The following is a 40,758-nucleotide window of genomic DNA, read 5'->3' as shown; positions in this document are numbered from 1 at the left end:
ATGTCGAGTGACAAGCTTGTCACTGGATGGCCATCTGGGAATGAGGCCGTTCAAGAACTTGTCTCCGGAAATGGGGAAAACCTACCTCCCCTTCTTTCCAACCAAGCTCTCCAAGAAGGGTTAATCGATCTGGCTAGAAACAGCTTTTCTTTCAAGCTTGCGTCCGAAATCCGACGCGAATGCGATGTTCCTATCGTCTTTGTTCCCCAACCATTCCCGTCTGAACAAGTCCTAGATAAGTCTTCGAAGCTCATTGAGATCAAACGTATCGTCAAGCGCGGAGATGGAACGGTGGTGGCAAGTTCTTTGAATTTTTCTCTAATTGCCGCCTTTGAGGAAATACCGAACTCTCAACTGTACCTTCAGCCTAAGAATACGATAGCGCGTGGCTGCTTGAGTAAGCTGGAGTTCATGCGAGGTGCGAAACGGCTGAGCCAGAATTCCAAACAACCCAAATCAGACGTTCTGCACGGGAATGCTGCACTGGGAAGGGAATTCTTGGGTTTGATTTCCCAGTAGGGTTCCTAACTTATTTGCCGAACACGCTACCGTCTTTCGTCTGCGGGTCGCGAAGATCAAAGGCAAGCACTTCGAGGCGATCTTTCGCCAGTGTAGCACAAGACCTAGAGCCGAAATGTCAAAGGAGACTAGTCGGTACGAAAAAGATCGCGAGTGAAAACCTTGCTCTCAGAATCATCTAACTCGGGGTCCCAACGGTTGGCGAGGATCACATCGCACTCGCCTTTGAATGCTTCTATGTCCTTTTCGACTCGAGACCCGAGAAACTCATCGTCACTCAAAGCGGGCTCATATACAACAACAGGAACTCCATAGCCTTTAATCCGACGCATAACCCCTTGAATTGAAGAGCTGCGGAAATTGTCGGAACCATGTTTCATCACTAGCCGATAGATGCCGACCGTTTGGGGATTGAGGCGCAGGATTTCGTTGCTTATGGCGTCCTTACGTGTGTCGTTAGCATCAACGATAGCTCTGATAAGGTTTTGGGGAACGCTTTCGTAGTTTGCGAGCATCTGACGAGTGTCCTTGGGAAGACAGTAACCGCCATATCCGAAGGATGGGTTGTTGTAGCCTTCACCTATTCGTGGATCGAGACAAACACCTTCAATTATTTGGCGCGAATTCATATCATGCACCATGGCAAAAGAGTCGAGCTCATTGAAGAATGCTACGCGCATAGCGAGATAAGTGTTCGAGAAAAGTTTGATCGCCTCTGCTTCGGTCGGACCTGTCTGGAGCACAGGTACGTTGTTGTTTTCCGCACTCTCTCTTAGAGTGCGGGCAACGGTAGCACCAAAGTCACCAGTATCGCCGACAACGATACGCGAGGGACGCAAGTTGTCCTCTAGCGCACGGCCCTCCCTCAAGAATTCCGGGGAAAAAACAATGAGATCGGTGTTATGCATTTCACGTAAGCTCTTCGTGAAGCCAACCGGAACAGTGGACTTGATGACGATTATAGCCTCGGGACGTACTTCGCGAACAATCTCGACAGCTTTCGACACCGATGTGGTGTCAAAATTGTTCAGCTCGGGATCGTAATTTGTTGGGGTCGCGACAAAAACGATTTCGGCATCGGCCAGGGCCGTTTCAATGTCTGTTGTCGCCGTCAGGTTAAGATCTTCTTCGTTAAGAGTTTTTTCGGCCAAGAAATCTGCAACAGGTGCGATGCCATTGTTCAAATCATCAACTTTGGACTGAATGATATCCACGGCGGTCACTTGGTGCTTTCGTGCAAGTAGAACCGCCATGGCAAAGCCGACGTACCCGAGACCAACTACGGCAATTTTCTTCATTGGTAAGTCCTCAATTCAGTAAGTTTCGGCAGAGCCGAGCTTGTTGTTTTTGGGTTTGTGAAACTCGACAATATTTCTTAGTAGAAACCTCTGTCGAAAATGGCTACGCTCGAGTAATTGGCAACAAGATCCGCATTTGATCTCGATCGCATACGTTCGAATTTGGAGGAAAGCTTCTTACTCCATACGCTCTCTGGAATGTTGACTAGTTTCTCAATGGCGCGAAGGCAGCTTCCTGGAGACCGGGTGATGTCTTCGAAGAAAATTTCGTGGTAGTCGGCGTTGGAGAACAAGTTCCGCCCCCAATCGATCTGCTCACGTCGCTCTAGGATAAAAGTTTCTAACGCCTTTTTGTCTACATCAATTCGAGCATTCTTAGCGCAAATGCTCTGACCTCTCGGAATGTTCCACGTTTTAAGTTGCATAGCGATTTCACGCGAAATGAAGGCTTCAAAAAGATTGCTACGGATCAGATGCAAAATACAGGCGTCATTGTGAATGCGCTTCCAAAGTGCAGAGTCTTTGTTTTGATGATAGTGGAAGACGCGAAGAAAAATCGGGTCCTCACTCGCTTCTGCCGCAACATTGAGTTTATCCCAGATCTTTTCTGGTGCCACTCGCGAAAGCGATTTGAGGTCGTCCGTCGAATACCCTGTCAGTTTTGAAAGCCTGGTATGACTATCACTGCCTTTGCGAAAAGCTTCCTGAAGTACGATGGCTCCCGGAACCGCCTGTCCAATGAGATCGAGGAGATACCTTCCGCCAAAGCGCGATGAGGAAAGTACAACGGTTATCTTTGACATAGCAATTTATGTTCGTTTTACGGCTGAAAGATGAGCCATCAATGAAATTAAGTTCGGAATCGTTGACTCTGACTAGAGATGAGCCTTCCCTAGCGCAAGTGCGATGTTTGCTGCAAGGCAGAAAGGACGTACGCAGGTTTCTGCGCATGCTAAGTGGATCCGTCCGGTGAAAACTGTAGCAATTCGGCCCAAAGGGTTTCGGGGATCAGGCCGCCGCCCAAACGTGGCATCACACTAGGAACTAGGGTGTCTGTAGGAGTGTTTTTGAGAACCTCTTGAGAGGAGCGCTTTGTGCACGTGAGGGCGACAAAGACGTCGTAAGGATGGAGCTTTGCGAAGCTCCGCAAATCTTGGGCGATTCTCTGTTCCCAGAAGGTGCGCGACCGCCATTCCGGGAGATTCTTCAGAAAGGACAGTGCTTCATTGATTGACTGCATTAGGCGAAGATTTTCATTTTCGGCAGCATAGTCGGCTGACTTCGGGTTCAAGGGTGGAATACGACGTGGGATAGGCATTGCCCGCGTCTTTGGGTGAAAGCCCATGTCTTTAAAAAACTTTTGGATGTTGTCTGTCTCGATGGCACTTAAGCCAACATCGTAGTGAAGCAGTGTGAGTGAGCGGCTTTGGCTAAGGGTCGAAAGAATGACGTCGATTTCGTCAAATTGACGGGGAAAAAAACTCTCATCATAGCCAATGGTTAGATACAAATCTGAGGGCAGAGTTAGACGACCCGAGCTGCCGTCTCCCCAGGTGCCCGAAAAGTGGTGGAAAATGAAGTTCTGACCATATTCGGCCAGACATTTGAGAAGTAACGAAGTTTCCTCTTTAGTGACGACATTGTCAGCATCTAAGCTGGAATAGAGTGAGCCGGAAATATGGTCGCGAAAACAGTTCTTTGCTATGCCGAAATGCCATGCATCGAGCCGCGGTTTCTGAACCACACGAAGATAACCAGACTCAAGTTCACGCCAAAAGTGGCGCCGAGCCCAATCACTCGTCGCCGTGTCATCCTCAAAGGCCACAATTAGAAACTCAATCATTCCAGAAAATGGTGCATTTTCGGCTAACGAAATTTCAAGCGTTTCCTTGATCTCGGAAAGTCGATCCATAGACGGAATGCAGTAGGAGATTGCGATTTGTTGTGAGTTGGCGGAAGCACGTACCGCAGCTCTGCGCCGCCCAAGGGCAAGGGCCAAAGGGTCTTGCGCCAAAAGGCGCGGGTAGCGCGCGGAACACCCTCGACCTAGACGTGATCCGATGAGGGCAAAGTGCACTTCTTCAGACAGGCCTGATTTCGCGACATCTGGATACCGTTTCTGATACCAAATCGGATCGAAACGTTTGGAGTTCTTGACGATGTCGAGCATATTAGGTACCTGAAACTAGGGTCAAATTTACTTCGAAAAAAATTCTAGAGCTTTACGCTCTACGTGGTCAATTACCAGCTTTCAAAAGTCCAAATATTGACGAGTATTAGAGCAAGATGGCAAAAGATTTTGATTTAGAAATTGAGGGATGCCGAGTTGGTGATGCGGGCTTTTTTAGTGTTGAGATTTGTTCGACCCGAAGCTTTGAGGCGCGTTGCGCCAGCGAAGTCTTGGATGTTTTTAAAAATCCAAACGAAGCTACCTTTTTCGAAGTTCTCGTGCCAGGATGGCTATGGACAATTGAGGACGGAAACTCTTCTGAGCTGCTCATTCGGTTTTTCTCTTCTTCCGGCTCGATAGATGGTGATTCAGAGGCTGAATGGGAAGTCCGCATTACATCTGAACTGTTGAGGCAGCGCTTTTGTGAAATCTCTGAAACTCCTTGGAAAGAATTGTGCGATCAGACTGTTGTCGGGGCCCTTGAGCACTTGCACTATGGTCCGATACCGCTTTCGGAGCTTACCGAAAAAGAGCAAAACTGGCTTCAGGGGGCTGCAAAAGCCTTTGGCTTGCAGAAGCTATTTCCGCAAGCACCTTGTACTGGAATAGCAGAAGTTCGAGAAAGCGCGCTCAAGCATTTCGGTTCGGTTCTTGATGGGAAAGTCTTGGACACAGAGGCACTGCTTGACGCCTTGTACTCAGCTTGGCCAGTTGCCGTTGAACATGGTGAAGAGCTAGCGTTTGTTCTGTCGATTACACCAGCTTTCTGCGATGCTAGCGGTATGTTTGAACTCCGAAATGCTCTGGATTTGCTCGAATTTCCAAGTGGATGTCTTGTCGGAGGAGCTTGGACTTGGTCCGAGGCGATGCCGCACCTTTTGGTGGATTGCAAGTGGGCAGAGGTTTCTCGCCTAGCGATAGAAATAGCCGAGGCCGATACTAAGGAGTGGGTCTCTAATGCGGCGCTTTCTTGGTGTTTGGTCCATGTGTTTTCCCCAGATGGTTATCGAGTGCCGATTTGGCTTCGTGAGCAATTGGCAAGCAATGTAATGGCCTACATTAAGAAACGAGCAGCGCTCAATGAAGGGCCGGGTGCAAATCTTCACATGCGTGAAGCAATGCTCTTGCTGATAGATAGGGCCGAGCTTCTGAGCCAAAGGACGAGAGATGAGGTGCCTTGGACCGCACTTAAGGCATTTGGAACTTCCCCTGAATTTTGGATGGAAATAGGTGTCCGGCTGGCGCGAGGGAAACTGCCTTTCGAAAGGCTTGCTGCCGGAGCTTCTGCATTCTCAATGCTACGACATGTTCTAGATGGGGAAATGCCACTGGGCCATCGTGACGAACTTGTTGTTGATGCTGCATTAAAAGACCTGAGCATGCTTGGGGTTGCTAGACTAGAGGCATTTCGGACCGAGGCGCTAGGTTCATACGGAACAGGGAGGAATAGACGGCCGGATTTTGGCGCAATTCAACGGTTAGGATGGGAAGCTTCAGAGAGGGTTTTGAGGGGGGCTTTTGATCCCATTGCGCCTGACTTGATGCCGATGCCAATTGGTGCCCTAGAAACCGGGCTTCGTACTGATGTTGCATTGGCGGAAGTCACAGATATGGCATCAACTATTAAAGGAATGATGAAGCGCGCTCATGCTCTTTTTTGCGAACCAGAGGATCATCGTTGCATGGCGGATCTGGCGCCGTTCTTGGCGCATACCAGCGACGGAAATTCCGATTTTGCGGGAATTGGGGCTGCTGTCGCTCTAATCGCTGACTTCGCCGCAATGGGTGCTCGTCGTCGTGCGCTCGAGCTCTGCCGTGTAGTGTGTGCAAACATTGATGCACTGACGGAAAATGATCGTGCCAATCTGTCTGATTCTGTTTTTCTGATTGGTGCCATGCGCCGTATGAGAGAGGCTGGGCTCGAAGGGGAGCGGGATTTCGATGCCCTGTTGACGCGTTTGCCTGATCATCCTCATTGGGCTGCCAGCGCTCGCCAGAAAGCCCCCGGAGTTTCTTCAGGGCCTGCTCTTTTTGATACCGTGGTCATGGTGTGTTCTTGTCATGAGAACTTAAGCAATCGTGTTGAAGCGCAGAGATCTGGCTGGCTCTCAGAGCTAAAAAAGCTTGGTATTCCCTATGTGGTACTCGTCGGTGGTGAGAATACCGAGTTGATTGGAGATGTGCTTCAAGTCGAGGCCGCGGATAGCTACGAAGGTCTTCCCGAGAAAATTCTGAAGGGCTTTGAGTGGCTGAGAGACAATACCGACGCTTCACATATCTTGAAGATTGATGACGATTGCCATCTTGACGTCCAGACATATTTCTACTCTGCACGTTGGCGCTGCGCATCATGGTACGGTCGGATTTTGAGGAAAGACGATGCTTTAGCTGATCGCTTGTGGCACCAGAGCCGTGCAAACAGTCCACGGGGGAAGCTAGCATTTGATCGAGCCCCGCGCAGCCGATTGTATACTGACGGCGGGACAGGTTATGCTCTCGATCGAAGAGCGCTCTGGGCTCTTCATGGGGCCGCGCGCACGTTGGAAGGTCAACGGGTCATCGCGGGGACCTATAGTGAGGATGTCTGTGTTGGAGCGCTCCTCTGTATGGAGGGGTTGTCACCGGATGAGCGTGACTATCATACAATGGTGTTGCGTCACGGTCGGCAAGGCGAACCCGCGGTTCTCAAGTGGAGCGAAGGGATGGGCGTGAATGACCACTTCGGTTTCACGAGGGTCATGCACATGGACGGGACGCTCAACCTTCGAACGCTTGAAGCCGAAAGGAAAACAACAGGTCTCTTTCCAAAGCGTATCTGGCCTGCCGAGTATAAAGCCACCTTCAAGGACAATAATGGTTCCTTGACATATCTAGGCTCCACTAAGCATCTGCGAAACGCTATGGACGTGCCGGTTGCTGTCGCCTGTGTGCTACGTAATGAACGTGTCATGTTGCCACATTTCCTTGCACACTACCGGCAGCAGGGGGTTCAAGCGTTTCTATTTGCGGATAACCTTAGCGATGACGGTTCGCTTGAGTATCTTCTGAAACAATCGGATTGCGCAGTGTTTTCGGCTGCTGCTCAGTTCAATTCGGTGGACCAGGGTACTGCGTGGAAAAAAGCTCTGATCAGTCAGTTTAGGATGGGGAAGTGGACGCTTGTTGCAGATGTGGATGAATTCCTCATGTTGCCGGAGGGTTTCGATACGCTCGAAACTTATCTTGACGATTTACCCGCAGGGGCGGATGCACAGAGAGTAAAGATGCTCGATATGTATCCGGGATATGATCTTTCGAAGGCAGATTTTGAAACGACTGAACCTTTTTACGCGGCACCGTTTCACGATAAACACCCTTACCTTTCTACATCGCTTTCTAAGGGACCTTTCGGCAATGAGAAGACCTTGACCAGCGCACTTCGGCACAGGCTATTACCGGGAGCTAGGGTGGATTCGTTCGTGGCGTGCAAAACGGCCTTGCTCCGCTACAAGCCTTGGATGCGATTGTCGACAAGTTTCCATTTTGCGACGGGTGTATCACTTGCGGAGAAAGCCCTTGTTTTCGCCCATTTCAAATTCCACGCGCAGTTTCACAATAAGGCCGAGATCGAGGTGCAGCGTGGGCAATACTGGAACGATAGCGAAGAATACAGGGCTTACTTATCTGGGGAGATCTCTGGTCGCACTTTGATGGAGGAAGGTATGTCAGTTAGAGTAGCGTCGCCAAACTATGCTGCAATGCAGGAATAGTTCTTGCATTGGGAGAAGCATTGAGAGAGATAAGTGTTCGACAAATAGTTGTGTCCAAGAAACGAACTCGCGACTTTCCATTACAACTGCGGGCAGAGTTGTTGAATTCGCCAGGACACCCAGATTGGGTGCAACTTGGTGAGATGTGCAATTAGGCTCGAGCCTGCCGTTCGAGTGGAAGCACTCAAGTTTGTGTTTTGTGGATCCTCCTTATTGTCTGTTTCAAACCTCGTTTTTTTGGGGGAAGCAAGAATGCCTGATGAGGCGCTGATGGGTGTATTGAAGAAAACTGATATTTTGGAGATAGCTGGAGAAGGTATCGGGCAGAGTTTCGTTGAATTGGCCTTGTTACAATCTGTTGTTCTCGAGCAAAGCAACCGTATTGACTTGCTTGAGGAAGCTGTGCGCAAAGCACGTAGCACGCCTATGGTTGCTAAGGATGATCGAGAAGACCTTGCTATCAAACTTGAGCTTCAATCGGCGCAGCTTGCCGAGACCCAAGCAGACTATGCCCAACTTGCCGAGGCGCTGTCGGAGAAAGAGCGTCAACGTTTCGCGTTAGAGCTTGAATTGTGCTCGATTCTTACCGAGCGCGAGAGTGTTAACGGCATGACTTCAGCGTCGGGAGAGTCCTCTTCGGAGATGTCTGAAATGGCCCAAATTGTGCGCGAACAGGAAGAGTTAATCTTGTCTCAGGGCAAAGAAATCAACGACCTTCGCCGAAAATTAACGAGCTTAGAGGCTGGAGATGTGGCGCGCTTCACAAAGAGAGGCGCAGAACTGCTCCATGAGTTAATTGGTAGGATTGAACCTGTTCTGAATGGGTATCGTACGAACGAGAGTAACCTGATCGCAGAGCGTGACCAAGCCATTTTGAAGGGAGGGGAATAAGAATGTCTGTCACTTTGACCGATACTGCCCTCTTTCCATACCTTGCGCTTCCAAGAAAGGGGTTCGTGTTCTTGCTCGGATGTGGCGAGTCTGGGAATCTTGTGATTCAGAATCTTTTGAATCAGTATTCGGGGATCGAAATAAGAGGTGAGAACGATGCGCTCTTCACGCGATTGATCGCTTTGTGGGAGGCAGAGAGAAACTCTCGCCTCCAAATTTTTGTTGAAGAATCTCCTGCTCTCAATGACGAAGAAGTTGCGCTCCTTTTTGAAGGGTTGGACCACTTTGGACGTCAACTCGCTGATGCATTTGCTGGTGGTGTGCTCGCCGTGTCCTCTTCACAAGAGCTCTGCGGCTTTAGGGAGATTCGCGTTCTTCAACCCGAGGTAAGCATTGATCGACAGATTGTTTTCCTTAAAGCGTTTTTTCCTAGGGCCAAATTCATTGTTACGACGCGTGACCCAAAAAAAATTGCTCGCAGTGGTTGGTGGGCCGATCTTAATCGCGAAGAAGCCGTGCGCAACATTTCCGAAGCGCAGGACCAACTCTCCGACGCAGTTCGCAAGATTGCAGGCGAAACAGCAGTGTTGATCGACCATGATGAATATATCGTAGACCCTGGCGCGCTGAGGCCGATGTATGATCTATTGGACATTCCTTTTGACGAGGCTTCGGTAGCGTCCTTCCTTACCAAACATGGCGAAATCGAGATGGTGGAGGACTTGGCGTGAAGAACCGTTTCGTTTGCGACGCAACGCTGCCCGATGGAACCCCGCTGCCCTGCTTTTTGTTTCTGGGGCATGATGGAGTGGATTGGATGGAATTTAGATCCAGTATATTGGAAGCTTTTTCTGTGCGTGTTGTGCCAGTTTCATTTGGTAGTGTATTCGGCATTTCTTCATGCCTTGACTATACTCGAAGAGGTTCTCTTCTAGCCGATCACGCCAAATTACAAGAGACTTCTGTCGACAGTTCTCTCCCGTGGTATGGGGCCGCCAATATTCAGCCAGAATTGTTTCGTGAAGGGTTGCAAAAAGCGCTGATCCGAAACCTCTACTCTGCTGGGAAGCCTGGTGCAACTTGTGTCTTTCGTTCCGCGCGCACCATGCTTTGGGACAGAACGAAATCCTGTGAAGACGTTTCTTTTCTACTTGATTCAGTTCCAGGGCTTCAGATTGTGACTCTTTTTAACTCCAGCGAAGCTGCAGTTGACCGCTTTGTCGCTGCGAATAGTTGGAGGCGTGAAGACAGCCACAACACGATCTTAAGTACGGAATCCTGTTTCGAAGCCTTCATGGATGTTGCAGGAGGACGTGTAATTGCTTTCTCTCAGGCTGAACCCGACGACTCGCTCGCTAAGTTGAGCGACAAGATAAACACCATCGGGAGTGAAACGTGATAGAATTTAGATTGCTTGACGTCATAGAGCACGTCGCCCCCTTTGACGCTCAATGGTATCTGGAAACGTATGCGGATACGAAGCTCACTGGCCTTTCTCCACGACAGCACTATGCCCACTTTGGGCATTTTCTCGGGCGCGGAATCTCCGCAGAAGTCGCAAACCCTATAGCGCTGCCAGGTTTGGCAAACGCTTTATCCCGAAAACCCGTTGTTTCGTACTGCACGCCAATCATGAACCGTGGTGCTGATATCATGGGGACTCTTGCAGCTAACCTTGAAGCCAATAGGGCTGTGGCTGATTCCTTGGAGTTCGTAGTGGTCTTCATGGACGAAGATCACGAGACTCATAATTGGGTGCGAGAAAACTTCGATGCCGATTTGACGTCGGGGTATCTGCGAATGGTTATTGAACCACCACTTGACGGCTGGCACTTCGGTAAAGCCAAAAATCGCCACAAGCACTATGCTATCGGAGAGATTTACTCGTCTCTCGATGGCGACAATTTCGTGACTGAAGCTGAAACCCGTCAACTTATTGACTTGGCCCGCGCGTGTCCCGACGGGTTCGTTTTCCATCATTTTACAGGAAATTGGGGTGATGGCTCTAGTGGACGGATTTCTCTTCCGGCATGGCTGTACCGCGAGGTTGGTTATGATGAAAAAATGATGCCTCGACAGTACGACGAGATGGACGTACTGCTAACGGCAATGGTCAATTATCCCAACATTCCTTTTGCAAGGATCAAAGCCGACAACCACGGATTTTCTTCCAAACGCTCACGCGAGTTTTTTGAGTCGGCAGGAGTCGGCAACGAAATCATTGAGCTTGATCCGGTGGAGCGCTGCTTGCCACTGAACCCCAGAGGCGACACCTATGTGGGTGATGACCATGCAATGGTGGCGATGACCACCTTCAACCAAGGGGCGTGTTTCCTTAAGAATGCCACGGATCCAAAGTTGCGTGACAAATACCTTGGGCTCGCGGTGCAGGGGCGCCACGAAGTTGTCGACACGGTGCCAAAGGAAAAGATTCTTGGGACGCTGTTTCATTCAAGCGGGAATCCCGAGGCAGGAAGCCTTGAAGTCGGCGAAGATGATGTTTGCATTGTGGCCTGCATGAAGAATGACCACAATTTCCTTAGGCCCTTCTATGAGCATCACAAGGCGCTGGGCGTGAAGTATTTCTTCATCGTGGATGATGGCTCTTCCCCGCCGTTGGCCGAGACGTTGTCATATGAGGACGTGTTCATTTTTTATCCGAAGGTTGGCAGCTTTCTTACGGCTAAGGGGCTTTGGATGGAGGGAATGGCCAAGGCCTACCTCGACGAGGGGCAGTGGATGCTCTCGCTTGATGCGGACGAGTTTTTTGACCTGCCGGAAGGGTTTGATACCTTTCCAGACCTCACCCGTTTCTTGCGCGCACGTGGGCAAGAGACCATGCCAGCGCTGCTAATCGATCTGGTACCCTCTCCGGATGTGTCCCAGGAGGAGCTGGAACGGGTCGAAACGGAATTCGAGGAAATCTTCAGCCACCATGTCTGGGTGGAAGACGAGATTACTCAGGACTACGCCAATTACGGATCAGTCAAATGGGCGTTTGGCCCCTATGCGGAACTTTCTTGGCGTCTTGATACACGCTATCATGCCTATCAGACCTTCGACAGCCTGCGAAAAATTCCGTTGATCCAGTTCCGCAAAGGGCGCCATATCAATCAGGGTTTCCATACGCTCCACTACAATGACGGCACTCCCAATCCCGGCCCTGAGATCTGGGACACTGATCTTGTTCTCCCGATCCGTCACTACAAGCTACTAAAGCTGTTCTCCACCGCAGCGCGCGAGCGCATGGCGGCCATGGTCGCCAACGCAGACAACTCGGCCTATCATGCGAGAACGACTGAAAATATCGCGAAAATCTTTGGGACGGGTGGTGAAGAGCAGATGCGGCGTGTACTGTCGTTGCCGAGCAGGCCGCTTGCGGAAAATGCTTTGAGGGCTCTGTGTCCTGCCAACTTCAACGGCGACTCGAGTAGTTAGAGGAAGGGCCATCCGGAAGAGTTATTTATCGCCATAGCCGCTCCACGCGCCCCTCAGTGACCAGCCAGCCGGCATTTCGGAGCAGTGCCGCAATCCGACGATAGCCGTATCGATCATTTGGCCTGAACAATTTAACCATATCGGTAAACAGTTGACCCTCATTTGTACGGCTCCTTGGGATATGCCTCTGTGTGGAGTGGTGTTGGTCCAGAACGCGGCAAGCCTTGCGTTCTGGTACTTTGAACTAGCTACGCAAATTATCAATGCAGGCACGACGGCGAGCGGAGCTTAGAAGTTTCCCTTTGCTGCCTCCGTCAAGATTCGCTTGTCAAGTGTCAGGCCTGAAAACGCACGTCTCAACCGCTCATTCTCCTGACCTGAGCCCCTAAAACTCCTCCATTTTTGTGTAGAGACCGGCCAATCAAAGGACGGACCAATGAAGACGAGATTCACTGACGAACAGATCATTCAGATGATCAAGGAACAAGAAGCTGGCGAGAAGACAGCTGATGTGTGCAGGCGCTACGGGATCAGCCAAGGCACCTTTTACAAATACAAATCGAATGACCTGCTCCCCTTGGAGTCCGCGTTTATTGGTTAGCTCTGTTCAGGGTTTGGTCCTCTCTTGACCGTTGGTGATACTCCCACGGAGTGAGCCCGTCGAGGCTCGTGTGGGGGCGGTGATGGTTGTAGTCGTCGCGCCATGCCGCAATCAAAAGGCGGGCATGGCGCAGGTTGGCAAACAGGTGCTCGTTGAGGCACTCGTCCCGCAGACGACCATTGAAACTTTCCACCAGGCCGTTCTGCATCGGTTTTCCCGGCGCGATGTAATGCCAGTCGACCCGCCGCTCCTCCTGCCATTTCAGGATTGCGTTGCTGGTCAGCTCTGTGCCGTTGTCGCTGACCACCATGCAGGGGTAGCCCCGCATCTCGGCAATCCGATCCAGCTCCCTGGCGACACGAACGCCCGGCAGCGACGTATCAACAACCGAGGCAAGGCATTCGCGACTGAAGTCGTCGATGACGTTCAGGATGCGGAACCGGCGTCCCTCCGAGAGCGCATCTGACACGAAGTCGAGTGACCACCGCTGGTTCGGCCCCTGCGGGATCGTCATAGGTGCTCTGGTGCCGATAGCACGTTTGCGTCCTCCCCGTTTACGCACTGTTAATCCCTCTTCGCGATAGATCCGATAGAGCTTCTTCCAGTTCACTTCCCAGCCCTCGCGTTTCAGCAGGATGTGCAGTCGCCGATAGCCGAACCGACGCCGTTCAGACGACAGCTCCCGCAGCCGCTGGCGCAACTCTTTGTCTTCCGACCGCTTCGGTTGCCGCCGATACACACGCGGATCGATCCCGGCCAGGGCACAAGCCCGCCGTTGCGAGTAATTCTTCTCTGTTATGGCCCAGTCCACAGCTCGCCGCCTCGAACCGGGCCTCAGAAGTTTTTTCCAAGCATCTCTTTCAGAGTGGCAACATCAAGCATCTGCTCGGCCAACAATTTCTTTAACTTGGCGTTCTCAGCTTCCAGCGCCTTCAACCGCCGGGCATCGGACACTTCCATGCCGCCATACTTCGACCGCCACTTGTAGAACGTCGCATCGCTGATCCCGTGCTTGCGACACAGGTCCTTCGCACTGAGCCCGGCCTGGTGTTCCTTCAGGATGCCAATGATCTGCTCTTCGCTGAATCGGCTTCTCTTCATCGTCTGTCTCCTCAGTTGGAGAACAGGCTAACCTCGAAGCGAGGACTTTTCAGGGGAGCAGGTCAGCATGGCCATCCTGAGATGGGTGCAGGACACCGGGGTCGACTGGCACTACATCGCGCCGGGAAAGCCTACCCAGAACGCATTCATCGAAAGCTTCAACGGTAAGCTGCGCGACGAATGCCTGAACGAAACGCTCTTCAGCTCACTGGCCGAGGCCCGGGAAACGCTGGAAGCATGGCAAGAGGATTACAACAATCATAGACCGCATTCGGCGTTGGAAAATCTGACACCGAGGGAATTTGCAGAGAAAACGATGATGGACAAACTGGCGGCGTAAGGCCACCAAACGAACCCCAAGGACTCTCCGTGAGATGGAGGAAACTTGGGGCTCAGGTCAGGTCTGTTCAACAATATCTGTCTATCTGATCGCGTCCAGACGGGGCATACCTTGCCTAATCCACACTTCAACCTGCCGCGACTTCGAGGCAATCTCCTCCGGCTTCAGTCGCTTGTTTGCCATTCTTGGTCCTCCGTTTCCTAAACATAAGGGCGGACCAAATAAGTTGGGGAGGCTCAGGGACTGTGTTGCTTGCTGCAGTTCCAGGAGCGGTAACTCAAGCGGTTGCCTTGGTTTGCACAGACAAAAACGGACGGTTTTCGAATGATGTATGGGCATGCCCCAGCTTAGACTGAGTCCCTCAATCCCCCTTAATTTTTTCGTGTTATACAAGAACACGACTGACCATTGGTGGCGTCAGTCAGCAAAACGGGCCTGAGTTGACGGTGGTGGCGTGATGGCCAAATTTTCTTTAGCTCGCTCTACTTGGCCTGCCCGATTTGCAATGGGCGGGCCAAAAACAAATCGTCGTTGTACCGAGCTAAAGTAGGGATTCACCTTTATAATTCTACCCTTTTGTCTGAAACGCGGGCACCAATCACCGTAGCCCGTGCAATATGAAGTCAAAAGACTGCAAACATGTTTTGTTGCCCCAGAAAATCCTCTAGTGTTCAGCAAGAAATTGAATGAGTTGCACGCTCGTAAGCGAAAAAGATTTTGAAAAGAAAAGGGTTTGAATAATGGAGTTTGTTGTAACGAATATCAATGAGCCTTCCTTGAGAGGCGATGCTGGCTCTTCGAAAAAACAGGACGCCTTGCTGAAACGGCTTACAGATGTTTCCTTTTCTCGCTGGTTTGGCGCGTTCGAACGCGAGCATTTCGGTGGACTGACGGTGTTCGCGCCTGCAAAAACTCTGGCCCGGCGAGAAGGGTCCGCTTTGTTCGCAGGGCACGCTCATTTGAGGGACGAAGCCGCCATTGAACACCAGCTATCAAACGGCGGTATCTATGACGGAAATCCCGACGAACTTGTTGGTGCGAACGGAGTATTTGCCGTTGTGGCACCGCAACAAAATGGCGGCCTCTCCATCTGGACCGACCCAGCAGGGTTTTACCCGGTGCATCTTTTTCAGTCGGGCAAAAACTTCGTGATCTCTAACAATCTTCACATGCTGAACGAGATTGCCAAACTGGCCGGACACACATTGCGTCGCGCCGTTGAACCCATGTTCTATGCGCTGGCGTATGGAAGGAATTTCGACAGAGCCAGTGGGCTGGAAGACGTATGCCTGACAAATCCACGAACCCGATATGACCTTTCCCCATCCGGCAAACTGACTCAACGCGAATACGCCTCGCTTGTAGACCACTATACGTCGGATATCCCGTATGATGAAGCAGTCGATACGCTTGCTGCGAAGATGACAGCGCGTGTGAATACCGTTCTCGACCTTGGAAATAAGACTTGCGTGGATGTAACTGCAGGAGTCGACTCACGCGTCTCGCTTGCTGCGATGCTGTCCACCGGGCGATTGGACGAGTTCGGAACCTACAATTTCGGAATGCGCCCTAACCCTGATCGCGTCATCCCCGAACACCTGATCACAAAATTTGGACTGACCCCCACCGACGCGGTGGTCGCCAATGATGTTGAAGCTCTGTCTTTGCCTGAAAGGATTCCTCTCGGGGCATATAAGTTCTGTGGAATGCGGACGATTGATTTCCCTGATATCGGACCTCTGGTTCTCCCAAACTTGACCAGAATATCAGGAGCTTTTGGCGAACTGGCCAGAGGGGTGGCCCCTTCAAAATCGGTCTGGGCCTTGCAAAAAAGCGGTGGCGAAGGATACGCAGAGGGTTGGTTTGGGGCGCGCATCGCTGCCAATTATTTCGTTACCGACAAAGCTCTTGAGGCCCTAACAACGAACGTCGCCAAGCGGGCAAACGACTTGATTGAAGGCGGTCTTGTTGGCCCTCAGGTCGATCAGGTTTTCTATACCGAAAACAACACGCCATACCATTTCGGCATCGCATACAGATTCCTCAATGATGTGAGATATCACCTCTCGCCTCTCAACTTTTTTGAACAAATTCAGTGCACTACAGGCCTCAGCGTCAAGGAAGTTCGCAACGGAAAACTTCATCTGGATCTCATCGCCCGTTTGGGGGGATATGATTTGGCCATGCAACCTTTCGGCGGATTTCGCTGGCAAGATGAGTTCTTGCCGCCAGAGCTTCGAGAAGAATATCAAGGCGTCGAGAAATTCACTTCGTCTTCAAAACCACTCAGCCCTCCGATAACTTACCCAAAACCGCTGGATCTTGGAGAAAAGCCGCTGAGTCCCAAGGAAATCACCTTGCGTAAACTGATGGCAGAGAAAGGGCTCAATGCCCGTTTCCAGAACGCGTTTACCTATCGCGAACATCTTTCTGATCTATTTGAAAAAATCCCTTCAAGTGACAGAATCTGGGATTACCTAGACAAAGGCGAGGTGGAGAACCTGCTGAAGAAGAACACGGATAACATGTTGGAAATGGCAGACAAAGAGCATGTTAAGTTCGGCCGGATCGGCATTCTCGCCAATGCGCTGACTTGGTACACATCTCAGGAAAAATCGGCCCCCCTGACGACAGACGGAAGCCACTACAATGACGGAAGCCGTGTCGATGCCGGATAGGTTACTTGGACGGGCTATCAACGGACGTCGGCGAGTATTCACTCGGGGATCATGCTTAGGACAGGATACGTGCAAACGAAACAGCATCCGAAGCAAAGGCTGTTGCCGGGCAAGCCGGTAGAGGGTAGAACCCTGACTTAGTTTAAACCCAGCTAGTATGGCGTCAGTTTTCGCAACGTTATTGACAATGAGTTTTCCAAAACTTCGCCCGACCGGCATTGCATCACCATGCTGCTACAAAGAAAAACCTAGCTGCAAGAAGAAAAGATCACGCTAAATGGCAATTTTCCTACATATTGGCTTTCCCAAAACGGCAACGACGAGCCTGCAGATTGCTTTTCAGGATCGTGTAGAAGACTTGAAACAGGCCGGCGTTTGCTATCCGCTCATCGATCAGGATTTCAAGCAACGATACTTGAAGAATTTCGGTTTGAAGAGTCTGCCTTCCGGGAAGGGTCTACCCAAATCGGTACAAAAAAACATGGATGACATGAAGAAGCTTATCAAAGCTTCGGGATGCGCCGATGTCGTGTTGTCGTGTGAAGAACTCACGAACTTCATGATGATGACCTATGACACCACAAGTGCGAAAGCGTTGAGAGACCAACTCCGTGAAATCGACGACGATATCCGGCTTGTGGCCTATGTTCGCAACCCTTCCGATTTCTACCTTTCCATTCTTCAGGAAAAGCTGAAACGGTCGGGCGGTGTTCTGGAACCGCAAACGTTTCAGGCCAATTTTGCCAAGACCATCCGCTACTACGAAGACGTTTTCGAAGTCAAAGCCATCGTTCGAGAATTCCACTCCAGCAAACTGAAAGACAAGGATATTGTCGCAGATTTTTTGCATGCGACAGGATTGGAACATGTTGACATCTCCAGCTGGACTCCGATCCGATCGAACGAGTCCGTCTCTGCTGAGGCCTTGTTCGCGTTGGATTTGGCTCGGCGAGACTACATGGGTTCGGAACTGGTCTATGAGTTCCGTGAATCCGAAATGCTGTGGCGCAAGTCCAATATGATTGCAAATGAATCCGAGATCTACCAGAAACCGGTGTTGTTCAAACACATCCACGATCAAGTGATGTTCGCCAACCAAAGCGATATCGACGTGCTCCACGAGCGATATGGGATTTCCTTTTCCGAGGGTAATTACGTGGAAGGTCAACCAACCTTCCCACCGGAAAGCCAGCTGTCTCTCGTCGAAGACCTAATGCATGTCGACAGAAGCAAGGCGATATTCATTTGGTCGACGTTTACCTTGCGTGCCATTCGAGAGGTGTTTCAGCTAAGGGAAAAGGTGAGGCGGTTAAGAGCAGAACAAGCTTGAAGCGCCAAGTGCGGCGAATAACTGACAGTTCTCAAACGATATGTCATGCAGCACATCTAAGGATGGCTGCTAGATCGGAGCCGCTACAGATTGTAAAGGACTAGACGATGGCTTTATCTCAACGATCATTGAAAAAAATGGGGTTTTCTCAGGTGGAGCCAAATCTCTACCGAGCACATCTCGAGCACTATGCCGTCGATTTGTTTGTTCAAGAGAAAACCCAGCTTACCGTGTGTTTTGATCATCTCGGAAGACCCGAAGCTTTGCCCACAAGGGAACGCGAAGGTTGGGGAAAGTCATTTCTTGAAAGCCATACAGATCATTCGGGTCTTTTCATCAAGCCAGATCGAACGAATTGGTTCCGCGAACCTGGGCTTATCGAATTTCTCCGGTCCATTGGCGACATCGGCCTTTTCTCCAACTTCAAGAAAACCATGACCTACGGCGGATCAATGGGTGGCTATGCAGCCATTGCATTCGCAGATCTGTGCCATGCGACAACAGTTTTTTCACTCAATCCGCAAGCTACTCTAAGGCAGGATGCTGTCCCTTGGGAACCGCGGTTCCTGAACGGCAAGGAAGAGGATTGGGACGGCCCCCTGTGGTTGGCGTCGGATGGGTGCAAGAAGGCAAGCAAGGTGTTTCTTGTCTACGACCGGCAATTCACCCTTGATCGTAAGCATGTCGAAATGATGGACTTGCCCAACGTGGTAGAGTTAAACGTTCCATTCGTTGGTCACAAAGTTCCCAAACATCTGCGCAACATGGGATGCCTGGATGACCTTTATCATTCGATTTCGGAAGAGAACTACGACACCTGCACTTGGCAGAAACGCGTCAGGGCAAGGAGAAAACTGCCGGAATATCGTGAAACCCTCTTGAGTAGTGCATCTGGCCCAAGAAAGCGAACCCTGGAAAAAATCTTGGCTAGATTGAAGTTGCTCGATCCGGAGGAACTTGCAAACTTGGAGCGCAAAGAGAAGCGTGACCTCGCCAGGATTATCGGCTTCTCTACCTGGATCGCGAGGTACAAGAGCGACAATCCATCTGCGCCTCAGGAAGAGATCAAAATTGCCTGGGCAGAAGCGCGAGAAAGCGAAACACAGGCCGGTATTCGAGCGCTGGCGGCAGTTGAAAGGGCTGGATACCAAATAGTTCCTCCAGAATGAAACGTAGAAATTCCAAGAGAACCGAAAAGCACAAATAAGTTTTCAGCAGAAACTTTTTTCAAGAGAAAACAAAGAGGAAATCAACGTGGAGCCGAAGGAACGGCGAGCCATCGCCAGGGTGATCGGCTATGGGGCGTGGTACGGCAAATATGGGCGGCCTTCAACTGACGGGCCCAAATTGTTAGTTAGTGCATGATTGGCCTGCTTGGCACTGTCAGAAGAAACCAGCTTGAAGCGGGTAGGGGGCTGTCCTGGCGTTCTACCACGTCAAAACTGGACCTGTCGCGGTTTGATGCCGCTCCTTTGATAGCATTTATTGCAACAAAGGAGATGAACTATGGGATCGAAACGGACGGACGAGTTCCGCCAAGATGCGGTGCCGATTGCACTGACAAGCGGGTTTACGCGTAAGCAGGTGGCTTCTGATTTAGGTGTCAGGCTGTCGACGCTGAACAAATGGATCACGGCCCATCGAGTAACTGATGTGGTGTCGAAAGAGGATTTGAGCCTCGCACAAGAGAACGAGCGCATTCGACGCGAGGTGCGCATTCTCAAGGAGGAGAGGGACATCCTAAAAAAGGCCACCCAGTTCTTCGCGGCCCTAAAACATTGAGGTTTAGGTTCATCGAAGAACACCGTGGCAGTTTTTCGGCCAAACGCTTATGCCATGTTGTCGGTGTCAGCACGCGTGGTTTGCGGGCCTTCCGCACCCGTCCGGCCAGCTGCAGACAGCGGTCTGATATGGTGACGCTGGCGCACATCAAAGAACAGTCGCGTCTCAGCCTGGGCAGCTATGGTCGCCCACGTATGACTGAAGAGCTGAAACAAATTGGCCTGAACGTTGTGCATCGTCGCGTCGGCAGATTGATGCGCCAGAACGGCATATCTGTTGTGAGGTCACGTAAACACAAGGTCACGACAGACAGCGAACACAAGTTCAATATCGCGCCGAACCTGCTGGACCGGGACTTCACAGCGGACAAGCCCAACCAGAAATGGGCCGGTGACAACAGCTACGTGTGGACGCGTGAGGGGTGGTTGTATCTTGCCGTCATCCTGGACCTGCATTCCCGGCGCGTCATCCGTTGGGCAGTGAGCAACCGGATGAAACGCGATCTGGCGATCAGGGCTTTGAAGATGGCCATTGCATTGGGCGCGCCGCCAAAGGACTGCATTCATCATACCGACCGTGGCAGCCAATACCGCTCACACGACTACCAGAAACTGCTGCGACAGCATGGCTTCAAGGTATCCATGAACGGTAAGGGAAATTGCTACGACAATGCGGCTGTCGAAACCTTCTTCAAAACCATCAAGGCAGAGATGATCTGGCGAAGGTTATGGGAAACACGCAGGCAAACTGAGATGGCAATCTTTGAATACATCAATGGGTTCTACAATACGCGCCGCCGCCACTCAGTACTGGGCTGGAAAAGTCCGGTCGCATTCGAACGAAAAGTAGCTTAAACGAGCACGTGGGGCGGCACGAAAACGCGACAGGTCCACGACGGTTACTTTCGTGACACGGTAAAACTTAGGACAAGTTCAGTTGGTCCATTCTTTCGAAACATCAATGGGGGCTGCAAGCATCTGAAATGTCAGCATTGTAACCGAGTACTAATAGCTGGCTATGTTCCAGGCTGCTTCAAGGGTCTTTTGCTCGAATGCCCAAACTGTAAAACTTCAAATCCCACTGGTGATTTGGAACCAGATGCCTTCATCCCAATCGGACACTTACCGGCTTCGGTTCGCCCATGTATTCTTGCACCGCTAGAGAGGCTTGGCCTAAACCGTGGGGCAATCTGCCCACGTTGGTTCAATGCCCGATTTAAAGCGATATACTGTCCCCTGACGCTCTCAATACACTCGCGACGGAGTGCTTTGGTGAGAATGCAGCCATCTGGATTGCCGCCGCATACCTATGCGAGACGCGGTCTCTAAATGAGGTTTTGCGATGGCGCGACAGGTAAGGCTAACTTGGAAAATTTTGCAAATCGCGACATCTGTGATAATGTTGTCTAGGTACGTTTGTCCGCATTTAGAAAACGGACGATCGAAAAGGGTTTATTGGCGTTTTGCGCGATCATTCTATTAATTTAGAAGATTTCTCAAATCTTACCACGACGCTTTTTTCGGCGGCGATGGGGCAAGTAGGTTGGGAGCACTTTTTGAAAGAGCTCTCGGTTCAGGCTGGTGACATCTGCACACATTTGATTGGCTTCGACCTTGAAGCTGACTTGGCCATAGACTTTGCCACGATTGGCTACGATCCCGACTTCGTTAAAACCTATAACGAGCACTTTGCTGCCTTGAATGCCTGGGCACCTGGTTTCATCTCTCAGCCTGCAGGAATCCCAGTTGATTGTGAAGTGATGTGTCCGACCGAAGACCTCATTGAAACCGAGTTCTATCAGGACTGGCTACGCCCGCAGGAGGATATCATTCAGGGCGGTGGCGCGCTTCTCTTCAAGCATGACACACGCGTCTTTGCCTTGGGTGGTAACATCCGATTGAAAGATGCTGAGCGTCTAAAGAAGGGGTGGCTAAAGCTAGTTGAGCATCTCATTCCTCATATGCAGCAAGCATTCGAGATCAGTCGCACTTTAGCTGGTGCTCGACTGGAAACAGCTGTTGTCGCCAACCAGGGTCTTCGTGAAGTCCCCGGGATTGTCATGATTTCAGAAGTTGGGCGCATAGTTTTTGCAAATGCTATTGCTCAGACTATGCTGGCACGCGGTGCGCCAGTTTCCAGTGACATACGAGGAAATTTGAGGATTTCTGATAGGAGCGAAGCCGGAGGGCAAAGAATGGTCTTACACCTTCTGAGCCATAGACTGACTTCCGCTAATCCCTCTTTTTCGCTTAGGGTTTCAGACGCGGTATCTAAATCGAACTTCAAGCTACGTTTCGTAAAGCTTACTCCCGAAGCTCAGATAGCTTTCCCATTGGACAAATCGCTAGGCTTCTCAAGTCACTGCACACTGCTGATAATCTCAGAATTGAAACCATCCGCTGATCTGGTTTCTAAACTACAGATCAAACATAGACTGACAAAAGCGGAGGCTGATGTGGCATGTATGATCGCCGAGGGGCTATCTATTCGCGACATATCAGAACAACGCCACACAAGCATTCACACAGTACGCTATCAGGTCAAAGCAGCCATGGGAAAACTAGATGTCGACCGACAAGCGCAGCTTGTGGGGGCTGTTCAACGACTAGGTTCGCATAGCCCATTTGGATGATGACTTATTTTCACCCCTAGAAAATACTGGTTCAGACGATTGAACTGAGTTGGAAAAATGCCCAATGAAACGACTTACCTGCACCGTGATACTGACAGTCCTCGCATCGTGTATGGAAGCAACTCCGCCAACTTCCACACCAACAGAGGCAGTATCAGGAAAACAATTTACACTGGACGTAAAGCGGTTGGCTAAAGACAAAGCAGAGGTCAAGCGCCACAAATCTTACATAGTCGAGCAAAACGTTTCTCTGCCTTGTAACCGACAGAAGGTTAAAGCCTATGCAACCCAATTGGATTCAGATGTTACGAGAATCCAAAGCCTTCAAAACGCAGTTGATGGCGTACCGAAAAAACCAACCGACATTGCAATGAGCCGAGCGCAATATTTCTCCCTGATTTCGCAAATAACTCTATCTGAAAACGCCGTATACAAGGCGGCTTCGCAGCACTGTTCTCTAGGTTTCAATCGAGAAATTGCAGCGACGCAGCAGATTAGCGATGAAAGCATGGCAAGGTCCGTTGCTGCGTTCCAGACACACGAGAACCTCAAAAACCCTTCCTCCAGGAACGCCGCTGCTGGAGACTATTCCAGTCAGGTCGGATGCAACCTAAACGCCTTGGGTAACCTTACAACACGCCTGTCTGAAGAAGGGAAACGGCGGACGGCTGGAAAAGGCGCCAAGACCCAAACCCGCGAAGTTGTTCGCGTCATGGATACCCTCATCCCAGTTTATGAAAGCTTTCAACGCCGATGCAACGTCAATCTTACCTCAGAGATTGAGGGTATGAAGAGAACACGCGACGGGGCCAAATCCACGATGTCCCTTATGTGATCCACATTTCAGGACAGATGTGTGGACAGCATGTCCACTGATCGAAGTATATTGAGGGAGAAAAACATGGTTACAGTTCGCAGTATGCTGGCTTTTTCTTTGATCGTTGCGATATCGCCAGCGTCAGCCAACCCCTCCAAATGCCTTTCCCGAGCAAATGTAAACAGTAGTTACGTACACCTTCAAAACAATTGCAGAAAGGCGATCATTTACAGTTACTCAACTCCGTATGGAAATTGCGCTCCCAAATACGCAATGCACTTTCCATGCACAGATACAATACAAGCTGGCGGGCGTCAGTTGACCCCAACCTTCCACAATGACGGGAAGATAAATGTCTGGGCATGTTTCTATGACGATTGGGCGGAAAGGACTTGTTCCCTACCTTAAGGTCTGAGGGCACTGTGAGCTACCCCCTGAAATTCGGACACTGACGTAAGCTACGATTTGTTGTCTGCTGATCTTCGACGAAGAGGAGATTAGAGATGTCGAAACGGAAGCAACATGCGCCTGAGTTCAAGGCGAAGGTGGCGCTTGAGGCGCTGAAGGGTGAGCAGACGGTGGCCGAACTTGCGAGCCGGTTCGGGGTTCATCCGACGATGATCCATGCCTGGAAAAAAGCGCTGTTGGACGGCGCGTCCGGCGTGTTCGAGCGTGGCGGAGCCAAGAAACCCGAGATTGACGAAGAGCAGTTGAAAGAGCTGCATGCCAAGATTGGGGAGCTGGCCATCGCCAACGATTTTTTGTCACGAAAGCTCAAACCGTGGACCGGCAAGTGAGGCGCAAGATGGTCGAGCCAGCCAACACCAACCTATCCATCGGCAAGCAGTGTGGGCTGCTGTCGATCTCGCGGTCGTCGTTCTACTACACGCCCAAGGGCGAGACGGCGCTGAATCTCGCGCTCATGCGCCAAATTGATGAACAATTCCTTGAGACACCGTTCTTCGGCGTCCGGCAAATGACGTGGCATCTGCGCAACGAAGGCCATCTGGTGAACGAGAAGCGGATCCGTCGCCTCATGCGCCTGATGGGCCTCATGCCGATCTACCAGAAGCCCAACACCCGCTGCCCGGCAGCACATGCAGAGCATGTGCGAGAGGGGGCAAAGCGGCGAAGGGGCACAAGACCTACCCCTATCTGTTGCGCAGTCTGAGGGTGACCCGGCCCAACCAGGTCTGGGCCGCCGACATTACCTATCTGCCGATGCGACGCGGATTCCTGTATCTGATCGCCATCATGGACTGGCACACCCGCAAGGTGCTGGCCTGGCGCATCTCGAACACGCTGGAGGCCAACTTCTGCGTCGAGGCACTGAACGAGGCCATCGCCAGGTTCGGTCCACCCGAGATCATGAACACCGACCAGGGCAGCCAGTTCACGTCCTTCGCCTGGACAGACCGGTTGCGCCGATCCGGCGTGCGCATCTCGATGGACGGCAAAGGCCGGTTCCTTGACAACATCTTCGTGGAACGGCTCTGGCGGAGCCTGAAATACGAGTGCGTCTACCTGCACGCCTGGGAGACCGGATCAGAGGCCAGGGCCGGTGTCGGTAAGTGGATCGAGTTCTATAACCGCAAGCGCCCGCATTCCGCCCTTGGCGGCAACCCCCCGGCCGTGGTCTATTGGCTGAGAAAAGACGAAACCCAACCCGATCAGCAGGAGCAGAGAGTAGCTTAATTTACGCTCGAAACTGTCCAAACATTGGGGAGTAGCTCATCCAACTGCAGATGCATTTGGGCTTCTCAGGTGTTTTGAGGTTTTCGGAAACGCATTGTGAAACCCTGCTGGTTTATTCGTATCTTCGGAAACTATCCTAGTTTCCGCCGCTGTGAGCATAGTCCGCCCACGCCTGCATCATATCCACACGTTGCTCTAGTAAGTCTGTCCGGTGATAGGCTGCCTCGGTTGCATTCTGGATTGTGTGAGCCAATGCGCGTTCTGCCAGATCTCTAGCATATCCGTTTTCTGAAGCCCAATCTCGGAACGTGGAGCGAAATCCGTGTGCTGTTGCGGGGCGGTCTGGTGTATCGCTAGCAACCTTGTGATCTCGGAGCAACTTCGTCAGCGTCATGTCGCTAATGGGCGATTTTCCATTGTGTGAAAACACCCAAGGTCCTTCATGAGCAAATGACCGACGGCGTTTCAAAACCCGAATTGCTTGATTGCTCAATGCTACCCTATGGACAACACCAGCCTTCATTCTTTCAGCAGGTACAGTCCAAACTTTTGAGTCCAAGTCAATTTCTTCCCAAGTAGCTCCACGGACCTCTCCAGATCTGGCGGCGGTGAGTATGAGAAAGAGGAGCGCCTCGCGACCCGCGCTTTGACGTTCGCCAAAAAACAGGTCTCCCATCATAATTGGCAAACTTCGCCAAGGCACAGAAGGGTGATGCGTGACGCGATCCCGTTTGGTTTTTTGTTTTGGTAGAAGAACAGTCACCGCGGATACGGGATTACTTGTCGCTAGCTCCTGCGCTAGGCACCACGTCATAACCAGTTCACAACGTTGGCGAACGCGACTTGCGGTTTCAGGTTTGGCAAGCCAGATGGGTTTTAGCAGTCGGGCAAAGTCTGCGGTTGTAAGAGTGTTGACTTCGAGATCCCCAATGACAGGAAAGGCATACTTTGACAGTGTGTTGATCCACTGGGCACTGTGTTTCGCATTCTTAAAGCCTGGGGCAATATCCGCATAGACACGGCGTGCGGCAGTCTCAAAAGTTAGGTTTGAGTTTTCCAACCGTTGAAGGGCTTGCTCTCGTTGGCGCTCAGCCAATGGATCGACGCCGTTTTCAATAAGAACGCGTGCAGAAAATGCTGACTTTCGTGCTTGTGCAATGCTGACGGTAGGGTATGCGCCAAGTCCCATGTCTCTACGTTTTCCCGTTTCCGGAGACACAAACCTGAGAATGAACTTGCCAACGCCTACGGTTTTTCCCGCATGTAGATAGAGGCCGGGTACGCCTCCGACACTAAGGGACTTTTCTCTTGGCTTTAGTTTGCGAGCTTTAGCATCTGTCAACATGTTTGCCTCTCACTCAGCCCCACATTCAGCCCCACACAATGAACGAGTTTGGATGATGATGATTGTTACGGATTGATAGCTGCGGGTGGTCAAATTTGCAATAAATAAGGAAAAATACCAATAAAATGAAGTTGATTTAGACGCAGGGTTACACATAAATGGCGGACTTCGTCTCCGCCATCACCAAGAAAAAACCACCCTACGTTCGTATTGGGATTGGTGGGGAACCTGATTTTTAGATTTGGTTCTGCAAGAACGACCGGGTCCTTTACAACTGGCAACATCATGCGGGTAGTCTTGCAGAGCAGTCGATACGTTGTTTCCCGATTTGCCTGTGTGGCGTTGAACAGCGACTTGAACCACTCAACTACGAGCACAGGGCGCAACCACCTGCCTTGTTCGCCTAAAGGTGTGGCCGGACGGAAAAGTAGAACCTTTTCAGTTGGTCTGGTTCTACTTTCCATATTCTGGCCAATTGTCAGGTAAGCTCACGCGCAATGTCACGTGCCCGGGCCTGAGCCGCGGCCACTGATGCTACGTGGCGATCATCAGCGAATTCCTGATACTCGGCTGCGGCTTCGAACATGCGCTCTGCGCCGAGGTATTTGCGCAATGTGTTGATATGCGCCGAAAGGTGACCCGAGCCATCGCGAATGCCACCGGTCTCAAAGCCGAATTCACCAGCCGATGTCAGCAGCACCAGGGTTTTGCCTGACATGATCGGTTCCAGGGGGAAGTCGCCGCGCGCCAGATCAAATGTAAACGTCTTGTTGATCCTGATGATCTGATCAAACCAAGCCTTCAGGGCTGCGGGCATGCCGTAGTTGTACATGGGCGTCGAAATCAGCAGGATGTCGGCGCGGGCGAGTTCGTCAATCAGAGTATCAGACAAGCTGACCAAGGCATTCTGTTCGGGAGTGCGTTCCTCTTCTGGCGTAAAGACGGACGCGATCCAATCGTTGGAAATGAAATCCGGCGGGGTCATTCCGACGTCACGCAGAATGATTTCGACGTTGGGATCAGCTGTTTTCCATTCTTCCACGAAACTGTCCGCCAAAGCGCGGGAAATGGAGTTGTAGGCAGCAACAGGGTTGTCGGTGCGGCGCACGCTGGCGTCAATTCTCAGGATTGTGGTCATCTTGTCACCTAGTCAGTTTGCAATCGGTTTTTCAAAGGTGAAGCCTGTGACGGGCAGCGACAAATGAAGAGAATTCTGAATTGCGTGAGCCAACTTCACCCATCGTTTTCCTCTGAAAAAACCCTCTCCAGAAAGGACGCGGTCGCAAGCACATCCGGGTCGCTATTTGCTGCGCCGCTTAGGGATAGGCTGTTCCCTGCTCTCCGTTCTCCAAAGGGAAGGGCAATTGTTGGGGCGTCGAGAAAAGCGGTTTTCATCGCTATCGACAGGATCAGAGCGTTTTCCCGTGCAAAGACATCTCTATCGCGGATCACGGCCTGAACGGAGGGCGGGTACCACGGCAATGTCGGGTAAAGCAGCATCTTCCCCGACAGTTCCCTGCCAAAGTTCGAAATGAGGGTTCGGCGGAGTGCCAGCATTTCCTGCAATTCTGAGTCACGGATTGAGGCCGCTTGCGCCAGGCGATCCCGCACATTTGGGTCGAGTTTGCTAAGTTGGTCTCCTACCAAATTCGGCACAAGACGAAAGGCTTCGGCACTCACCAGCGTTCCATAGGTCTGGAACACCTTCGTAACGCGCGCGAAACTTTGGAGATCAACCCTTTCCAAATCGATGCCATGATCGGACAGTTTCTGGAGGGCCTGATTGTACATCGCCCCGATTTCCGGGGAACATTCTACCAAGGCATCGTCGTTCAGGCACAGAATTTGACGACAGACGCGCCCGGTTTCTTTGTGATCCGACAAAACGCGATCCACGGCGCAAACCTGACTGACATTCGAAGCAAGGGGGCCGGGTGTATCCAAGGAAGGCGCCAGAGGAACAATCCCGGCGCTTTCATAGCGGCCCATCGTTGGGCGAAACCCCACCAGCCCCTGACAAGCGGCCGGAATGCGCACGGAACCGGAGGTATCCGTCCCCAAGGCGATATCCGCCAGCCCCAAGGCAACGGCTGACGCCGATCCGCTTGAGGATCCGCCCGGCACCTTGGTGCTGTCCAGGGCATTCATGGGGGTGCCAAAATGCGGATTCACTCCCAGTCCGGAGAAGGCGAATTCCGACATGTTCACATGGCCCAGAATGATCGCGCCAGCGGAACGGAGCCTGGACACGATCGGGGCGTCGTTTTCTGCTGGATGAGGAGCGATCGCCAAGGACCCTGCGTGGCTTGGGAGCGCTTGCACGTCGATATTGGCTTTTACTGCAACGAACTGGCCATCCAACGGGCCAAGCAGCCTGCCTGCGGCCTGCCGCGCGGCGGCGGATTGGGCCTCCTGCATCAGTGTATCCGGGACAACGTTAACGAAGACCTCGCGCTGCGCGTCGAGCGAAGCCAGAAACCCGCATGCCCGTTGAAGGATGTTCATGATGTCAGGACCGGAGCTCGATAGTAGGGCAGCTCTTCTACCCGCACGCTGTGCCGATCTGCCTCGTATTGCGTGCGCACATGCTGCGCGATCTCTCCGAGCGTAGCGAACCAGACATCCCCTCTTTCCAGGATGCTTTCGATCCACTTTTCGACTTGCCGCCACCGCGCCAAACGTCCGGTCAGGAAGGGATGCCAGATGCCAATCCAGAAGCCACCCGCTTCGTATTGGGCTTCGAATTCCTCCCAAAATGGGGTCAGCCCGGCGCGTGGTCCGGCAACGGGCATCATGTACCCGATTTCCTCAAAGTGCGCGAACTGGGGCCAGTCGTCGGTCCCCCAGTGAGGCGGGAGTTCGACCAATGTCCGCCCGCCGGATCGCATGAGGTATGGCACATCATCCGCCATCAGCGAGCTGTCATAGTCGAATTTATGCTTGTTCAGCAGGTCGATGACAGCTTGCGTCACGTTGTAGACCGGCGCGCGATAGCCCTTTGGTACATTGCCCAGAACCCGCTTGTGCGAGTCCAGTGCGCGTTCAAACCAATAGGCTTGTTCAGACGCGCTATGGTTGGTTGGGTCTTCATGCAAATGGCCGTGATGGCCGATTTCGTGACCATCTTTCAGGATGGCTTGCATGGCATCTGGGTACTGTTCCACGACCCATCCGGGGGCGAAGAAAGACTGTTTCAGACCAAGACGTTTGTAGGTTTCCAGAATCCGAGGGATGGCAACTGTTGGCCCGTAGCGCCCCATGGAGATTGGATAGAGACGATCATGCCCGTCGACCGGCTTTGCGATATGGATCAGGCTGTCCGCATCTATATCAAAGGTGATTGCACAGGCGCATTGCGCGCCGTTTGGCCAAATAATCTTCTTCTGCATGGTCTTGCTCCTCTGTCACAATTGCGGGGTGTTGTTGGTCAGCCAATCGTCATACCAGCGCTGCAATGCGGATTTGACGGCGTGATATTCACTGGCGTTCAGTCTTTGATCCGCGGCCTGTTGCATGGCGTCGGTGATGTTTTGGAGAATTTTCTTTTCGTCGCAGTTTTTGATTTCACCGTGGGAAACGGCCAGTTGCCCGTCGGTGTAAACGCTCTGGATATCGGTGGATTTGGCCGAACTGACCAGCAGCTCTACCGGGTCGGTGCTGGGGTCCAACCAAGGCCCTTCAAGACGCTCCAGACACAGGATCACGAAGTTTGCGCGTTTGCCGATGGCCAGGCTTCCGATGCTGTGATCCATGCCCATCAGGCGCGCGCCACCCATGGTGGCCATGTCGAAAACGTCTTTCGCCGTCAGGCTGGGGGTTGCCGGGTCACGAGACCAGTAGAGGCTTTGTGCCAAACGCATTTCGGCGAACATGTCGTCGTCGCCCGCAAGGCTCGTTCCATCCATCCCCAGGGCGAGGCTGATGCCCATCCGTTTCATCAATGGCGCGGGGGCAATGCCGGAGCGTAGCCGCAAATTGGAGCTGGGATTGCAGACGATATGCCCGCGCGCCTTGGCCACGCGCGCCAGATCTTTTTCACTGGCCCAGACCATATGCGCCAAGGACAAGCCATCAGTCATCAGGCCAGCTTCGCACAATTGCGCGATGGCACCCTTTGAACGCCCGGCTGTGGCCGACAGGTGTTGTAGCCGAGACTCCTCGGCGTGGGTGTGAATACGCTGGCCGCTTTCGCGGGCCGCCTTGGCGATGTCGCGCAGGATCTCTTGGCCTGTCCAATGTGGTGCTGTGGGGCCAAACCACACATCAGCGCAATCAAAAGTCCTGTATGCGTCGTGCATTCGAGACAGAAGCTGCACAAAATTTGTCGGATCAATACGTGAGCGCGCAACGTGCTGACGTTGCAGTTTGCACCGAAGGCCCTCTGGCAAGGTCTTTAGAAACGACTGGCTTTGCCCGTTTGGATGCACAAGCTGGTTTTGCCATCTCTCGCCCGGTGCGATCGCACAGGACAAGCCAAGCCGACTATATGCGTCGATTTTGTCCCTGATCTTCGCTTCGGCAAGTGCCGCTGTCTGACCTGCGGTGCAGGCATCCACAACACCCGTCACCCCATTCTTCAGCAAGCGAATTGCCGCGTATTCGGTGGTAAGGCGCGACGCAATATCGGCCGCGCCTGCGGAGGCGAAAATCCAAGGTTCCAACAGGTCATCCCGTATCCCTTGGTTGATCAGGTTTAGCCCATAGCAATGGTGGTGGGCATTCACGAACCCGGGCAGGATCGCCGTGTTGGTGTCCGAGTGCACCCTTGCGTCGGGAAAGCGTGATTGCAATTCGACCAGCGGTGCCAGGCCAACGATCTTGCCGTCCAGAACATAAAGTCCAAAGTCTTTGTGACTGTGGAACGCATCTTCGATGATCCAGCGGGCGGAAAATATGTCACCGCCGTCAGCCTTCATGGACGACAAATTCCAGGGCGCTTGGTTGGCCTTCATCCCCATTGACCGGAGTGACATCCTGCGGGCAGGCCGACATTACGGCGTAGACTGGCATCTCGGCCTTGAAGGTAATGGCTTCCCCCGGTTTGGACACTGGCGCCGCCCATGCAAGGCTGCCATCAGGGGCAACCGGGACGTTCATCCAAAGATTGAAGGGGGCTGGCACAAGCGGTGCTTTTTGCCCGATGACAAGCAGGGCCTGCCTCAAGTTGTCGGCGCAGTTCTCGTGGTAGTGGGGCACCCCAAGTTGCTTGTACCGGTTGGCATCGCAAGCGGCGATCGTTGTGTCATGAACTCCCGGCGACGAATCTTGGGTCAGCGTCAGAAGCGGATTGCGAAGATTGCTGACCAACGAGTCACCAACCTTTGGAAAAACAGACAGAAGGTCCGTATGCACGTGCGACATGGACATATATTCGTGCAGCTCTGCGGCATTGAAGGCCCAGAAATCGCAGACTTGCCAGCCGGTCGGATTGGTGATTGTCAAAGTCTGTCCAGTGGCCAAATACACTGCGACCCCGCTGCGTGCTGGTACCGTGTACCGTTCTGCAATGATCGGGAGGCCGTCTGCGGAGACCGAGCTGTCCATCGTTTGATTGAAGCCATCGGGTTGAGAAGGGTCAAAATTTTGCATGTGCAAGAACTCCTGATTAGGGGCTCAGAAACGCATGCTTCACGGCAATTTAGAAATGACAAAAATTCAAGCGACGGATTAGATTGTGGCGGCTTCTTTAGTCTTCGAAAAACCGTCGACCTACGGCGCTGTCGCGAAATTCATCCGCCTGGTCCAAGAGCCATTCGCGGAACACGCGCACGCGTGCACGGTTGGCGTAAGTCTCTGGGCAGACAAGAAAATAGCTCTTGTTTTTCAATGCCGTGTCAAAGGGTGCGACCAGCATGCCACGTTCCAGAAAACGTGCGGCGGCCAATAGGCTGACAAGGGCCACGCCATGACCATCGCTTGCCGTCAACAAGCAGATGTGTTCCTCGGAGTAGGTTACGTAGGGCTCAACTGCACCGGTTCGTAAGCCAACCGCATCCATCCAGCGTTCCCAGTTCGGATCCACGTCTGAAAATCCGCTCCATTGGTATTCGATCAAACGAGACTTCAGGAGGTCTTCTGGAGAACCCAGTGACCCAGCCTTTTCGGCGCTACAGACAGGGGCCACCCAGTCATTCAGGACCCAGGCCACATGGCTGTCAGGGTAATCGCCATGACCGTACCGAATGGCGACATCTACATCGCTGGATTTGAAATCCACCAAGTGATCGCTAGACAGAACCCTTACCGAAATCTCCGGGTATTTCTCGTAAAAGCCTCGCAGTCGCGGGCTAAGCCAATTGGCTGCAAACGACCCGGTTGTCGAGATTGTCAAAGTGCCCGCGAGGTCGTCTTCTTCCAGCGCGAGAGAGGCGGCTTCGATGTTCTTGAAGGCCTCTATGATGTGCGGCGCGTAGTTGGCCCCATCTTCCGTCAGTTTCAAGGCGCGGGTCAGCCGGTGAAACAGGGGCACCCCAAGTTGATCCTCCAGCGATTTGATCTGATGAGAAATAGCCGTCGGAGTAACGCATAGTTCATCGGCGGCATCCTTGAAGCTCAGATGTCGGCAGGCCGCTTCGAAGGCCTGAATGCTTTTCAACGACGGTATCTTCGCCATGGTGCGCGGCTTTGCTCTCCTGATGGGTTGTTGTTTCGTTACTCTACTCTAACCCGATTGCCCGTTCACATGTGGGCGAAATTCTCACCTGTGAGGTGAAATCTTCTAATTTGAGAAGACGGGGCATCCTCTCTTGAATTTGGGTGAAAGTTGGGAGGTTGTCTTGGAACCATTTTTGAAAGTCACCGGCATCGACAAGTCGTTTGGCGCTGTGCGTGCATTGCGCGACGTCAATCTGCTGGCCTCAAAAGGCGAGTGCATTGCGATTCTGGGTGAAAACGGAGCGGGGAAAACCACGCTCGCAAGCGTTCTGATCGGATTGTATCAGCCCGATAACGGCGAAATCACACTGGGAGGAACACCTGTTTCGGTGACCAGCCCAGCAAAGGCGATTGAGCATGGGATCGGCATGATCCACCAGCATTTCAGCCTGGTTGGCGCGATGACCGCCGAAGAGAACATTCTGATAGGTTTGCCCAGCACAAAGAGGGGTGCCGAAGCGCGGGCGCGCATTCGCCAGCTTTGCAGGGACTTTGACTTTGTCGTGGATTTTGACATCCGCGTCGCGGAAATGCCCGTGGGAATGAAGCAGCGGGTGGAAATCCTCAAGGCGTTGTTTCGCGATGTATCGATCCTCATCCTGGATGAGCCTACCAGCGTGCTTGCCCCGACCGAGGTTGCGCCGTTTCTGCAAGGGGTGCGCAAGCTGGTCGCCAACGGCTGTCTTGTCTTTTTCATCAGCCACAAGCTCGATGAAATCCGCGAAATTGCCGATCGCGTCATGATTATGCGCCATGGGCGTGTCGAGGGCATTCTTCCGGTTGCGACCACGCCTATGGCCCAGATGTCAGCGCTTATGATGGGAGAAACACCGTCCGGCGAAACGGGTGAGACGCCCAAGGCCAAAAGGGCCCAAAACGACACCATCTCTGAATGGGACGCCCTGGTTGTCTCTGGTGTCTGCCTGACCGATCCAGGCGGCGCGGAAATACTGAAGGATGTGACCCTCACGGTGAAGGCTGGCGAAATCCTTGGCATCGCCGGGATCGACGGCAATGGTCAGACCGAGTTGAGCGAGGTGATCACCGGTCTCAAAAGGCAGACCCGCGGTGCCATCCTCCTGAATGGTACGGAGATATCCAGCGCCTCCATCGCTTCGCGCATAGAAGATGGCATCGGCTTCGTGCCCGAGGACCGCCATGCCGAAGGTTTGGTTCTGTCGCTGAGCGTCGAAGAAAATCTGGCCTTCCGCTCTATCGGCGAAGACAGGTTCAAGTCTGGTGGCCTGATTTCCCGGCGTGCGATGCACGAGATCGCGAACGACGTGATTGCGGGTTTTGACATTCGGCCCCCGGACCCGAAGTTGAACGCATCTGCCCTATCGGGTGGCAACCAACAAAAGATCGTTCTGGCCCGAGAAGTGGCCCGCGCGCGCAATCTTTTGGTCGTCGTACAACCGACCAAAGGGCTTGATGTCGGCGCAACAGAGTTTGTTCAGAACCAGATCCGCGCCGTCGCCCAAAGCGGTGTGGGGGTTCTCTACATCTCCACCGAACTTGAACATGTGCTCGACATCTCTGACCGCGTCGCCGTGATGGCCTTTGGCCGGATCACAGGTGTTGTCGATCCAGAAAACACAACTCTTCAAGACATCGGGCTCTTGATGACCGCAGCGCCGGAGGAGGTACAATGAACAGATTTACCATGCAACGCCGGATCGGGATTGCCTTGTTGTTGGCGCTGAGCGTCGGCGGTGTGCTGATCCTGCTGGACGGGCACAACCCGTTTGAAGCCTACAAGGTTCTGTTCCTGGAATCCTTCCTGAACTATTGGGGCTTCTCCAATACCCTCGTCAAAGCCTCGCCGATGCTTCTTGCTGGGCTGGCCGTGATCATTCCGATGCGCGCTGGTGTGTTCAACATCGGTGGCGAGGGGCAGATCTATATTGGCGGGTTGTTCGGCGCTGTGTTTGCTTTGGCGGTCCCCGATTTGCCCGGTGTTTTGGGCGTGCCGCTGATCTTTCTCGCCGCCGCCGTTGGCGGGGCCTTCTGGGCGGCAATCCCCGCGTATCTCAAAGCCTACCGAGGCACGAATGAGGTCATTGTCACGCTCTTGATGAACTTCATCGCGATTCACATCGTCAGCTACGCCGTGGCCGGGCCGCTCTTGGCTGAAGGCGCGCCATACCCTTATTCCGATGAAGTCTCGGAAGCCTATCGCCTGCCTATTCTGATGCCGCAATCTGATACCCATGTGGGCTTTGTTTTCGGGCTGGCGATGGCGCTCATCTTGTATTTCTGGCTGCGCTTCACGCCATCTGGGTTCCAACTCGATCTGGTGGGGCGCAATGCGCGCGCTGCGGCCTATGCCGGTGTCGATCAGAAAAAGACCATCATCCGCGCCATGTTGATCGGCGGCAGCCTTGCAGGCATGGCCGGCGCGATCGAGGTGATCGGGTTGAAGTATCGCCTGTTCCACCTGTTTAGCGATGGCTACGGCTATGACGGAATTGTTGTCGCCTTTCTCGCGGCCCTTAACCCAATTGTCGCGCCGTTGACCGCGCTTTTCCTCGCGGGGCTCTCCGCCGGGGCAGGCACGATGCAACGTGCCGTCGGAGTCGACAGTTCCGTCATCGAAGTGGTCGAGGGGCTTGTCGTGGTTCTTGTCGCGGCCGCTCTCGTGGCACCGCGAAACGGGTCAAAACCCATTCTGAAACGTCTGGTGGAGAACCTGCGACTGCGCCGCCAGACACAACGCCAACAGAAAGAGGCATAGGCTATGATTGATCTTGTTTTGCTGGGCGACATCCTTGCCGGAACCGCCCGATTGGGGACGCCAATTGCGTTCGCTGCCCTTGGTGGGGTGATCGCGGAACGCGGCGGGCTGTACAACATCGGCCTCGAAGGTCAGATCCTTGCCGGCGCGCTTGGTGCCGCGGCAGGTTCCTTCGCTACGGGCTCGGCCATGATCGGGCTCGGGTGCGGCATCGTTTGCGGCCTGATTTCTGGTTTGCTTCTTGGGTATATGTCTATCCGCCTGCGCATAAACCAGCTGGTTGGCGGTATCGCGCTGAACCTTCTTCTGGCGGGTCTCACAGCGTTTCTGTCCCGCCAGATATTCGGCGCTCAGGCCGGAGGGGCGCGGGTGAACGGGTTCTCGCAGATCAACATTCCCTTCCTGTCGGATATTCCCGTTGTGGGACCGTCCCTGTTTTCCCAGGATCCGCTGTTCTACCTATTGATCGGCTTGGCAATCGTGGGCTGGTTCTGGCTGATGAAATCCCACAAGGGGCTGGACCTGCGCGCCGTTGGTGAAAACCCGAAGGCTGCGGATCTGGCTGGGGTTCCCGTCTTTCGCATGCAATTCCTCGCGATCGGAGTCAGCGGTGCTCTCGCGGCGCTGGCTGGGGTGCATCTGGTCTTGTCGCAAGTCTATGTGTTTGCGGAAGGGATGAGCGCTGGCAAAGGGTTCATTGCGCTTGCGGCCATCATCTTGGGCCGTTGGTCGCCGGTCGGCGCAATATGCGCGGCGCTCTTCTTCGGCTTCTGTGATGCCGTGCAGTTCAAGCTGCAATTCACGTCGCCAGAGATACCCTATCAGCTCTTCCTGATATTGCCTTACCTGGCGTCGCTGATCGCTCTGGTGGCTCTTGGCGCCAAGGCCAGCGCACCTGCCAGCGTTGGGCTGCCCTACGATCGAGAGCATCGATAAATCTCAGCCGTGACGTGAGAAACCATCGTTTTTCACGTCACGATCCTCCCGTCACCCTGACAACGCATATCCAATAAGGGAGAAAAGCAATGCAACTGAAATCCAAACTATTGGCGGGGCTTACAGCGCTGATGTTGGCAGGGCCTGCGGTGGCTGAAGGGATCGAGCGCGCCGCGATCGTCATGCCCGGATCGATTTCCGACAATGGCTGGAACCAGGCTGGTTTCGAAGGTCTCACCCAGGCAGGGGATGCACTCGGCTTTGAAGCCGCTTTTTCCGAAAGCGTGCATCAGCCGGAGCAGATTGAAGTCCTGAGCGACTATGCGCGCCGGGGATATGATCTGGTGATCGGCCACGGTGGAGAATTCCAGGACGCAGTGGAACGCGTCGCAACCCGCTTCCCAGATACCATGTTCATGGTGAACAACGGATTGGGCACAAAGGGCAACATTGCCAACGCGGACTTCTATTTCAGCCAAATCGCCTATCTGATGGGCTATGTCGCGGGTTCCATGTCCGACACAGGCACCATCGGCATCATCGCGGCGCAGAAGTTCAAGTTCACGACCGACACGGTTGCGGGCTACGAAGCGGGCGCCAAGGCGGCCAATCCCGACGTCAGTGTTCTGGTTACCTGGACGGGCGATTGGGATGACATTGCCAAGGGCAAAGAGGCTGCCCTGAACCAGATTTCCCAGGGTGCCGATGTCGTCTGGCCGACAATGGACAGCGCGACGCTGGGCTCCATGCAGGCCGTTCAGGAAAAAGGCGTCTATGGCATCGGCATCTATCGGGATGCAATCAACGAATGGCCGGAAATCCTGCAATCCGCCATCCTGGATGTCCGTGGCAACATGCGGTCGTACCTGGAGCTGGCAGCAGCCGGCAAACTGGAAGGCGCGCTCTATCGGGCGGATATGGGCAATGAGCGTGCCATGCGGATCGGGTCTTTCCACCCGGACATCCCGGCAGACGTTGTGGCCGAAGTCGGTAATCTAATCGAGGCCATGACGTCAGGTGACTTGGTTGTAGAACCTCAATAAAACCCGAAACCAAGCGATCCTCTTCTTACTATCGCCCCCAAGCCTGGGGGCGTTTTTTATGTTTGGAGAAACCATTGATAGTGTCTTTCACGAGTGCTGGATGGGACTTTATCTCCCTCGACTTCACAGAAGTCACATTGTTGTTCGTTTCCAATTTCCGGTTCGATGATGCCTGAGAAAGGACAGCGCCCGCAGAGCCTAGGGTGCAACTATACAGGTGTTCCTTCAGCATCATCTTGGCAAACTTTGTAATCAGGTATCCCTGCGCATTGCAGCCTCGATCACACGAGCTTCGAACCGTCTGTTCGCTTCGTTAAACACCAAGGTTCGATTTGCCGAAAGAAGTCTCTGTCTACCTGGGCGGTGTCCTATTGGTTGCCAACTACCTTTCTAGGAATGCACCAGGGAAGTGAAATGCATTTGAGTAGATTCGAACTAGCTCAGCTTAAACTCAGCAACTTAGTTTACCAAACACCCTAGCGGTCACGTTGAATTCGCAACGACTGCCTTTTCAAAAGGCATTGCTTTGGCTCCTTCCAGTCTGCAAAAATCGCTCAAGTTGCAAGCATGAGCTCCATGGTCAAGCTGGCGCCCATCGCCACCCTGTCTATAGACAGCGTTCCGCCGTGCCTCTCTGCAACTGAGGCTGCGATTGCCAGGCCCAGCCCGCTGCCATCGGAAGGTTGGACTTGAGAAAAACGCCCGAGCGCAAGCTCTGTGTCATCCGGAGAAAGTCCCGCTCCGTCATCGCTGATCGTAATCAGTGCAGTCTCGTCCTGTTGGCGCAATGCAACAGTTATGGAAGTCATTTCAGCGCCCCCATGTTTGAGCGCGTTGTCGATCAGATTTTTGACCGCCTCAGCAATGAATATCCGGTCCCCGCACACTTCAATGCTCCTATCCGGAGCAACCCATTCGAAAGCCAGGCCCCGAGAGAGTACGTCCGGTGCCATATCTTCACAGACATTCTGTATCTCCGCTGCAAGATCGAATTGTTCCATGCGGGTGGAAGGCATGGGTTGTCGCAGGCGATCCATCGACAGCAATTGATCGGTCACGCGGGCTGCTCCGCGGGCAGCGGTCACAAGTTCTTCAATTCTCTGGTTTCGGATTTCATCGGAGGGTGCATCGCGCAGAGATTCCGCCATGGACTGGACCGCTGCAGCTGGATTTCGGAGTTGATGGGCGGCATTGGAAATAAAGACCTGATGGGCGGAGATGCTCTCTTCCACTCTTGCAAACAGACGATTGAGAGTTGCTACGATGCCCTGTGCTTCGATTGGAACGGGGCGTTTGATGCGGCTCAGGTCGTCTGGTGACCGGATAGCGATTGCATCCTGCAGATCCAAGAGTGGACGCAGGCCACGCGCCACGGCGAACCATACGACCAGTGCCAGAGTTAGAAGCAGCCCTCCCATCAGGGCGGCAGCACGCTTGGCGAGCTGAGATGCAAATTCGTTTCTGTCGGAAATCCGTTGCCAAACCGTGACTGTCGAATTGCCTGTCATGCCATCGATGGTCGCGCGTTCCATGATGCGCAGAACACGGACAGGTTCTGCGCGGTATGTTGCTTCGAAGTACAGCGGTACATAGAGGTCTCCCCCCTCCGGTTCGCCATGCGGGGGCGGGTAGGCATAGCCCGTCACATAGATGCCGCCGGGGCCGGTGGCGTGATAGAAGACTTCACCACCGGCTGCGTCCCTGATCAGATCGCTCGTGGAGGGGAGCAATGCGTCTCCGCCAGAGATCGCCACATCGCGCGAAATGGCGAGCGCCGCCGACAGGAGTGAGCGGTCAAACAGCTCCTCGGCAGTGCGTTGTGCAACGGAGACGCGCCAAAACCCAAGCAAGACCGCCATCAGAACCAGCGGCGTCAGGATAAGGAAGAAGAGCCTTTGGCGCAGCGAGTAGACGCGGGTCATCGCGCTGTCACTTCAAGCATGTACCCCAGACCGCGCGCCGTCTTGATGGCGATGCCATGAACGACCAGTCGCCGCCGCAGCCGTGATACGTGAGGTTCGACAGCCGTATCGTCGACATCAGCCCCGACGCCGTAGACATGATCCGTCAGATCCGCCTTGGAGACAATTCGACCTCGCCTTTCCAGAAGGCACTCCAGAACAGCAAGCTCCTTGCGGGGAATGTCCACCGGTGCTCCGTTCGCTGTTACATGTCGCGTGGTCTTGTCGAATTCAATCCCACCGATAGTGTCCTTGGCACCAAACTCAAGGTTCTTGCGGCGTGACAGCGCACGGATGCGCGCTTCGAGCTCATCCATTTCGAAAGGTTTCACAAGGTAGTCATCCGCGCCCAGATCAAGACCTGTCACCCTGTCCTCGATCTCGCTGCGTGCGGTTAGCAGGATAACGGGGGCATTGTCTCCACGCTCCCGAAGCGCGCGCAGAATATCCAAGCCGCTCTTCCCGGGCAGATTAATATCCAGGACGATCAGATCGGCACTTTCCTGTGCGAGGAACTGGTCCGCATCGCTGCCATCATGTAAGACATCCGCGGCATGGCCACGGTCTTTCAGTCGGTAAGAAATCGCTCTCGCCAAGGTTTCGTTGTCTTCGACGATGACTATTCTCATGTCCGCTCCCGCAAGGTTGGCGCAAGGTTGGAGTTCCATGTTGGTCACATCGAAGGGGGAATCAACCCTGCATTTCGAATCTCAATCATGGTGGCGTGGAGGACGTGACTGTGATTGTCTGGTCAACAGGGAGGATCTCATGACCGTTACCCAACTCACCCGTCGAGCCGTTCTAGGGCTGATTGCAGCTGCTGGTGTCGCAGCCCCGGCCGTTGCCGATGTGGATCTGTCAGGCAAAACCGTTGAATGGGTTATTCCCTTCTCCGAAACCGGTGGATCGGCGAAATGGGCCAACTTCTTCGCCCCGCTGCTGAGTGAGGCTCTGCCCGGCCAGCCGACGGTCGTCGTCAAGTTCATGCCGGGTGCAGGATCGACCAAGGGCGCTAATTGGTTCCAGGAACAGAAACACGAAGAT

Annotated in this window: 31 protein-coding genes and 4 pseudogenes (1 of these 35 cut by a window edge); 20 read left to right on the top strand and 15 right to left on the bottom strand. The window is 53.1% G+C overall.

Annotation, left to right across the window (positions count from 1 at the left end; translation table 11 throughout):
- Nucleotides 1-519 (top strand): hypothetical protein (locus tag NNA36_RS16090; RefSeq protein WP_255108874.1); only part of this gene is annotated, 519 nt, incomplete at its 5' end.
- Nucleotides 520-647: 128 nt separating this feature from the next.
- Here NNA36_RS16090 and NNA36_RS16085 read toward each other — a convergent pair.
- The 3 genes from NNA36_RS16085 to NNA36_RS16075 form a co-directional block, all read right to left on the bottom strand.
- Entirely contained in the window at nucleotides 648-1,817 is a 1,170-nt protein-coding gene (locus tag NNA36_RS16085; RefSeq protein WP_255108873.1) for a nucleotide sugar dehydrogenase, read from the bottom strand.
- A gap of 77 nt (nucleotides 1,818-1,894) precedes the next feature.
- Nucleotides 1,895-2,620: a hypothetical protein gene (locus NNA36_RS16080; protein WP_255108868.1), complete on the bottom strand. Its 726-nt coding sequence runs from the start codon at nucleotides 2,618-2,620 to the stop codon at nucleotides 1,895-1,897.
- A gap of 149 nt (nucleotides 2,621-2,769) precedes the next feature.
- A complete protein-coding gene (locus NNA36_RS16075; protein ID WP_255108867.1) occupies nucleotides 2,770-3,987 on the bottom strand; it encodes a hypothetical protein in 1,218 nt (405 codons plus the stop codon).
- A gap of 116 nt (nucleotides 3,988-4,103) precedes the next feature.
- Here NNA36_RS16075 and NNA36_RS16070 point away from each other — a divergent pair, with 116 nt between their 5' ends.
- The 5 genes from NNA36_RS16070 to NNA36_RS20005 all read left to right on the top strand — a co-directional run bounded on the left by NNA36_RS16070 (nucleotide 4,104) and on the right by NNA36_RS20005 (nucleotide 12,065).
- Nucleotides 4,104-7,736, top strand: coding sequence for a glycosyltransferase family 2 protein (locus NNA36_RS16070; RefSeq protein WP_255108866.1), 3,633 nt, complete (start codon nucleotides 4,104-4,106; stop codon nucleotides 7,734-7,736).
- Nucleotides 7,737-7,988: 252 nt separating this feature from the next.
- Nucleotides 7,989-8,627 (top strand): hypothetical protein, encoded by a 639-nt coding sequence (locus tag NNA36_RS16065; RefSeq protein WP_255108865.1) that lies wholly within the window; start codon nucleotides 7,989-7,991, stop codon nucleotides 8,625-8,627.
- Nucleotides 8,628-8,629: 2 nt separating this feature from the next.
- Nucleotides 8,630-9,358 carry a sulfotransferase gene (locus tag NNA36_RS16060; protein WP_255108864.1) on the top strand — a complete coding sequence of 243 codons (729 nt, stop codon included), beginning with the start codon at nucleotides 8,630-8,632 and terminating at the stop codon, nucleotides 9,356-9,358.
- Nucleotides 9,355-10,026 carry a hypothetical protein gene (locus NNA36_RS16055; protein WP_255108863.1) on the top strand — a complete coding sequence of 224 codons (672 nt, stop codon included), beginning with the start codon at nucleotides 9,355-9,357 and terminating at the stop codon, nucleotides 10,024-10,026. The genes NNA36_RS16060 and NNA36_RS16055 overlap by 4 nt, the downstream gene beginning before the upstream one ends.
- On the top strand, nucleotides 10,023-12,065 hold the full coding sequence (locus tag NNA36_RS20005; protein ID WP_255108862.1) for a glycosyltransferase family 2 protein: 2,043 nt from the start codon (nucleotides 10,023-10,025) through the stop codon (nucleotides 12,063-12,065). The genes NNA36_RS16055 and NNA36_RS20005 overlap by 4 nt, the downstream gene beginning before the upstream one ends.
- 28 nt (nucleotides 12,066-12,093) lie before the next feature.
- Here NNA36_RS20005 and NNA36_RS16045 read toward each other — a convergent pair.
- Nucleotides 12,094-12,440 (bottom strand): annotated as a pseudogene (locus NNA36_RS16045) (IS3 family transposase); the annotation flags it as partial.
- Nucleotides 12,441-12,501: 61 nt separating this feature from the next.
- Between NNA36_RS16045 and NNA36_RS16040 the strand changes: the two are divergent.
- A pseudogene (locus tag NNA36_RS16040) lies at nucleotides 12,502-12,627 on the top strand (transposase); the annotation flags it as partial.
- A gap of 28 nt (nucleotides 12,628-12,655) precedes the next feature.
- Here the strand turns inward: NNA36_RS16040 and NNA36_RS16035 are convergent.
- A protein-coding gene (locus NNA36_RS16035) for an IS3 family transposase (protein WP_255108861.1) occupies nucleotides 12,656-13,767 on the bottom strand; the annotation gives its coding sequence in 2 pieces (ribosomal slippage) (nucleotides 12,656-13,512 and nucleotides 13,512-13,767; 1,113 coding nt in all).
- A 64-nt stretch (nucleotides 13,768-13,831) separates the two neighbouring features.
- On the opposite strand from NNA36_RS16035, the pseudogene NNA36_RS16030 reads away from it, so the two are divergent.
- The 8 genes and pseudogenes from NNA36_RS16030 to NNA36_RS15995 form a co-directional block, all read left to right on the top strand.
- Nucleotides 13,832-14,107: pseudogene (locus NNA36_RS16030) on the top strand (transposase); the annotation flags it as partial.
- A gap of 740 nt (nucleotides 14,108-14,847) precedes the next feature.
- On the top strand, nucleotides 14,848-16,785 hold the full coding sequence (locus NNA36_RS16025) for a hypothetical protein (protein ID WP_255108859.1): 1,938 nt from the start codon (nucleotides 14,848-14,850) through the stop codon (nucleotides 16,783-16,785).
- Nucleotides 16,786-17,062: 277 nt separating this feature from the next.
- The gene (locus NNA36_RS16020; protein WP_255108857.1) at nucleotides 17,063-18,115 is read left to right on the top strand and encodes a hypothetical protein; all 1,053 of its coding nucleotides are present in this window, start codon (nucleotides 17,063-17,065) and stop codon (nucleotides 18,113-18,115) included.
- A gap of 107 nt (nucleotides 18,116-18,222) precedes the next feature.
- The gene (locus NNA36_RS16015) at nucleotides 18,223-19,284 is read left to right on the top strand and encodes a hypothetical protein (RefSeq protein WP_255108855.1); all 1,062 of its coding nucleotides are present in this window, start codon (nucleotides 18,223-18,225) and stop codon (nucleotides 19,282-19,284) included.
- Between the two features lie 337 nt (nucleotides 19,285-19,621).
- A protein-coding gene (locus NNA36_RS16010) for an IS3 family transposase (protein WP_255108853.1) occupies nucleotides 19,622-20,751 on the top strand; the annotation gives its coding sequence in 2 pieces (ribosomal slippage) (nucleotides 19,622-19,865 and nucleotides 19,865-20,751; 1,131 coding nt in all).
- A gap of 608 nt (nucleotides 20,752-21,359) precedes the next feature.
- On the top strand, nucleotides 21,360-22,529 hold the full coding sequence (locus tag NNA36_RS16005; RefSeq protein ID WP_255108851.1) for a helix-turn-helix transcriptional regulator: 1,170 nt from the start codon (nucleotides 21,360-21,362) through the stop codon (nucleotides 22,527-22,529).
- A gap of 64 nt (nucleotides 22,530-22,593) precedes the next feature.
- Nucleotides 22,594-23,364 carry a hypothetical protein gene (locus tag NNA36_RS16000; protein ID WP_255108849.1) on the top strand — a complete coding sequence of 257 codons (771 nt, stop codon included), beginning with the start codon at nucleotides 22,594-22,596 and terminating at the stop codon, nucleotides 23,362-23,364.
- 485 nt (nucleotides 23,365-23,849) lie between these two features.
- A pseudogene (locus tag NNA36_RS15995) lies at nucleotides 23,850-25,041 on the top strand (IS3 family transposase).
- Between the two features lie 136 nt (nucleotides 25,042-25,177).
- On the opposite strand, the gene NNA36_RS15990 reads toward NNA36_RS15995, so the two are convergent.
- From NNA36_RS15990 to gcvA, 8 genes are all read right to left on the bottom strand, one after another.
- A complete protein-coding gene (locus NNA36_RS15990) occupies nucleotides 25,178-26,386 on the bottom strand; it encodes a site-specific integrase (RefSeq protein ID WP_255108847.1) in 1,209 nt (402 codons plus the stop codon).
- An 89-nt stretch (nucleotides 26,387-26,475) separates the two neighbouring features.
- Nucleotides 26,476-26,850: a hypothetical protein gene (locus tag NNA36_RS15985; protein WP_255108845.1), complete on the bottom strand. Its 375-nt coding sequence runs from the start codon at nucleotides 26,848-26,850 to the stop codon at nucleotides 26,476-26,478.
- 14 nt (nucleotides 26,851-26,864) lie between these two features.
- Entirely contained in the window at nucleotides 26,865-27,524 is a 660-nt protein-coding gene (locus NNA36_RS15980; protein WP_255108843.1) for an FMN-dependent NADH-azoreductase, read from the bottom strand.
- A gap of 95 nt (nucleotides 27,525-27,619) precedes the next feature.
- Entirely contained in the window at nucleotides 27,620-28,891 is a 1,272-nt protein-coding gene (locus tag NNA36_RS15975; protein ID WP_255108841.1) for an amidase family protein, read from the bottom strand.
- Nucleotides 28,888-29,775 carry a polysaccharide deacetylase gene (locus NNA36_RS15970; protein WP_255108839.1) on the bottom strand — a complete coding sequence of 296 codons (888 nt, stop codon included), beginning with the start codon at nucleotides 29,773-29,775 and terminating at the stop codon, nucleotides 28,888-28,890. Before NNA36_RS15970 ends, NNA36_RS15975 begins: the two co-directional genes overlap by 4 nt.
- A gap of 15 nt (nucleotides 29,776-29,790) precedes the next feature.
- The gene (locus NNA36_RS15965; protein WP_255108837.1) at nucleotides 29,791-31,302 is read right to left on the bottom strand and encodes an amidohydrolase family protein; all 1,512 of its coding nucleotides are present in this window, start codon (nucleotides 31,300-31,302) and stop codon (nucleotides 29,791-29,793) included.
- A complete protein-coding gene (locus NNA36_RS15960; protein ID WP_255108835.1) occupies nucleotides 31,292-31,975 on the bottom strand; it encodes a DUF1989 domain-containing protein in 684 nt (227 codons plus the stop codon). The genes NNA36_RS15965 and NNA36_RS15960 overlap by 11 nt, the downstream gene beginning before the upstream one ends.
- A gap of 97 nt (nucleotides 31,976-32,072) precedes the next feature.
- Entirely contained in the window at nucleotides 32,073-32,999 is a 927-nt protein-coding gene (gene gcvA, locus NNA36_RS15955; protein ID WP_255108833.1) for a transcriptional regulator GcvA, read from the bottom strand.
- A gap of 163 nt (nucleotides 33,000-33,162) precedes the next feature.
- Here gcvA and NNA36_RS15950 point away from each other — a divergent pair, with 163 nt between their 5' ends.
- The 4 genes from NNA36_RS15950 (at nucleotide 33,163) to NNA36_RS15935 (ending at nucleotide 37,753) form a co-directional block, all read left to right on the top strand.
- The gene (locus NNA36_RS15950; protein ID WP_255108831.1) at nucleotides 33,163-34,692 is read left to right on the top strand and encodes an ABC transporter ATP-binding protein; all 1,530 of its coding nucleotides are present in this window, start codon (nucleotides 33,163-33,165) and stop codon (nucleotides 34,690-34,692) included.
- A complete protein-coding gene (locus tag NNA36_RS15945; protein ID WP_255108829.1) occupies nucleotides 34,689-35,774 on the top strand; it encodes an ABC transporter permease in 1,086 nt (361 codons plus the stop codon). The genes NNA36_RS15950 and NNA36_RS15945 overlap by 4 nt, the downstream gene beginning before the upstream one ends.
- Before the next feature lie 3 nt (nucleotides 35,775-35,777).
- Nucleotides 35,778-36,710, top strand: a complete 933-nt coding sequence (locus NNA36_RS15940) for an ABC transporter permease (RefSeq protein ID WP_255108827.1) — start codon at nucleotides 35,778-35,780, stop codon at nucleotides 36,708-36,710.
- 89 nt (nucleotides 36,711-36,799) lie between these two features.
- A complete protein-coding gene (locus NNA36_RS15935; RefSeq protein ID WP_255108825.1) occupies nucleotides 36,800-37,753 on the top strand; it encodes a BMP family protein in 954 nt (317 codons plus the stop codon).
- A 554-nt stretch (nucleotides 37,754-38,307) separates the two neighbouring features.
- On the opposite strand, the gene NNA36_RS15930 is transcribed toward NNA36_RS15935, so the two are convergent.
- Nucleotides 38,308-39,675 (bottom strand): sensor histidine kinase, encoded by a 1,368-nt coding sequence (locus NNA36_RS15930; protein ID WP_255108823.1) that lies wholly within the window; start codon nucleotides 39,673-39,675, stop codon nucleotides 38,308-38,310.
- Nucleotides 39,672-40,343, bottom strand: a complete 672-nt coding sequence (locus NNA36_RS15925; protein WP_255108821.1) for a response regulator transcription factor — start codon at nucleotides 40,341-40,343, stop codon at nucleotides 39,672-39,674. Before NNA36_RS15925 ends, NNA36_RS15930 begins: the two co-directional genes overlap by 4 nt.
- 139 nt (nucleotides 40,344-40,482) lie before the next feature.
- Here NNA36_RS15925 and NNA36_RS15920 point away from each other — a divergent pair, with 139 nt between their 5' ends.
- Nucleotides 40,483-40,758, top strand: partial view of a tricarboxylate transporter gene (locus NNA36_RS15920; protein WP_255108819.1) — the beginning only. 813 nt of this gene lie beyond the right edge of the window; the window shows 276 of its 1,089 coding nt (coding positions 1-276); it begins with the start codon at nucleotides 40,483-40,485; its stop codon lies beyond the right edge, outside the window.

This window comes from Shimia sp. CNT1-13L.2 (assembly GCF_024331145.1).
In the GTDB taxonomy this organism is placed as follows: Bacteria; Pseudomonadota; Alphaproteobacteria; order Rhodobacterales; family Rhodobacteraceae; genus Shimia.
This window is presented reverse-complemented; position numbering and strand designations above follow the sequence as displayed.

What these genes read in the sequence shown, in the direction of transcription:
- NNA36_RS15970 (WP_255108839.1), bottom strand. Translation starts at nt 29,775, where the DNA reads ATGCAGAAGAAGATTATTTGGCCAAACGGCGCGCAATGCGCCTGTGCA.
- NNA36_RS16075 (WP_255108867.1), bottom strand. Translation starts at nt 3,987, where the DNA reads ATGCTCGACATCGTCAAGAACTCCAAACGTTTCGATCCGATTTGGTAT.
- NNA36_RS15990 (WP_255108847.1), bottom strand. Translation starts at nt 26,386, where the DNA reads ATGTTGACAGATGCTAAAGCTCGCAAACTAAAGCCAAGAGAAAAGTCC.
- gcvA (WP_255108833.1), bottom strand. Translation starts at nt 32,999, where the DNA reads ATGGCGAAGATACCGTCGTTGAAAAGCATTCAGGCCTTCGAAGCGGCC.
- NNA36_RS15985 (WP_255108845.1), bottom strand. Translation starts at nt 26,850, where the DNA reads ATGGAAAGTAGAACCAGACCAACTGAAAAGGTTCTACTTTTCCGTCCG.
- NNA36_RS16015 (WP_255108855.1), top strand. Translation starts at nt 18,223, where the DNA reads ATGGCTTTATCTCAACGATCATTGAAAAAAATGGGGTTTTCTCAGGTG.
- NNA36_RS15980 (WP_255108843.1), bottom strand. Translation starts at nt 27,524, where the DNA reads ATGACCACAATCCTGAGAATTGACGCCAGCGTGCGCCGCACCGACAAC.
- NNA36_RS15925 (WP_255108821.1), bottom strand. Translation starts at nt 40,343, where the DNA reads ATGAGAATAGTCATCGTCGAAGACAACGAAACCTTGGCGAGAGCGATT.
- NNA36_RS16020 (WP_255108857.1), top strand. Translation starts at nt 17,063, where the DNA reads ATGGCAATTTTCCTACATATTGGCTTTCCCAAAACGGCAACGACGAGC.
- NNA36_RS15960 (WP_255108835.1), bottom strand. Translation starts at nt 31,975, where the DNA reads ATGCAAAATTTTGACCCTTCTCAACCCGATGGCTTCAATCAAACGATG.
- NNA36_RS16025 (WP_255108859.1), top strand. Translation starts at nt 14,848, where the DNA reads ATGGAGTTTGTTGTAACGAATATCAATGAGCCTTCCTTGAGAGGCGAT.
- NNA36_RS16070 (WP_255108866.1), top strand. Translation starts at nt 4,104, where the DNA reads ATGGCAAAAGATTTTGATTTAGAAATTGAGGGATGCCGAGTTGGTGAT.
- NNA36_RS15940 (WP_255108827.1), top strand. Translation starts at nt 35,778, where the DNA reads ATGATTGATCTTGTTTTGCTGGGCGACATCCTTGCCGGAACCGCCCGA.
- NNA36_RS15965 (WP_255108837.1), bottom strand. Translation starts at nt 31,302, where the DNA reads ATGAAGGCTGACGGCGGTGACATATTTTCCGCCCGCTGGATCATCGAA.
- NNA36_RS16080 (WP_255108868.1), bottom strand. Translation starts at nt 2,620, where the DNA reads ATGTCAAAGATAACCGTTGTACTTTCCTCATCGCGCTTTGGCGGAAGG.
- NNA36_RS16060 (WP_255108864.1), top strand. Translation starts at nt 8,630, where the DNA reads ATGTCTGTCACTTTGACCGATACTGCCCTCTTTCCATACCTTGCGCTT.
- NNA36_RS16085 (WP_255108873.1), bottom strand. Translation starts at nt 1,817, where the DNA reads ATGAAGAAAATTGCCGTAGTTGGTCTCGGGTACGTCGGCTTTGCCATG.
- NNA36_RS15975 (WP_255108841.1), bottom strand. Translation starts at nt 28,891, where the DNA reads ATGAACATCCTTCAACGGGCATGCGGGTTTCTGGCTTCGCTCGACGCG.
- NNA36_RS16000 (WP_255108849.1), top strand. Translation starts at nt 22,594, where the DNA reads ATGAAACGACTTACCTGCACCGTGATACTGACAGTCCTCGCATCGTGT.
- NNA36_RS15945 (WP_255108829.1), top strand. Translation starts at nt 34,689, where the DNA reads ATGAACAGATTTACCATGCAACGCCGGATCGGGATTGCCTTGTTGTTG.
- NNA36_RS15930 (WP_255108823.1), bottom strand. Translation starts at nt 39,675, where the DNA reads ATGACCCGCGTCTACTCGCTGCGCCAAAGGCTCTTCTTCCTTATCCTG.
- NNA36_RS16065 (WP_255108865.1), top strand. Translation starts at nt 7,989, where the DNA reads ATGCCTGATGAGGCGCTGATGGGTGTATTGAAGAAAACTGATATTTTG.
- NNA36_RS15935 (WP_255108825.1), top strand. Translation starts at nt 36,800, where the DNA reads ATGCAACTGAAATCCAAACTATTGGCGGGGCTTACAGCGCTGATGTTG.